Below are 54,711 nucleotides of genomic sequence, written 5' to 3' on the forward strand. Positions count from 1 at the left end.
TGTTGACGAGGATGTCGACGTCTCCGGTGGCGGCGAGGACGCGGGCGGCGCCGTCCTCCGTGGTGACGTCGCCCGGAGCCGGGACGAGGTTCCGGTCCGGATTCTCCTCCTGCAGTGCGGCGACGACCGACGACACGGTCTCGGGGTTCCGGCCGTTGACGGCGACCCGTGCGCCCGCGTCGGCCAGAGTCGTGGCGATGGCGAGTCCGATGCCCTGGGTGGAACCCGTGACGAGGGCGGTCTTCCCGGCGAGGTCGATACGCATGATGTCTCCTCCGTGTCGCTGCGGCCTTCGGTACAACGCCCGCCGCGCCGGATTCATGCCGGCGCGCTCGCTCCGGGACGGCAGGGGCTGGGACTCCGGCATGCGCGCACCGTCTCCGTGCGGGACGGGGAACGTTCCTGAGGAGGCGGAGCGGGGAGCGTTTTCGATCCCGCGAGGGGGGGAGCTCGGGGCGCGGGAGAACGGTGCGGGACGGGAAACGTGCCGGGGGAGACCGGAAGGGGAGCGTTTTCGATCCCGCGAGGTGCGGGGGTCGAGGGACGGGGCGGGGGTCAGAGGGGGATGGGGGTGCCGGCGCGGGACGCGGACTCCTGCGCGGCCTTCACGATCTCGACGGTGCGGATGCCGACACCGGCGTCGGGCTGGGGCTGACGGCCCGCGCGCACGGCCCGCACGAACTCCTCGAGCAGCAGGGCGTCGAGGTCGGCCCCGACCGGGGTCCAGGTCTCGCCGTGGGCATCGTGTCCGGCCACGCCCTTCGCGAAGGGGCTCACGGTCACGGTCCCGCGCTCGGCCACGACCTCGAGGGTGAGGCCGCCCCAGGTCGGCGAGCTCAGCGGCCAGCTCCACGAGCAGTCGATCGTGGCGATCACGCCGCTCGGGTACTGGATCGTCACGAGGCCCCCGGTCTCGACCGCGAGGTCGCGCTCCCCGTGCAGGATGCTGTTCGACACCGCGCGGACGGTCTGCGCCCGCTCGCCCAGGAGCTCGTCGAGGAGGTCGGCGCAGTGCACGACGTGGTCGACCAGGGCACCGCCGCCGGCGAGCGCGGGATCGGTGAACCAGGCCCGGTCCTGCGGGAGCTTGCCGTTGTTGATGCCGGTGACGCCGAGAATCGTCCCGAGGCGTCCGCTGCGCAGCTCGGCGACGGCGTCGCGCACCGCGGGGGAGAAGCGCACCGGGTACGCCACCATGAGCAGCACGCCCGCCCGGTCGCAGGCGTCGCGCATCGCGATCGCGTCCTCGACCGTCGTCGCCAGCGGCTTCTCGCACAGCACGTGCACGCCGGCCGCGGCGGCCTGCTCGACGAGGGCGCGGTGACGGGAGTTCTCGGCGGCCACCACGACCGCGTCCGGACCCCAGGCGAAGGCCTCGTCGTAGGTCTCCACATAGGCCACCCCGAGCTCCGCGGCCAGGGCGGCACCGCGCGGAGCGTCGTCCGGGGCGGAGGCGCCGTCGGGATCGGCGGCGATCAGCTCGACACCGGGCATCTGCTGCAGCGCGTGCACGTAGCTGAGGGCGTGCGTGTGCGCGAAGGACAGCACGGCGATCCGCAGCGGACGGGGAGCGGTCATCGGGTGGCCTCCTCGGCGACGGCGACGGCGGGGGACGAAGCGGGGAGGGCGACCGGGGCTCCGGAGGCGATCGAGGCGTAGGCGGCCTCGGCGACCGCGACCGCCTGGATGCCGTCCTCCGGGGTGACGGCGGCCTCGCGTCCTTCCGCGATGGCGGCCACGAAGTCGGCGATCTCCGCGTAGTACGGGCTCTCCTCGGGTGACATCGGCGGCAGGTAGTCGGTCGCGCCCTCGACGAGCACGGCGTCGGTGCGCAGCGTGTGGTCCTCGGCGCTGTCGTAGCGCAGGCGCCCCTCGGAACCGGCGACCTCGACGCTCGTGCGGAACGGCATGCCGGGCTGCACCCAGCTCGCGTGCACGTGGCTGATGACCCCGTTGCGGTGGGTGAGCACGACATGCGCCGTGACCGGGGCCGGAACGCGGTCGTCGACCGTCGGCGGGTTCTGCACGGCGTAGACGCTGTCGACCGGCCCGGCGAACCACAGCGCCTGATCGATGTCGTGGATCATGAGGTCGCGGATGACGCCGCCGCCCGCCCGCTCCGAGAAGAACCAGGGGGCCTGCGGCGCGGCGCCCAGGCGACGGAAGCGCTGCACAGCGGGGGTACCGATCTGCCCGGCGTCGATGCCGGCCTTGATCCGGCCGTACTCCCCCATGTAGCGCACGACGTGGGCGGGGAAAAGCCGCACTCCCGCGGCGGCTGCGGCGGCGGTCACCTCGGCGGCGGCCTCCGCGGTCGCGGCGAGCGGCTTCTCGCAGATCACGTCGACCCCGCGGGCGATGGCCCGAAGGGCGAAGTCGGCGTGGGTGCTGCTCGGCGTGACGATGTCGACGACGTCGACCTGCTCCAGGAGCGCGTCGACGTCGGCCACGACCTCGAAGCCGTACTCGGCGGCGATCTCCTCCGCGCCCTCCTTCGAGGTGACGAAGCCCTGCACGCCGAGCGCCCGCCAGGCGTCGGCGTGCACGCGGGAGATCCCGCCCGCGCCGATGAGTCCGACCTTCAACGTGCTCACTGCTTCTCCTCGGGGTCGTCGCCGGCCGCGGGGTCGTGCGGCAGGGGGGTGATCGGTGGGGCGGGCATGTCCTCGATGCCGTAGATGTCGCCCGGATGCCGCTGGAACGCATGCACGACGGCGCCGTGGGCGGCGGCTTCCGCTCCCAGCCGCGCCTCCGCGACGGGCACCTGGAACGGCAGACCGAGATGGCCGGGCAGGGCGGCGCGCAGGGGGTCGAGCAGCTGCTCGTGCGCGGCCGAGAGCCCGCCGCCGATCACGACCATGGCCGGATCGACCGTCATGATCAGCGTCGCGATCCCATGGGCGAGTTCGTCGATGAAGCCGTCGAGCTCCTCCCGGGCGGCCCGCTCTCCGCTGCGCGCCAGGGCGAACACCTCGGCGGCGGTCGGGGCGGTGCGCCACGAGATCTGCCCGGTCTCGGTGTTCAGCCCCCGGAACGCGAGGCGGCCGATGTCTCCCGCCGCGTTGTGGATGCCGCGCCGGGGGCGGCCGCCGAGGATGAGGCCCATGGCGATGCGGTTGCCGACCGAGAGATAGATCACGTCGTCGACGAGCTGCGCGACGCCGAGGTGATGCTCCGCGACGGCCGCGAGCCGCACACCGTTGTCGACCGCCACGGGGCAGCCGAACGCCTGGCGCAGCTGCGAGCCGATGTCGATGCCGGACCACTCCGGGATGACGACCGAGGTGGTGACCCGTCCGTCGTCGTCGACGATGCCGGGCAGGGAGACGCCGATCGCCCGCAGACCGGTGCGCGGCAGCGAGAGCCGGGCGAGCGTGCGTCGCACGTCGTCGATCACGGCGGCGAGCTTGGCCGGGCCGTCGGGCTGCTCCGCGACGCCGGGGAAGGTGCGCTGAGCGATGACCACCCCCGCGAGGTCCGCGACGACGACCCGCACGCTCGCGACGCCGACGTCCACGCCCACCACCACACCGGCGGCGGCGTGGAACGAGTAGCGGCGGGCGGGCCGACCGGCACCTCCGCCGACCTGCGCCGGGGCGTCGACGAGGAGGCCGGAGTCGGAGAGCACCGCCACGGCGTTCTCGACGGAGGTGCGGGAGACCTCGAGTGACCGGGAGAGGTCGCTGACCGTCGCCGGTCCGGCGTCGCGCAGCCGGAGTGCCGACCGCGCCACGATCGAGAGCGGACTGGTCGCGCCCATCGGGTCCCTCCTTCGTCTCCGCCGTTGGTGCGATCAAATTAGCACACCCGATTCTCAGATCGGGGATTGTTGTTCACGGCCGAGAAACACGGCCGAAACAAGGCTCTGAGAACTTGTGCTTGACGAATTATCCAAAGGCAATGTCATAATGAACCGTACTCAGCACGGTTTACGCAAAGGAGCACCATGCGCGTCAGCAAGATCACCGGCGTCGTCGCGGGAGTCGCGGCCGCCACCCTGTTGGCCGGATGTTCGGCCGGCGGAGGCAACACCGCAGAGGGCGAGCAGGACATCACGGTCTGGCTCTACCCCGTCATCGCCGACGAGGCGGTGCACAAGGACTTCTGGGACTCGACCATCGAGGCGTTCGAGAAGGAGAACGAGAACGTCAACGTGAAGTACGAGATCTTCCCGTGGGCGAACCGTGACGAGGCCCTGCAGACGGCGATCGCCGCCGGCAAGGGACCGGACGTCGTCTACCTCATCCCCGACCAGCTCGCGGCGTACCAGAAGTCGATCGCCCCGCTGAACGACCTGCTCAGCGAGGAGCGCGAGGGCGACCTGCTCCCCAACGTCAAGGAGTCGGTCACGCTCGGCGGCGACATCCTCGGCGCCCCGATCCTCACCAGCGCGCAGCCGCTCATCTGCAACGCAGCCGCGTTCGAGGCGGCCGGGGTGACCGAGTACCCGGAGACGTGGGACGACATCGCCGAGATGGCTCCGGCGTTCATCGACAAGGGCATGTACGCCCTCAACTACCCGGCGTCGGCCGAGAACACCCTCAACCTCACCTACTACCCGCTGCTCTGGCAGGCCGGCGGCGAGGTCTACACCGAGGACGGCGAGGTCGGCTTCGACAGCAAGGCCGGCGAGGAGGCGCTCACCTTCCTGACCGACCTGGCCGAGGAGGGCGCGCTCGACCCGGAGGCCCTCACCACCAACGTCCCGCTGGAGCAGACCGCCATCGCCCAGGGCAAGGTCGCCTGCACCTGGAACAACGCCGTGACCGAGGTCGCGCCGTTCTGGGGCGAGGAGAACGTCAAGGTCCTCGCGCCGCTGACCGACAAGGAGTCCGTGGCCTACGGCACCGTCGGCTCCCTGTCCGTGCTCAAGGGCTCGAAGGCCCCCGAGGCCGCAGCCGCGTTCGCCGAGTTCGCGACCGGCGCCGACGTCGTCGAGCCGTACCTCAAGGCCGCCGGCTACTTCTCCGCGCTCAGCACCACCGAGCCGCTGTACGCCGACGACCCGCTCCTCGGTGAGGTCGAGAAGTACGTCCCCGACACCACGGTGGGCGAGCTCGACGCCAGCTCCCGTGCGCTCATGGGCGTGCTCTCGCCGGAGATCCAGGCCGCCCTGCTCGGCCAGAAGTCCCCGGCCGACGCCCTGAAGGACGCCGCGGCCGCCGCAGCCCCGCTGCTGCAGAAGTGACACCCGGGGGCGTGCGGGTACCCGCCGCACGCCCCCTCTCTCCCGCCCCCCACGTGAGGAATCGACAATGACGACGGCCACCACGGCGCCGAAGCCCGCAGGACGGGTCGCCCGGGTGCTCGCCCGACGGGAAGCGCGCGTCGCGTTCCTGTTCGTGCTCCCCGCCTTCCTGCTGTTCATCGCCTTCCGCTTCGGCCCGAGCATCGCGGGTGTGGCGCTGAGCTTCTTCGACTACGACATCTCCGGCGAGATCGCCTGGCGCGGCCTCGACCACTTCCAGCGCCTCGTCGCCGACCCGCTGTTCTGGCGGGCGCTGGGGACCACCCTCATCTACACGGTCTTCGCGGTGCCGATCGCGCTCGTGCTGTCGACGATCATGGCCCTCGGCGTGCGCCGCGCCTTCCGCGGCGCCCGGTTCTTCCGCTCGATCTTCTTCCTCCCCGTCATCACCTCGCTCGTGCTGGCCGGCTCGATCTTCGTCTGGATCTTCTCCGCCAACGGTCCCTGGTCCGCGCTGATGACCCCACTCGGCCTCGGCGGCTCCTGGCTCGGCAGCACCGTGCTCGTGATCCCGGCGATCGTCGTCGTGGGCGTCTGGTCCCGGTTCGGCTACGGGATGATGATCCTCATCGCCGCCCTGCAGGACGTGCCGCGCGAGCTGGAGGAGGCGGCGCTGGTCGACGGCGCGAACGCCTGGCAGCGCTTCCGGTGGATCATCCTCCCGCACCTGCGCCCGACCTTCTTCTTCCTCGCGGTGATCGAGACCACGGCCGCCTTCCAGGTCTTCGACGTCATCTACGTGATGACCCAGGGCGGGCCGGCGAATGCCAGCTACTCCCTCGTCTACATGCTCTACGACCAGGGCTTCCGCTACTTCGACTACGGCTACGCGGCCGCGGTGGGCGTGGCCCTGTTCCTCATGACCCTCGTGGTCGCCCTCATCCAGCGCCTCGTGATCGGAAAGCAGAAATGACCGCCCTCCTGCAGCCGCCGACGCAGACGACGGCGCCCGCGACCCGTCCCGCCGCGCGGAAGCGCCGTTCGTTCCGCGCGCTCGAGCCGACCGGCTGGGGCATCGCCGTCCGCTGGATCTGGCTGAGCATCGCCGGCATCCTCAGCTTCTTCCCCTTCTACGCCATGGTCGTGCTGAGCCTGAAGCCGGGCATGCTCGTCGAGCTCCCCGGCTCGCTGCTCCCCTGGAACGACATCTCGTTCGAGGCGTACGAGCAGGTGCTCGCCGGGCAGAACATCCTCGTCTGGCTGTTCAACACGCTCGTCTACTCGCTCGTGTCGGTCGTGGCGGTGCTGTTCCTCTCCGCGCTCGCCGGATACGCCTTCGCCAAGAAGCGCTTCCGCGGCAAGGAGGTCATGTTCTGGTCGTTCCTGGCGATGGTCATGGTGCCGTTCCACGTGACGCTGATCCCGACGTTCATCCTCATGGCGAACCTCGGCGGCATCGACACCTACTGGGGCCTCATCCTGCCGACGCTCGCGAACGCGCAGGCGGTCTTCCTCATGCGCCAGTTCATCCAGGGCCTCCCCGACGAGCTCTTCGAGGCCGCCCGCATCGACGGGGCCGGCGAGTTCCGCATCTTCCTGCGGATCGTGCTGCCGCTGTGCAAGCCGATCCTCGCGACGCTCGGGATCTTCGTCTTCCTCTGGCACTGGAACGACTTCCTCTGGCCGCTCATCATCGCCAAGTCCAACTCGATGTTCACCCTCACCGTGGGCATCTCGTCGCTGCAGCAGCAGGATGTGCCGCTCAGCACCATGCTCGCCGGCTCCGTCGTGGCGCTGCTGCCGATCTTCCTCGCGTACCTCATCGCTCAGCGGTACGTGCAGGAGGGCGTCACCGGCACCGGGATCAAGGGCTGAGAAGAAGGGAATCGCACGACAATGACGCAGTACGCATTCGCCTCCGAGGCCGAGCTCGAGGAGGCGCTGGCCACCCCGAGCGACGGGCTCGTGGCCGACCTCTCCCAGGGTTCGGGAGACCTCGTGATCCTCGGCGCCGGCGGCAAGATGGGACCGACCCTGGCGATGCTCGCCCGGCGCGGCCTGGACGCCGCCGGCCGCACGGACGACGCCGTGTACGCGGTCTCCCGCTTCGGCGACGCCGCCATCCGCGAGCGCCTGGAGGCCGCGGGGGTCCGCGTCGTGCCGTTCGACCTCATCGAGAACGACGACCTCGCCGGTCTCCCCGATGCCCCGAACGTGGTGTTCATGGTGGGCGCGAAGTTCGGTGCCGCGACCAACGCCTCCTGGGCGTGGGAGGTCAACGCGGCTCTTCCCGACCGCATCGCCCGCCGCTACCGCGACAGCGCGATCTCGGTGCTCTCCACCGGGAACGTGTATCCGTTCGTCCCTGCCACCTCGGGCGGTGCCGCCGAGGAGACCACGCCCGCGCCGATCGGCGAGTACGCGCAGTCCTGCCTCGGTCGGGAGCGCGTGTTCGAGTTCGGGGCGCAGGAGCGCGGCACCAAGGTCGCGATCATCCGTTTGAACTACGCCGTCGACCTCCGCTACGGGGTGCTCGCCGACATCGGCAGCGCCGTGCACGCGGGCGAGCCGGTCTCGGTCGCCACCGCGAACGTCAACGTGATCTGGCAGGGCTACGCGAACGAGGTCGTGCTGCGCAGCCTCGTGCATGCCTCCACCGACCCCTTCGTGATCAACCTCACCGGTCCGGAGCTGCTCAGCGTCTCCTCGATCGCCCATCGTTTCGGCGAGCTGTTCGAGCGGGAGGTCGAGATCGTCGACGAGCCGCAGCCGACCGCGCTGCTCAGCGACGCCCGCCGCTGCATGGCCCTGTTCGGCTACCCGTCCGTCTCCGCCGAGGAGCTCATCCGCATGCAGGCCGGCTGGATCCGCGACGGGCTGCCCATGATCGCCAAGCCCACCAAGTGGGCCGTCCGGGACGGGAAGTTCTGATGACCGACGCCGCTGCGCGGACGGCGACCGTGCCGTCGCTGCGCCCTGAGGCCGCCGCGACCCTCGCCCGCGGTGCCGTGATCCCGGCCCATCCGCTCGCCCTCACCGCCGCGCGCACGCTCGACGAGCGGCGGCAGCGGGCGCTCTCCCGCTACTACCTCGACGCCGGGGCCGGCGGCCTCGCCGTCGGCGTGCACACGACGCAGTTCGAGATCCGCGACCCGGAGCATGCGCTCTTCGAGCCGGTGCTCGCACTGGCCGCGGAGGAGATGGACGCCCGCGACGATGCGACCCTCGTCCGTATCGCCGGCGTGGCGGGCGACACGGCTCAGGCGGTCGCCGAGGCGGAGCTCGCCCGCTCCCTCGGCTACGACGCCGTGCTGGTGAGTCCCCGCGTCGCGGGTGCGGACGAGCGTGCCCTGCTCGACCGCGCCCGCGCCGTCGGCGAGGTGCTGCCGCTGGTCGGCTTCTACCTGCAGACCGCGATCGGCGGACCCGTGCTCGACCGCGAGTTCTGGCGGGAGTTCGCCGCGATCCCCTCCGTCGTCGCGGTGAAGGCCGCTCCCTTCGACCGCTATCGCACGCTGGAGCTCGTACGGGGCGTGGCCGCCTCGGGCCGCGCCGACGAGATCGCGCTGTACACGGGCAACGACGACGCGATCGTCGCCGACCTGCTCTCCGAGTTCCACGTGGACTCCCCGTCCGGGCGGCGCACCCTCCGGTTCGTCGGCGGGCTGCTCGGCCAGTGGGCGGTCGGCACGCACGCGGCGGTCGCGCTGCTGGAGCGGGTGCATCGCGCCCTGGCGGGAGACGCGGAGGCCTACCGTGAGGTGGGACGCCGTGCCTCGGACATGGTGGACGTGAACCAGGCCGTGTTCGACCCGGGCAACGACTTCCACGGGGTCATCGCCGGGGTGCACGAGATGCTCCGCCAGCAGGGGCTTCTCGAGGGCACCTGGTGCCTCGACCCGGCCGAGGGCCTCTCCCCGGGACAGGCGGAGGAGATCGCCCGCGTCCGGCAGGCGTATCCGGAGCTCAACGACGACGCGTTCATCGCCGAGAACCTCGAGGCCTGGCTGCGATGACCGCCGGGACGAGCGCTCCGACCGTCGTCGCGGTCGTCTCCGCGGAGCTGTTCGCCGAGTTCTTCTCGCCCGACGATGCGGCGCGCCTGGAGGCCGTCGCGGCGCGGCTCGGCGGGACGTTCGTGCGGGTGGACCGACTCGCGGATGCGGTGCTCGACGAGGCGCGCGTCGTGGTGACGAGCTGGGGCGTGGGTCCTTTCGATCACGCCGTGCTCGCCACCCTTCCGAAGCTCGAGCTCATCGCGCACACCGGGGCCACGATCAAGCCGTTCGCGACCGACGCGCTCTTCGACCGCGGCGTGCGGGTGACGCAGGCCGGGGCGGGGATGGCCCGGTCGGTGGCTGAGGTCTCGCTGACCTTCACGCTCGCCCTGCTGCACCGGGTGCCGGAGATGCACGACGCGCTGCGCGCCGGCGACGGATGGTGGGACGCGGAGGCCGTCGGGGTGCAGCACGAGATCCTCGGCGCCCCCATCGCGGTCATCGGCGCCTCCCGGACCGGGCGGGCGTACCTCGACCTGCTCCGTGCCCTGGGCGCCGAGCCGCTGCTCGTCGATCCCACGCTCGACGCGGCCGAGGCGTCGTCCCTCGGGGCGGAGCTCGTGACGCTCGACGAGGCGCTCCGCCGTGCGCAGATCGTCGCGGTGCACGCCCCGACCCTGCCGGAGACGCATCACCTGATCGGTGCGCGCGAGCTCGCCCTGATGCCGGACGGGGCCGGCCTGGTCAACACGGCGCGGTCCTGGCTGGTCGACGAGGCCGCCCTGCTCGCCGAACTGCGTCGTGGCCGGTTGAGTGCCGCGATCGACGTGTTCGACGAGGAGCCGCTGTCCGCGGAGAGTCCCTTCCGTTCGGCACCGCGCGTGCTGCTCACCCCGCACCGCGCGGCCGGGACCAGGGAAGGCCGGCTGCGGCAGGGGCGGATCGTCGCCGACGAGCTCGACGCCTTCGCCGCGGGGCGTCCGCTCGCACACGCCGTCGACCGCGCCCAGCTCTCCTCGATGGCATGAGCGCCGTGGTCGTGCGGTCGGCGCGGGCGGAGGACCAGCCCGCTCTCGCGGCACTGTGGGCGGCCGCCTTCACGCCGCCCCTCGCGCCGGACCAGTGGCTCGTGGACGACGAGCGGCTGAGCCACACGCTCGTCGCGGAGGACGACGAGGGCGTGTGCGGGTCGATCTACGGACTGCCGAAGAGCCTGCGGGAGTCGGACGGCGCGGTGGCGCGGGTGCACGCGATCGGCAGCGTCGCGGTCGCCGAGCGGGCTCGGGGCCGGGGACTGGCCCGCCGGCTCGTGGCCGCCACCCTGGACGCGGCGGGTGACGCCGACTGGGCCCTGCTGTTCACCGGAACCCCCGAGGTGTACCGGTCGAGCGGCTTCACGACCTTCTCGATGCCCCGCACGATGGCCGGACCGTGGGCGGCGTCGGCGACGGCCGTGGAGCTCGCCGCGGTCGTGCGCAAGTCCGTGGGACTCGGCGTCCTCGGCCCGCTGCGCGAGGTCTACGAGCGCTCCCGCACCGGTGTGGTCGTGCTCGCCCCGGTGCGCGGCGACCGCGACTGGACGATGGCGGAGGTGCGACTGCGGGGCGCGACGCTGTACCGGCTCGCCGAGGCGGACGCGACGGTCGGCTACGCGGTGGCGGAGGTGCGCGACGGCGTCGGGCTGCTGCACGAGAGCGCGACCGATCCCACTGCGGCCGATCCGGCCGGGGTGCGTCACGCGGTGCTGGAGGCCGTGGCCGCGGACTGGGCCGCGGCGGGCGTCCGCACCTGCGAGCTGGCCGTCCCCGCGCTGGCGGCGGAGGAGCGCGCTGTCCGCCCATTCGCTCCGGCGGCCGTGCGGCAGGACGACCGCACCGGGATGATCCGCCCGCTGCGCCGCGAGGCCCGGGTGGACGGCATCCGCCACTTCACGGCGGGCGACTACTTCTGAGCATCCGCTCGGAGAGCGCTGGGGATCGGGGACTGATCGGTGACCGCGATCCGGCCGAGGGCCGGACGCCTGACCGCGGCGAGGACGCCGCAAGGAGGATGAGCATGACCCAGCTGGACACCACCACCGAGACCGCGGCGATGCGCAGTCGACGGATGCTGCTCGCCGGTTTCGGCGCCGCCGCCCTGGGCGGGGTCGCCGCGATCGGCGCCCCCGCCGCCGCCCAGGCCGCCGGACCCGTCGTGCCGCAGGAGTCGTCGGGCTCGAAGAACGTCGCGCACGGAGGCGTCGCCACCGCCCTCGCGACGCGCAAGGGCAAGGACGGCGACCTCGTGCGCACGAGCGGCTACGCGGCCCCCGGCGACGGCGGTGACGGGCTCTACCGCTTCGTGAAGAAGGACGCCCCCGCGGCCAACGGCGGCACGGTGCTCGCGGGGCCGAAGGGCGGCGCCTGGGTGCTCGTGCACGACGGCACGGTCGACTTCCGGAAGTTCGGCATCATGGACGCCTCCGCGCCCGCGGACGACGCGCTCGACGCGATGGTGGGCGACGCCCGGGTGCGGCGCGTGGAGGCGCACACCGACCTCAACTTCGTCCGCCGCCATAAGTTCTCCCGGTCCAACATCGCGTTCGACTTCGGGAATCACCTGATGACGACCGAGGGCATCGAGAACGCCGGGAAGGACGACCCCTTCGCGGCCGTCATGTTCTTCCGCGGCGAGGTGACCGACGCGGTGCAGGAGGCGAAGCTCGGCGAGGACGTGCCCGACCTCGCCGACATCTTCCCCGTCGCCGACTCGTCGTTCTTCGCGGTCGGGGAGTGGTACGCCGCCGAGGTCAACGCGCTGTCTGGTCGCTGGGAGCGCGAGCTGCAGCGGCTGGTCCAGGTGACCCAGATCGTCGACGGTCGGCACATCCGCGTGAACTACAAGAACGGCTGGCCGCTCGGCAAGGACCGCACGATGACCTGGCGGCACGTGAAGCCGGTGCAGGACGTGACGGTGTCGAACCTGAAGTTCCTCGGCAAGGGGACGGACGAGTACACGGGATCGCACCCGCTGGCCTTCGAGTACGCGGTGCGCTGCGACGTGGACCACATCGACGGCACGGCGACCTTCTGGCCGCTGATCCAGCGCCGATGGAACACGTACTTCACCACGGAGAGCTGCACGCTGAAGAACCCGACCTCCGTCACGTGGGGTGGCGCCGGCTACCTGACGCAGCAGATCTACTGCCTGTACGGGTACGTCGCCAACTGCCACACCGCCAACGCCCGGCACCTCAACGACTTCACCGCGAGCGCCTACTGCCTCGTGGAGAACTGCCACGGGGACGGCGACGACCAGGGTCCCTTCGTCACGCACGGCCAGTACGAGCACGACCTCACCTACACGGGCAACTCCGGTCTCATGACCTTCGCGAACTCCGGGGCGGCGTGGGGCTCGGCGGCCAAGCGCATCACCGTCCGCAAGCACGTGTGCTCGTGGTTCGTCGCGCGCGTGCGCATCACCGACCTGACGCTGGAGGACGTGCAGGTGATCGGCAAGCCCTCGCTCACGGGCTCCGGGATGCTGTGGATCAACGCGGACGGCGCGCAGCTGCGCGGCTGCACCGCGTCGGACACGCTCATCATCACCCAGGCCTCCGACAACTCCGCCCGCCCGACCGTGATCGCCGACTCGCACTTCACGTTCGTCGCTCCCGGCGAGCTCACCAACGCGACGGTGACGACGCCGGTGACCTTCGTCGACACGGTGCTGAACCGCGTCGGTGGCATGAAGATCAACGGCCCGGGTGCGGTCACCTTCCGCGGCTCGACCCTCTCCGGCGCCGACGATGCCGCCCCCATCGCCTCGGCGACGGCGAAGCTGCGCGTCGAAGGCTCCACGCTCCGCAACGCCCGCATCGCGGCCGCCGGGAAGGACCGTCAGGTCGTCGAGATCGCGGGATCCGAGGTGTCGGCGAAGGGCGGGACGACGGTGTCGCGGTCGGGTGCGGGCGAGCTGCACCTGACCCTCTCCGACAGCACCTTCCGCGCCGAGGGGACGACCACGCACGTCGCCGTGACGAGCGGAGCGACCCACTACCGCGCGGTCGGCAACCGGTTCGAGGGCGGCGCCCTGGAGCTCCGCGACGACGCGTTCGGGGCCGGGTCGACGCTGCTGCACACCGGCAACGTGGAGGCCGGCGTCACCCGTACGGCGTTCCCCGCCGAGGGCGACCGCGTCGTCGACACCGCCAACCTCGTCGTCGGCTGATCCCGCCGGGCACGACTTCGGAGCTGCGGCGCGACCCGCCGCCTCCTCGGCCCCGTCTACGGCGTGTCGCCGGGGGTCTCCGAAGTCGTGCCCGGGCGGTGCCGGGGGCTGTCCGGGTTCAGGAGCGAGTGCCGACGGCTGTAGGCGAAGTACACGACGAGTCCGATCACGAGCCAGACCCCGAACCGGAGCCACGTCTCGGGGTGGAGCTGCGAGATGAGGAAGAGCGAGAAGCCCACGCCGACGATCGGGACCACGGGCATGAACGGCAGCCGGAACGTCCGCGGCGCATCCGGCTTGGTGTAGCGGAACACGATCACGGCGATGCAGACGACGACGAAGGCGGCGAGGATGCCGATGTTCGTGAGGTCGGCGACGGCGCGGATGGGGAACACGCCCGCGAAGAACGCCGCGCCCAGCCCCGCGATCCAGGTGACCCGCTGCGGGACGCCGCGGCGGTCGACCCGCGCGAACCAGCCGGGGAGCAGTCCGTCGCGGCTCATGCTGAACCACACCCGGGTGGCGCCGAGCAGGAACGTGAGCATGACGGTGAGGATCGACACGACGGCGAACACCGAGATGACGGAGGCGACGACCGGGAGCCCCACGCCCGTGAACGCCGAGGCGAAGCCCGCCTTCGGATCGATGTCCTGGTAGTTCTGCATGCCCGTGAGCACGAGCGTCGCGGCGACGTAGAGCACCATGGCGATCACGAGGGACAGGATGATCGCCTTCGGCATGTGCCGACGCCCGTCCTTCGCCTCCTCGGCGGCCGTGCTCATCGCGTCGTAGCCGAACACCGCGAAGAACACCGTCGCGGCACCGGTGAAGACGGGGCCGAAGCCGTTCGGCAGGAAGGGATCGTAGTTGGCGGGGTCGATGAAGAAGACGCCGAGGACGACGATGAACACCACGAGGAGGATCTTGATGGCCACGGCGACGAGTTCGAAGCGGCCGAACGTGCGGGTGCCGCGCCTCAGCAGGAACGTCACGAACAGGCAGATGAGGATGGCCGGGATGTTGACCACACCCCCTGGCTGGTCGGCGGTCTCCGTGATCGCGGTCGGCAGCTCCAGCCCGAATCCGGAGAGGAATGCGTCGAGATAGCCGGAGATGCCGATCGCGACGACGGCCACGATGGCGACGTACTCCAGGAGCAGGTCCCAGCCGATGAACCAGCCGACGAGTTCGCCGAGCGCGACGTAGCCGTAGCTGTAGGCGGAACCGGCCCGCGGGATCATGCCGGCGAACTCCGCGTACGACAGCGCGGCCGCTGCCGACGCGAGCCCGGCGATGAGGAAGGAGAGGACGACGGCGGGACCCACGGCGGGAGTCGTCGCATCGCCGTGGGCGACGAGTCCGGCGAGCGAGAAGATCCCGACGCCGACGATGCCGCCCACGCCGATCGCGGTGAGCTGCCAGAGCCCGAGCGTCCGGAACAGACCGCTCCCGCCCGACTCCTCCGTCATGTCGCTGACGGGCTTGCGGCGCCACACGGACGTCGTGGAACGGGGTCGATCTGTCCGGGGCATCGTCGCCTTCTCTCGTCAGGAACGGGAGAACGTTACCTTCGCCGACGCGCCGTCACAAGACCGTGGATCCGGCGGCGGACGCGGTGCAGCAGCGGCATCTCCAGGTAGATCACGAGGGGGACGGCGATGGTGACGAGCACCAGCGTGCGCACGACGATCGGGAGTCCGGAAAGCGGGGCGGCGAGGACCAGGTTCAAGACCGTGAGGGTCGGGAAGACGGCGATCCAGATCATCAGCGCGAGCTGGTGCTGCGTGGGCGGGGGGACGGGGGTCGCCGTCGGGGCGGGTGCTGCGGACATTGCTGTGTTCCTTCTCTCTCGGGGGTCAGGCGCCGCGGTGGGTCGCGAGCTGGGCGGCGAGGTCGTCGTCGGTGAGGTCGGCGTTGAGGGCGATCGCGGCGGCGGAGCCCTGTCCGGCCGCGGTGATGAGCTGCGCACGCGGATCGGCGACGTTCCCGGCGACGGAGACCCCTGGCACGCTCGTGCGCCCGCCGGCATCGTGCCGGACCCACCCGTTCTCGTCGGTCTCGCAGCCGAGAACGTGGAGGAGGGCGTCGTGAGCGCGCATCTCGGGGCGGACGAACACCGCGGCGCGCTCGACGTGCGTGCCGTCGCTCAGCTCCACGCTCTGGAGGCGGTCGGCCTCGACGATGAGGCGGGAGACCTCGCCCGGATGCACCCGGACGCCGCGCGCGTCGAGACGTTCCCGCTCGTCGTCCGTGAGCGGCCGGGTGTGGGGGAAGTAGACGACGTCGGCGGACCACTGGGCGATGAGGAGCGCGTGGGCGACCGACGCAGCCGTGCCGCCGATCACCCCGAGAGCGCGATCCCGCACCTCGTACCCGTGGCAGTACGGGCAGTGCAGCACATCGCGCCCCCAGCGCTCCCGCAGACGAGGGATGTCGGGGATCTCGTCGCGCAGGCCCGTGGTGACCAGCACCCGTCGGGCTTCCAGCCGTCGCCCGTCGTCGAGGGTGGCCGTGAAGCCCGGGGACAGCTCGGCGACGCGTCCGTCGATGATCGTGCCTCCGTAGCCCGCGACCTCGTCGCGACCGCTCGCGAGCAGCGCAGCGGGCGCGGCGCCGTCCCGGGAGAGGAAGCCGTGCAGGTGCGCCGCGGGGGCGTTGCGGGGCTCCCCCGCATCGACGATCGCGACCGTGCGTCGGGCGCGGAGCAGGACCAGGGCGGCGCTGAGGCCGGCGGCACCGCCGCCGACGATGAGCACATCGAATCTCTTCATGCCAGGAGAGTCGCCCCGGAGGTGCCGGGCCGGCAAACTTCTTTGCTGCTCCTGGGAAATGCGGCCAGACTGAGGACGTGCAGGGGGACGAGATCGACGCGACGCTCGACGGCGTGGGCCCGCGGTTGCGGTGGCTCCGGAAGCAGCGGGGGATGACGCTGACCGACCTGGCCGACGCCACGGGGATCTCCACGAGCACGCTCTCGCGGTTGGAGACCGGGCAACGCCGACCGAGCCTCGAGCTTCTCCTCCCGCTCGCCCGCGCCCACCGGGTGCCGTTGGACGACCTCGTCGGGGCGCCCGACGTCGGCGATCCGCGCGTGCGATTGAAGCCGCGCCGCGTGCACGGCCGGATCGTCGTGCCGCTGACCCCGCACGCCGGTCCGGTCCAGGCCTGGAAGATCCTCATCCCGGGGAGTCAGGTGAATCCGCGTCCCCGGGCGCACGAGGGGCGCGAATGGCTCTACGTGCTCAGCGGCACCATGCGGTTGATCCTCGGCACGCGCGATCTGCGCATGGCAGCCGGTGAGGTCGCCGAGTTCGACACGCACGTGCCGCACTGGTTCGGGAGCGCGGACGGGGAGCCCGCCGAGGTGCTCAGCCTGTTCGGCCGACAGGGCGAACGCGTCCACGCGGGCGAGTCGGGCGCGCAGCCCGAGGGGTGACGGCCGAGGCCCACGCCTCGGGGGCGATCAGCGGACGAGCTCGGCGATCCAGTCGGTGGCGATGACCGCTTCCCGGCGCTGGAAGTCGCGGAGCGTCGTCATCCCGTCCGGCGCGGGAAGACGGCACTTCTCGAACCAGGCGCCGCCCGCGGCGGACAGGAGGGCGACATGGTCCTGCGTGGTCGACCCGGCGAAGACGGGGTGATCGAGCAGGGGATCGACCTCGGCCGCGGCGTCCTCCACGCGGAGGTCGAGCAGGTAGAGGAGGGCGTCCTCCCACCCCGCGCCGCGGGCCGCCCACGGCCAGTCGAGCAGCCGTGCGCGGCCGGAGTCCTCGATGAGGATGTTGTCGGCCCGGAGGTCGGCGTGCAGGAGCCGATCGCCCGCGACCGCGGTGCCCACGCGTTCCGCCGCCGTGCGGAGGAGGTCGACGTTCTGCGCACACCACGGCGTGGTCGTCTCCAGGAGCCCGGCCTCCTCGAGCCGCCGCCAGGATCCGGAGTCGTCGTGCAGCTCGTCGGCGAGGCGGGGAAGCGTGCGCGGCGCCTCGGCCGTGGCCAGGGCGGCGATCGCATCCAAGACGTGCGCGGTGTCGGGCGCGGTGGCCGAGCGTTCCGGATGACGACCCTCGACGTCTTCGATGAGAAGCACCGCCCACCCGTCCGCGGTGAAGGCGTCGACGAGGTGCGCGGCGGGGAGGGAGCGGGGGATCGCGCCGAGCACCTCGGCCTCCCGCACGTAGAGCGCGAACGTGCCTTCCGCGGACTCCTGCACCGCCTTGACGAACAGCCGCCGTCCGTCGGCGAAGGTCAGCCGTGAGGCCAGTCCCGCGGAGAAGCCGCCGTCCTGCGACTGCGCCCGTGTCACCGGGGAGCCCGCGAACCCCTCGACCCGGGCTCGGAGAGCGGGAGGGAGCTGGGTCCAGTCGAGGCGCGCCATCGCCCCAGCGTAGACGGCGGGCGCTCAGCCCCCGGCCACGCCGACGAGCGCGGCGCTGCGCTGCCAGAGGGCCTCGGCGAGAGCGGGGTCGTGCACCTGCGGGTTCACGCGGGTGCTGAGGACGCGCTCGTCGTAGTAGCCGCCGGAGACCCAGGTCTCGCCCGGCGTTCCCTCGAGGAACCAGCGCAGCGTCGCGCCGCCGCGGTCGCTGCCGATGAGGACGAGGCGGCGCAGCGGGGTGCGGTAGACGAGGCGCATGATGCTCGACGATTCGGCGGCGAAGTTCGTCGCCACGGTGCCGGGGTGGAAGGCCACCGCGTCGAGACCCTGCGCATGGAACTTCTCGTGCAGGCTCTTCGCCATCAGGACGTTGGCGAGCTTGGCGTCGCCGTAGGCCTTGTTCGGGGAGTACCGGCGGGTGTTGTCGAGATCGTCGACGTCGAGATGCCCGAAGAGGCGATGCGCGACGCTGGAGGTGTTCACGACCGCGCCGCGGGCGGCGAGCAGCTGCGGGAGCAGGAGGTTCGTCAGCAGGAACGGGGCGAGGTGGTTCACCTGCATCGTCTTCTCGTGCCCGTCGACCGTGGGGGTGCGGTCGCCGAAGATGCCGCCGGCGTTGTTGGCCAGCACGTCGATGCCCGCTGCACCCACGGCGTCCGCGAGCTGCGCGGCGAGCGCGCGCACGTCGTCGAGGCGCGCGAAGTCGGCGGTGAACCACTCCGCGCCGGTCTCGTCCGCCACGGCCCGCATCTTGTCGGGCGAACGGCCCACGAGGAGCAGGCGGTGCGGGGATCCGGCGAGCTGGCGGGCGGCGGCGGCTCCTATCCCGTCCGAGGCTCCGGTCAGGACGATGGTGCGCGCGGCCACGGCGGCGCTCACTCGGCCGACGGAGTGATGCGGCGGACGGCCCTGGTCACGTGCTCGGTGATCACTGCGCGCGCCTGCTCCGGATCGCCGGTCGCGATGGCGTCGACGATCTGCTGGTGGCTGCGCACGTGCTCCTCCTGCTCGGCGGGGTCGAGGGCGGAGTTGGCCGCCTGGATGAACCCGGCGATCCGGCCACGGAGCTGGGCGCTGAGCTCGTCGAGGAACCGGTGCTCGGCGAGGTCGGCGAGGGTCTCGTGGAAGAGGCGGTCCTGGCGCAGGACCTCGGCCACATCGCCCGGCGCCGCAGCCGCCATGGCCTGGATGATCGCTTCCAGCCGGGCCGCCGACTCGTCGTTCCACCGCTCCTGGACCCGGATCGCCATGAACTGCTCCAGCACGATCCGCAGGCTCGAGATCTCCTCCAGGTCCTGCGCGCTGAGCTGGGCGACGCGGGCGCCGCGGCGGGGCTCGCGGGTGATGAGGCGCTCCTCGGCGAGCCGGGTCAGGGCCTCGCGCACGGGGATGTGGCTGACGCCGAGACGGTCGGCGAGCTTGCGCTCCACGAGCCGCTCGCCGGGGGCGAGCTCTCCGGAGTGGATCGCCGCCCGCAGCTCGTCCGTGACCTGCTCGGCGATGTTCTGATCCGACACGCTGCGCATCCGGGGCCCTTCTCGATCTCGCGCGGCCCGGTGCTCGTCGAGCGGGGGCTCCTTCGCTCGGTCGATGCTATGGCATGAGCAGGGGACTGGACAGGAGCCGCGCGGTGCTAGATGCTATAGCAAAACCCGAAACCGATGACGAAGGAGTTGTCATGTCCGGCAGAGAGACGCTCGCGCAGGCGCGCGCCGCGGAGGACGCGGTGGGAGCCGCCGCCATGAAGAAGGCGATCTGGAGACTCGGTCCGTTCCTCGGCCTGCTCTACCTCGTCGCCTACATCGACCGGAACAACGCCGGCTTCGCGAAGCTCGAGATGACGGCCGCCCTCCAGATCACCGAGGCCGCCTTCGGCTTCGCGGCGGGCATCTTCTTCATCGGCTACCTGCTGTTCGAGGTGCCGAGCAACCTGCTCCTGGAGAAGTTCGGCGCCCGCAAGTGGATCGCCCGCATCATGATCTCGTGGGGCATCGTCGCGGCGCTGACCGCGTTCGTGCAGGACGCGACCCAGTTCGCGATCGCGCGCTTCATCCTCGGTATCGCGGAGGCCGGGTTCTTCCCCGGCGTGCTGCTCTACCTCACGCTGTGGTTCCCGCGGCAGTACCGCACGCAGGTGCTCGCCGTCTTCGTGCTCTCGAACCCGATCGCCAACGCGGTCGCCGCGCCGCTGTCCGGCTGGATGCTGGAGCTGCACGGGCTGTGGGGCCTGGACGGCTGGCAGCTCGTCTTCCTGCTGCAGGGCATCCCGGCCGTGCTGCTCGCGTTCGTCGTGTTCTTCTGGCTCCCCGACCGCCCGCAGGACGCGCGCTGGCTGACCCCCGCCGAGCAGCGCTGGATCACCGACACGCTCGCCGCCGAGACCCAGGCGACCGAGCAGCGGCACGGACGCCTGCGGCTGGGCGAGGTCTTCCGCAACGGCCGCCTCTGGACGCTCATCGTGCTCTTCTTCGGCGTCGTGTTCGGTGCCTACGGGCTGGGGATGTGGCTGCCGACGATCGTGAAGAGCATGGGCGACTTCTCGAACGCCACCACCGGCTGGCTCGTGGCGCTGCCGAACCTGTGCGCGGCCCTCGTGATGCTGCCGTGGGAGCGCGCCGCCCGGAAGCAGGGCAACATCCCGCTGCAGATCGGCATCACGCTCAGCATCACCGCCCTGTCGCTCATCGCGGCGGTCGCGGCGCAGGGCACGCCGGTGCTCGCGCTCGCCGCGCTGTGCGTCGGGATGTCGGCGCTCTTCTCGACCACCCCGCTGTTCTGGAGCCTGCCGCCCATGGTGCTCACCGGCACGGCGGCCGCGGCCGGCCTCGCCTTCATCAACTCGGTCGGCAACCTCGCCGGCTTCGCGGGACCCTACGCGATCGGCTGGATCAGCGAGACCACGGGGTCGGCGGTGTGGGGCCTGCTCCTCATCTCGGGGCTCACGCTGCTCGGAGCGACGATCGCCTTCGTGCTCAGCCGCCGCACGGACTTCACGACGGCGCCCGCGCTCGCCGTCGAAGCGTCCAGCGCCCGCCGGTGACCGGTCCGGGCCGGCGGTCGTGACGAGAACGTGACCCCGCCGGCCCGGTTCGCTCTAGACGCCGTTTGCCTTTTGCTACATGCTATAGCGCAACACCCTTACCCGAAGCACCACCCGACCTTGGAGGCACCCATGTCGCGTCGTCGTGTTCGGCTCGGCGGAGCAGCGATGCTGCTGACCGCCGCGCTCATCACCGCTGGTTGCAGCACCTCATCCACCCCCGACGGCCAGGCGCAGGACGGCGGCACCCTCACCGTCGCCGCCGCGCAGGGCATCCCGCAGCTCAATCCCGCCATCCGCACGTTCGCGTGGGAGGAGGTGCTGTTCCCGCTGCTGTGGAACGGCCTCACCAAGACCGACGAGTCCGGCGAGGTCGTCGGCGATCTCGCCGAGAGCTGGGAGGCGTCGGATGACCAGAAGACCTGGACCTTCACGCTCCGCGACGGCGTGACGTTCTCGAACGGCGAGGACTTCACCGCCGACGACGCGGTGGCCGCGTTCGACTACTACCTCGACCCGGACACGGCGACGCAGGAGAAGAACAAGATCTCGATGGTCACCGACGTCACCGCGCCGGACGAGAAGACCGTCGTGGTGACGCTGTCCGAGCCCATCGCGACCTTCCCCGCGGGTATCGTCTGGGTGAAGATGATCGACGTCGACGCACTCGACACCATCGACAAGGAGCCCATCGGCACCGGTCCGTACGTCGTGGACGCCTTCACTCCGGACGACAGCCTCACGCTCGTCCCCAACCCGGAGTACTTCGGCGAGGCTCCGGCGCTCGACGAGATCACGATCGTGAAGGCCGCCGAGTCCACCGCCGCCGTCACCGGTCTGCGTTCCGGCGACATCGACGTGCTGTGGTCCGTGCCACAGGGCGACGTGGCGGGTCTGGAGGGCGGCGACATCGCCCTGGTGAAGCCCGAGAACCCGAGCCAGTGGCCGTCGTGGGAGATCGACACGACGTCGCCGCCCTTCGACGACGTGCGCGCCCGGCAGGCCCTCGCGTACGCGACCGACCGTGAGGCCATCCTCGACGCCGCCTACTACGGCCAGGGCACGGTCTCCCCGACGAACAACGCGCTCGGCGAGGTGAACCCCTGGTTCGGCGGCGAGCTGACCGACTACTCCTACGACCTGGACAAGGCGAAGGAGCTGTTCGCCGAGGCCGGGGTGACCGAGGGCAGCACGCTCACCTGGTGGGGCGTCGCCGGACAGTACCCCGAGTGGAACACGAGCGGCGAGATCCTGCAGGCGAGCCTGAAGGAGATCGGCATCACGCTGACCATCGACAACAACGACATCGGCACCTGGGTCGACGCGTTCTACCCCGCGGGCAAGAGCTACCCCGGGTACATCGTGCCGAACTTCCAGTCCACCCCGCCCGAGCCGGCCTACTCGCTGAACTTCTACCTGGAGGGGCGGTGCGAGTGCAACTGGGTCGACCCCGACTTCCAGACGGCGTTCGCCGACGCCGTGGCCGAGCCGGACGAGACCGCGCGGGCCGCGAAGTGGGGCACCGTGCAGACCATCATCAACGAGCAGGTGCCGCTCATCGTGCCCCTGCAGTCGACGGTCGTCACCGCCACCAGCACGGCGGTCGACGGCGTGTGGGTCGAGGGCGGCGGACAGCTGCACCTCGAGGGCGCGCAGCTGAAGGGCTGACGTGGTCCTCTCCGTCCTCCGGCGGGTGGCGATCAGCATCGCGATGCTGATCGCCACCTCGCTCCTCGTCTTCGTCGTGCTCCGGCTGCTGCCGGGCGACCCCGTCATCACCCGCCTCGGCTCGACGCCGGGCGTGGATGCCGAGACCATCGCCCGGCTCCGGGAGGAGGCCGGCCTCGACGCCCCCGTCATCGAGCAGTACCTGCGCTGGATCGGCGGCGTCTTCACGGGCGACTTCGGTCAGTCCTACTTCAACCAGTACTCGGTGACGGAGCTCATCGCCCAGCGCCTTCCCGCGACGCTGGAGCTCACGCTCATCGGCGTGCTCCTGGCCGTGCTCATCGCCACCCCGGCCGCCGTGTTCGCCTCGCTGCGTCCGCTCGGCGTGGTCGACCGGGTGCTCACCGCGATCTCGACCGCGGGCATGGCCCTTCCCCAGTTCCTCATCGGCATCGTGCTCATCGTCGTGTTCGCCGTGCAGCTCAAGGTGCTGCCGGCCCGCGGCTACACGCCGTTCGCGGAGGACCCCGCCGAGAACCTCGTGCGCATGATCCTCCCCGGTCTCACCCTCGCCTTCGCGGCGGCGCCGCTGCTCATGCGGTTCCTCCGGGCCTCGATGGTCGAGGTGCTGGACGCCCCCTACATCCGCACCGCGAAGGGCAAGGGACAGTCGGCGAGCGGGGTCGTGCTCGGCCACGCGCTCCGCAACGCCCTGATCCCCGGGCTCACCATGCTCGGCCTGATCGTCGGCTACACCCTGGGCGGCGTGGTGATCGTGGAGTACGTGTTCGGCGTCCCCGGGCTCGGCTCGCTCGCGATCGACGCGGTCTTCAAGCGGGACTACGCGGTGCTGCAGTCGGTCGTGCTGCTGATCTCCGCGATGTTCATCCTCACCACGCTCATCGTCGACCTCCTCTACGGGGTGCTCGATCCGCGTCTTCGTGCAAGGAGCAGCCGTGGCTGACACCCTCACCCTCGCGCTGCGCTCCGCGCGTCCCCGCCGACGGGTCGCCGTCGCCTCCTGGATCCCGCTGGGGCTGCTGGCGATCATCGTCCTCGCCTGCGTGCTCGCCCCGCTCCTGGCCCCGTACGATCCCGCGGCGCAGTCGTCCGACCGGTTCGCCGGTCCCTCGGCGGCGCACCTCTTCGGGACCGACGAGTTGGGCCGCGACCTCTTCAGCCGCGTGCTCTACGGCGGCCAGCTCACCGTGTTCATCGCCGGGGGCGCGACGCTCGTGGCCATGGTCCTCGGCATCGCCTGGGGTATGGCGGCGGCGTTCGGACGCGGTTGGGTCGATGAGATCCTCATGCGTCTCGCCGACACGGTCATGGCGATCCCGCAGATCCTCTTCGCGCTCGTCTTCATCTCCGCGTTCGGCGCCGACCCCGTCAAGCTCGCCGTCATCATCGGGGTGCTCCTCACGCCGACCACCGCGCGGCTCGTGCGGTCGTCGGTGCTCAGCGAACTGCAGGAGGACTACTTCACGGCCGCTGTGGCGTTCGGCTCGACCCGGCGCCGGCTGCTCTTCGCCGAGGTGCTCCCGAACGCCAAGGGGCCGATCGTCGTGCAGGCGGCCATCAACGCCGCCAACGCGATCCTCCTGGAGGCGTCGATGAGCTTCGTCGGGCTCGGCATCGCGCCGCCCGAGGCCACCTGGGGCACGCTCGTGCAGCAGGGCTACCAGAAGATGTACCAGTCCATCGGATACGTGCTGTTCCCCGCCCTGTTCATCTTCGTCACCATCTGGCTGCTCAACGTGCTCGCCGACCAGTTCGGCGGCGATCGGAAGGGGAGGGGCCGATGACCGACCTCATGCCCGTCCTGCAGGTGCAGGACCTCACCGTCTCCTATGGGGACGTCACGCCCGTCCAGGGCATCACGTTCGCGGTGCGGCCCGGGGAGCGCATCGGCCTCGTCGGCGAATCCGGCTCCGGCAAGTCGCTCACGGCGCTGTCGATCATGCGGCTGAATGACGGGGCGACCCTCGGCGGCAGCATCCGGTTGCGCGACCGCGAACTGCTCACGCTGAGCCCGCGGGAGATGACCCGCGTGCGCGGCGGCGAGATCGCGATGGTCTACCAGGACCCGATGTCGTCGCTGAACCCGGTCCGCACGATCGGGCACCAGCTCGTCGAGGCGATCCGGCTGCACGACCGGGTCTCGGCGGCGGCCGCCCGCGCCAGGGCCGTCGAGCTGCTGACCGAGGTCGGGGTGCCGCTCCCTGAGGAGCGTCTCGGCCAGTACCCGCACGAGTTCTCCGGCGGGATGCGGCAGCGCGTCATGATCGCGATGGCCATGTCGTCCCGGCCCGCCGTGCTCATCGCGGACGAGCCGACCACGGCCCTCGACGTCACGACGCAGTCCCGGATCATCGACCTCCTCGACCGGCTCGCGGAGGACCACGGGACCGCGGTCGTGCTCATCACGCACGACCTCGGCGTCGCCGCCGGGTTCTGCGAGCGCATCCACGTGATGCGGCACGGGCGCGTGGTCGAGGAGGGCCCGGTCGACCGCATCTACGCGGCCCCGGAGCACCCGTACACGCAGGCGCTCCTCGGCGCGGTCGTCGACCTCACGGTGGACGTGCAGCAGCCCATCCGCACCGCCGCGGAGGTGCTCGAACGCGGGACGGAGCCGCTCGCCGAGGCCGGGTCGATCAGCGCGGTGGACCGGGCGCGGGAGTCCGGCGACGTGCTGGTGGACGTGCAGGGCGTGTCGAAGGTGTTCACGCTCGGCTCCGGACGCCGGGTGACCGCGGTCGACGACGTGTCGTTCCAGATCCGGCGTGGCGAGACGGTCGGGCTCGTCGGCGAGTCGGGCTCCGGCAAGTCGACCGTGTCGAAGGCCGTGCTCGCGCTCGGCGGCATCGACGGCGGGACGGTCGTCTTCGACGGGCAGCGTCCGCACGACCTCCGCGGCGAGGAGCTGCGGCGGCTGCGCAAGCGCATGCAGATGGTGTTCCAGGACCCCTTCTCGGCGCTGAACCGGCGGCAGACCGTCGCGCAGATCATCGAGGCGCCGCTGCGCGCCCACGGCATCGGCACCCGGGCCTCCCGCGCCGAGAAGGTGCGCGAGACCATGCACCGCGTGCGCCTGGACGAGGAGTTCGCGCACCGGCTGCCGCGCTCGATGTCCGGCGGGCAGTGCCAGCGCGTGTCCATCGCCCGGTCGCTCGTGCTGGAGCCGGACTTCCTCGTGCTCGACGAATCGGTGTCGGCGCTCGACGTGTCGATCCAGGCGCAGGTGCTCAATCTGCTCCGGGAGCTGCAGGCCGAGCTCGGCCTCACCTACCTCTTCATCAGCCACGACCTGGCGGTGATCCGGTACATGTCCTCGACGGTCGCCGTGATGCAGCAGGGCCGCATCGTCGAGATCGGCGCGCGCGACGCGCTCTTCGCGAATCCGCAGCACGAGTACACGCGCGGGCTCATGGCGGCGATCCCCGTCGCCGACCCGGTCCTCGAGCGCCGACGGCGTGCGGAGGCCGCGGCGCTCTGGCAGACCCACGGCGGGCAGACGGGCGCGGTCCCCGCGACGACCGCCGGACGAGGAGGACGATGATGACCATCACGGATCAGGGGACGGCACCCGCGGCGGACACCGCGGGTGTCGGCGCGGCGGTGCGGTCCGCCGGCCGCCGCGCGCTCATGGCCGGGCTCGGCGCGGTCGCGCTCGGCACAGCGGGCGCGCTCGCGAGCACGGCACCAGCGCAGGCCGCCCCGGTCGTCGCCGGCGCCAAGGACGTCACGCGAGCGGAGTCCGTCGCCGATCTGGGCCGCCTGCGGGCCCGCGACGGCGAGGTGGCGGTCGTCGCCGGGTACCGGAAGCCCGGCGACGCCGGGCTGCTCGTGTACGTGGGCAGCGAGAACGCGAAGACCACGCCCAACGGCGGGACCGTGATCGCGGGGAAGCGCGACACCCGCTGGATCCTGCAGCATGAAGGGACGGTCGACTTCCGGGTCTTCGGCATCACGGGACCGGAGAAGCCGGCCGACGATGCGCTCGCCGCGATGGTGAACGATCCCCGTATCCGCCGGATCGAGGCGAGCACGGATCTGCTGTTCCGGCGACGGCACCGCTTCACCCGGTCGTACGTCGAGATCGACTTCGGCGGAAACCTCATCACGACCGACGGCATCGAGAAGAACACGCACGACAACCCGTTCGGCGCCGTGATGTTCTTCACCGGGGTGTCGAAGGACGTCACGGTCGAGCATGCGCTGGCCGAGGCCTGGCCCGAGCTGACCGACGCGGTCGCCGTGCCGGATGCCTCCCGGTTCCCCGTCGATTCCTGGTGGGCGGTGCAGTGCGATCCGGTCGCCGGAGGAGGGGCGGACGAGCGCGAGCTGCAGCGGTTCGTGCAGGTGACGCAGCAGATCGACGCCACCCACATCCGCATCGACTACCTCAACGGCTGGCCGCTGGACAAGGGGCGAAAGCTCGTCTGGCGGCAGATGGAACCGGTCGCGGGCGTGCGCATCGCGAACATGCGGTTCCTCGGCGCCGGACCCTTCGACGGTCCCACCGACGGCTCCTTCCCCGACTCCCGTGAGCTCACCGGCTCCCACCCGATCGCCTTCGAGTACGCGATCCACTGCGACGTCGCCGACGTGCACGCGAGCCGCACCTGGTGGCCCGTGATCATGCGGCGCTGGAACACGCACTTCACGACGGAGCGCTGCTCGGTGGAGAACCCGCCGACCGTGTTCTACGGCGGCGCGGGCTACCTCACGCAGCAGATCTACAGCCTCTATGGACGGGTCAGCGACTGCACCTCGTCGAACGCCCGGCACCTGAACGACCTCACCGCCAGCGCGTACTGCATCGTCGAGAACTGCCACGGCGACGGCGACGATCAGGGCGGCAACCCCTTCACCACGCACGGCCAGTACGAGCACGACCTCACCTTCATCGGCAACTCCGGGCTCATGGACATCGCCAACTCCGGCGCGCAGTGGGGCACGGCCGCCAAGCGCATCACGGTGCGCGACCACGTCTGCTCCTGGTTCGTCGCCGGCACCAAGATCAGCGATCTGACGCTGGAGAACGTGCGGGTCATCGGCCGCTCGACCTTCGATCCGCAGGCGACCATGACCATCAACGCCGACGGCGCCCAGGTGCGCGGGTGCACCGCGGGACTTCTGGCGATCGGACAGCGGTCGCAGCGCTCGTCGCGGCCGACCGTGATCGCGGACTCCACCTTCGCGCTGCCGAAGGACCAGGTGCTCGTGCAGACCCCGGTCACGGCTCCCGTGCGCTTCGTGGACTGCACGATCACCGGGATCGACGGGGTCAAGGCCCGTGGGTCCGGGCCGGTCGAGTTCGTGGACTGCCGCCTCAGCGGCCCGGCGGCGGGTGCGCCCTTCGAGGTCGGCGCCGCCACGGTCACCATCCGCGGCGGTTCCGTGCGCGACGTGCGCCTGACCGCGACCGCGGTGCGCGATCAGCTCGTCGCTCTGGAGGGCGTCGAGCTGTCCACGGAGCGGACGGACGGCGCGCTGCTGAGCAGGACTGCCGGTGCCGGCGTCGTCACCTGGCGGGTGAGCGGGGTGACCTCGACAGTGCCGCGGGGCGCGGCCCACCTCGACATCGGGACGGGCGTCAACCACGCCCGCGTCACCGGCAGCCAGTTCGTCGGCGGAGGACTGCGGCTGGCGGACGGGTTCGCCGAGCCGTCGACGCTGCTTTACAGCGACACCGTCGAGCGCGGCGTCGAGACGGCGCTGCCGGAAGCCGGACCGCGCGTCGTCATCGCGGACGTGCTGGCGAGCGCGTGACGGGCGGCATCATGGACATCAGGGAGGACCACGCGTGAACGACACCGCAGCGGCGACGCACCTCGGAGACCGCATCCGCATCCCCCGCACGCGGGCGCGCATCGGCGTCGCCCGGCGCGACATCACGCCGCCCGTCGGCATCCGCGCCAAGAACTGGGGCCCGGCCGACTGGGAGCGGTCCGAGGGGGCGCATCGGCCGTTCGAGCTGACCGCGCTCGCGGTGGTGGCCGCGGACGAGCGGCCCCGGGTGCTGCTCGCCGTCGACGGCACCTGGTGGCGCCGAGTCGCCGATGAGCAGGGCGTGCGCGGGGCGATCCTCGACGGTCTGGGCCTCGATGCCGATCAGCTCATGCTCTCCCTCTCGCACACCCACGCCGGGGCCGTGCTCTGCGCCGCGGATGCGCATCTGCCGGGCGGCGAACTCATCCCCGGGTACCTGGAGGCTCTTGCTGCCGCGGGCATCGCCGCCGGGCGGGAGGCGCTGGAGGCTGCGCGACCGGGACTGATCGAGTGGACCACGGGCACCTGCACCCTCGCGGCGGAGCGGGAGCTCGACCTCGACGGCCGCGCGCTCGTCGGCTACAACCCCCAGGGCACCGCCGACGACACGGTGACCATCGGCCGGATCAGCATCAACGGGGAGGTGCGGGCGACGCTGGTGAACTACGCCTGCCACCCGACGACCCTGGCCTGGCAGCACCGAGAGGTGTCTCCGGACTACGTCGGCGCGATGCGCGAGATCGTGGAGGCCGCGATCGGCGCACCGTGCCTCTTCGTGCAGGGGGCCTCGGGCGAGCTGGCCCCTCGGGAGCAGTACACCGGCGACGTCGCGGTGGCCGACCGGCACGGACGCTCACTCGGGCACGCGGTGCTCGCGGCGCTGGACGGGCTCCCGGTACCCGGCGAGGAGCTGACGCTGGACGGGGTCGTGGAGTCGGGGGCTCCGCTCGCGATCTGGACCGGGACCCCGGCGGACGGCGGCGACGGGGCGGCGGGAGTCGTCTCGGCGGTCGAGCTGCCGCTGCGCGACCTGCCCACCCTGGACGAGCTCGCCGAGGAGTGGAAGGACATCGACCCCCGGTCGCGGGAGGAGCGCCTCGGACGGGCGCGGAATCTCCGTGACGGCTACATCGACGGTCCGACCGTGTCGCATCCCGTGTGGGCGTGGCGGCTCGGAGACGCCGTGATCGTGGGGCATCCGGGCGAGGCGTACTCGCGGCTGCAGACGACCCTGCGGGAGCGGTTCCCGGAGACGCCGATCGTGGTGATGAACCTCACGAACGGCCCGGGGTTCGTGTATCTCCCGACCCGCGAGGCCTACGACCGCGGCGCCTATCAGTCCTGGCAGACGCCCCTGGCCCCCGGTGCCCTGGAGCTCCTGGAGTCCCACGCCGTGTCGGTCGTGGCCGGGTTGCTGGGGTAGTTCCGCCTTTCGAATCGCCCACTTTGCTCCATTTCCGGCCGAAATCGAACCAGTTGCGCGATTCGAACGGGATAGAGTTGCTATAGCAAATCCCCGAGGTAGAGGAGAGACATGACCGCGCGCCCCGTCGCCATCGTCACCGGAGGCTCGGCCGGCATCGGCTGGGAGATCGGACAGCGGCTCTCCGCGGACGGCTACCTCGTCGTCGCGACCGACCGCGTCCCCGGGCTCACCGCGGGCGAGAACCCCGCCGGGATCCTGTGGCGGGAGCTCGACGTCACCGACCATGCCGCCGTCGACCGGGTCTTCGGCGAGATCGAGGCGGAGCTCGGGCCCATCGAGGTGCTCGTGAACAACGCGGGCATCCAGCGGCATCGCGGGATCGAAGACCTCACGTGGGACGAGTGGTCCGCGGTCGTGGACGTGAACCTGCACGGGGTGTTCTCCGCGCTCCAGGCTGCCGGGAAGCGCATGCTCGACCGGGGCGAGGGCCGCATCGTCAACATCTCCTCCATCTCCTCGCGAGGCTCCGCGGGGCGGGCGCCGTATGCCACGACCAAGGCCGCCGTCATCGGACTCACTTCGACGGCCGGAGCGGAGTGGGCGTCGCGAGGGGTGCGCGTCAACGCCGTCGCCCCGGGCTATGTCGACACCGGAGTGTTCCGGCAGGGCGTCGAGCAGGGGACGTTGAGCCTCGACACGATCCTGTCCCGCATCCCCGCGAAGCGCCTGGCCGACGCGAGTGAGATCGCCGCGGCCGTGAGCTTCCTCGTGTCGGACCAGTCGCGCTACATGAACGGGCAGACCCTGTACGTCGACGGCGGGTTCATGGTCGACTACGGCGTGCCCCTCGCGAAGAAGCCCGAATGACCGCCATCGCTCGGATCGACACGGCCACGGCGGTCCTCCCCCTTCCGGCACCGCTGCAGCTCGGCGCGATGACGGTCACGCGGCGGGAGTATTCCGCGGTGCAGGTGACGGCGGACGACGGCACCACCGGGGTCGCCTACTGCCTGTCGCGCGAGGCCCCGATGGCGGAGATCGTCGACCGCCTGGTGGCTCCGCACGCGGTGGGGCTCGACGCCGACGACCCGGCGGCCGCGTGGGACCGGATGCTCCGCGGCAGCGCGATCGTCGGACGGGTGGGACTCGTGCGGCGGGCGATCGGTCTCGTCGACATCGCCCTGTGGGACATCGCGGCCCGTCGCGCCGGCGTGCCGCTGTGGACCCTGCTCGGCACGGGGGACGTCCCCCGGGAGGGGATGCTCGTCGCCGCGTATCCGTCTCCGCAGCGCACGCCGCGGGAGGTCGCGGATGAGGTGCTCGCGCAGGCGGAGGGCTGGGCGCAGGTGAAGATCTCGCGCATTCCCGATCCGGCATACATGCGCGAGCTGCTCGCGATCCTCGGCGCGGAGCTGCCGTCCTCGACCGGACTCGTGGTGGACGTGGGCTTCGGCTGGCCCGACGCGGAGGCCGCTGTGGCGGAGGTCGCGCAGTGGGGCGACCCGCGCCTTGCCTGGCTGGAGGATCCGCTGCTCCCCGAGGACGCGGCCGGTGTCGCCCGCATCCGCCGGGAGACCGGGCTGCCGGTGGCGGTGGGCGACGAGGTGACCGACCCCGCCGTGCTCCGGGCTCTCGTCGAGATCGGCGAGGTCGACGCGCTGCGCCTCGACGTCGTGGCGGTCGGCGGCATCACCCCCGCGCGCGAGCTCATCGCCTGGGCGGCGGAGCGCAGCGTCCCGGTGTCCGGACACGTGTACCCCGAGGTCACGACCCACCTCGGCATCCAGGTGGAGACCTTCGCCCGCGGCGTCAACCCCTACGACCCCGCGCCCTCGTTCGTCACGGGCGGGCCGCAGTTCGCGGGCACCGTCACGCCCCCCACGGCTCCGGGGCTCGGCTTCGGCCTCGATCCCGCCGTCTTCCGTTTCGAGAGGGACTGACATGGCACATTCCCCGCGCAGCGTCGTGGTCACCGGCAGCGGCAAGGGCATCGGGCGCGCGGTGGCCGCGCGGCTCACCGCCGACGGCTGGATCGTGGTCGGGCTCGAACGCTCTCCCGGCTCCGGGACCGTGGAGGAGGGCATCGTCGCGGAGGTCGTGCTCGGCGACGCCTCCGACCGCACGGCCCACGAGCGTGCCGCCGCCGCCGCGCGCGCGAGGGCTCCGCTGGCCGGCTGGGTCAACAACGCCGGCATCACGAAGCGCACGCCGCTGCACGAGCTCGACGAGACGGTCGTGCGCGAGATCGTCGACATCAACGGCTTCGGCTACCTCTGGGGCTGTTCGGCCGCCGTGTCCGCGTTCCTCGACCAGGGCGTCGCCGGGGCGATCGTCAACATCGGGTCGATCCACGGGCGGTCGAGCTTCGTGGACCACGCGGCCTACGAGTTCACGAAGGGCGGCATCGACGCCCTGAGCCGCAGCGTCGCCGTGACATATGGCGGATTGGGCATACGGGCGAACACCGTCGCGCCGGGCGGCGTGCGCACCCCGCATCTGGAGGCGCAGATCGCGCGGGCGGCCGACCCTGCGGCGGAGGAGCGCCTGCTCGCGGAGGGTCCGCCGATGGGACGCATCGCCCGTGCGGAGGAGGTCGCCGCAGTGACGGCGTTCCTGCTCTCCGACGAGGCCCCCTACCTCTCGGGGCAGTCCATCGCGGTGGACGGAGCGTGGACGGCGTCGTTCGGCGACATCACGCTCGACCCCGCGCTGCGGGAGCGGTTCGAGGCGCCCCCGGCCTCCTGAACTCCGGCCACGCCGATGTTCCCGGTCCGTGCGACGATCCGCTCGTCGACGGGAGAACGGGATGCGCGGGGAAGCGACGGTTCTGCACGCCGATCTCGATGCGTTCTACGCCTCGGTCGAGCAGCGTGATGCGCCGGAGCTCCGCGGGCGTCCGGTGATCGTCGGCGGCGGGGTCGTGCTGGCCGCCAGCTACGAGGCGAAGGCACGGGGCGTCCGCACCGCGATGGGCGGCCGGCAGGCGCGCGAGCTGTGCCCCGACGCCGTCGTCGTGCCGCCGCGGATGGAGGCCTACTCCGCGGCCAGCAAGGATGTCTTCCGCATCTTCCGCGACACCACCCCGCTCGTGGAAGGGCTCTCCATCGACGAGGCGTTCCTCGAGGTCGGCGGCCTGCGACGCATCGCCGGCACTCCCGAGGCCATCGCCATCCGGTTGCGGGAGCGCGTGCGCGCCGAGGCGGGCCTGGCGATCTCGGTCGGCGTCGCCCGCACGAAGTTCCTCGCCAAGGTCGCGAGTGCGGTGAGTAAGCCCGACGGGCTCCTCGTCGTCGAGCCCGACCGGGAGGAGGAGTTCCTGCTGCCGCTCCCCGTCGAGCGGCTGTGGGGCGTCGGCGCGGTGACGGCGGAGAAGCTGCACCGCTACGGCATCCGCACGGTCGGCGAGCTCGCGGAGCTCGAGGCCGCCACCGCGGAGCGGATGCTCGGAAAGGCGACCGGAGCGCACGTCCATGCTCTCGCCCGCCTGCGGGACCCCCGCCCCGTGGACACGACCAGGCGCCGGGGATCGATCGGGTCGCAGCGGGCGCTCGGCGTCCGTCCGCGGTCGCCGGACGAACTCGACGTCATCCTCACCCAGATCGTCGACCGGCTCGCGAAGCGTCTCCGCGACGGCGACCGCGTGTGCCGCACGGTGGTGCTGCGCCTGCGCTTCGGCGACTTCACGAAGGCCACCCGTTCGCGGTCGCTGCGCGCGCCGACCGACCGCACCGCGCTGCTGCTCGCCGTCGCCCGCACGCTCCTCGCCGCGGCGCAGCCCGAGATCAGCGGCCGCGGCATCACCCTGCTCGGCCTCTCGCTCACCCAGCTCGACGCGGCGGACAGCGTCCCACCCGAGCTGCCGATCGACTGGGGCGACGAGTCTCGCCTCGACACCGTGCTCGATACGCTCCGTGACCGCTACGGCTCCGCCTCGGTCTCCCGCGCCGCCCAGCTCGGCCGCGACCCCGGTTGGTCGTCTCCCGTGCTGCCGGAGCACCACTGACCCCTTTCGAATCGCTTGACTGGTCCCGTTTCGGCCGGAAATACAGCCAATCGGGCGATTCGAAGCGGGTCAGGCCTTGAGCATCGACGCCCGCGAGATCACGCCGTCGACCACGTCGAACGTCGCGATCGTCTCCGTGGCGACGCCGGCGTTGATGACCCGCTCCTGGGCGACGACCCAGCGGGAGCCGAACAGGACGCTCGTGTCGATCACGCAGGAGAGCTCCGGGTTCTGCAGCCGCGGCTCGTAGAAGGCGCGGATCGCGGCCGACCCGACGAGGGGTTCCGGCGCGACTCCGGTGACCACGGCATCGTCGGCGTAGGTCGCGACGAAGGCGTCGAGGTCGTGGGCGTTGAAGGCGTCGAGCTGGGCCTGGACGGTGTCGAGGGCAGAACGGTCCTGGGCGGTGCGGTCAGTCAATGCGAACTCCTCCGTTGACGTCGTAGGTGGCTCCGGTGATGAAGCGGGCCCGCTCCGAGGCGAGCGACGCGATGATCCAGGCGACGTCCTCCGGCTGCCCGAACGCACCGAGCGGGATGCCCGACTCGAGCTTCGCGCGGCCCTCGCCCTGGAGCTGATCCGTGATCGCGCTGGCGACCGGGCCGGGCGTGACGGCGTTGACGCGGATGCCCTCGGCGGCGAGGTGCCGGGCGAAACTGCGGGTGATCGCGAGGATCGCCCCCTTGCTGGCCGCGTAGTGGATGCCCGTCTGCAGCGCGCCGACCTGCCCGGCGATCGAGGCGATGTTGATGACCGAGCGGTCGCCGTCGGCGGCCCGGAGCAGGGGGAGCGCCGCGCGGGTGAGCAGGAAGGTGCCGCGGGCGTTCGTCTCCAGGACGAAGTCCCACTCCTCGATGTCGAACTCGGGGTACGGGGTGTAGGGGCAGACGCCGCCGTTGTTGACGAGGACGTGCAGGTCGCCCCAGGCGTCCGTGATCTCGGCGATGAGCGCCGTGATGGAGTCGGGGTCGCGGAGGTCGAGGCGCGACACATGGACGTCCGGCGAGCCCGCGGCGCGGCACTCCTCCGCCACGCGTGCGGCTTCGGCCTCCCGTCCGGCGTAGGTGATCCAGAGGGCGACGCCCTCGCGGGCGAGTTCGAGGGCGGCGGCGGTTCCGATGCCGGAACTGGCGCCCGTGACGAGTGCGCGGCGAACAGTCATGACTAAACGCTATAGCAAGAACCGGCTCTCCGGGCAGCGCTGTACGAGAGGTTGCTAGATGCTATAGCATCGCATTCATGACCGCGCCGCTCATCCTCGTCACCGACTGCGACCTCCCCGGGACCGTCATCGAAGACACCCTCCGCGCCGCCGGCCTCCGTGCCGAGCGGGCCGCCTCCGGGAGCCCGGACGACATCGCCGCCGCCGGAGCCGACGCCGAGGCCCTGGTCGTGCAGTGGGCGCGCATCGACGGCGACCTCATGGACCGCCTGCCGAACCTCCGTTTCATCAGCCGTGTCGGCATCGGCTACGACATGATCGACGTCGAGGCCGCCACGGCCCGTGGCATCGCCGTCGCGAACACGCCGAGCTACTGCATCGAAGAGGTCGCCGCGCACACCGTCGCGATGATCATGACCCAGGCCCGCGGCCTCTCCGCCTACGACCGGGCCGTACGGGAGGGCGTCTGGAAGGCCGTCGACGCCCGGCCGCTCGCCGTGCGGCCGTCCTCCACCACCGTGTCGGTGCTCGGCTTCGGGCGCATCGGATCGATCGTCGCCCGCGGGTGTCGGGCGCTCGGCTTCCGTGTGCTGGTGGCCGACCCGTATGCCTCCGACGACGCCGTGCGCGACGCGGGCTGCGAGCCTGTGGACATCCCGTCGGCGATCGCCCGCGCCGACATCCTCACCCTGCACGTGCCGCTGACGGACGAGACCCGCCATCTCATCGACGCCGCGGCCCTGGCGACGATGAAGCGGGACGCCGTGATCGTGAACACCTGCCGGGGGCCGCTCATCGACGAGGATGCCCTGGCCGCGGCGCTCCGCGACGGCCGGCTCGCCGGTGCCGCTCTCGACGTCTTCGCGGAGGAGCCGCTCCCCGGCACCTCCGCGCTGCGGGCGCTCGACACCGTGCTGCTCACGCCGCACGCCGCCTGGTACTCCCCGGAGGCCCTGGCGGATCTTCCCGTGCACGCCGCCGAGAACGTGATCCGCTCGCTCGCCGGCGAGGCCGTGCCCATCGTCAACCCGGCCTTCGCGGCCGCGCGCTGAGAGGACTCCCATGGAACTGCTGCGACTCGGCGCGATCGGCCACGAGCGCCCCTACGTCCGCGATGACGAGGGCGCGGTGCGCGATCTCGGCTCCCTGACCCGCGACATCGACGGCGCGTTCCTCGCCGCGGACGGCATCGCCCGCGTGCGGGCGGCACTCGCCGACGGCTCGCTGCCGAAGGCGGAGACTACGGGGCTGCGCGTCGGTGCCCCTGTGGCACGGCCGACCGCGGTGATCTGCATCGGACAGAACTACGCGGCGCACGCGGCGGAGTCCGGTGCCGAGCCGCCCGCACACCCGGTGGTGTTCTTCAAGCACCCGAACACGGTCGTGGGGCCGGACGACGTCGTGCTCCTGCCGCCGGGAGCCGAGAAGGTCGACTGGGAGGTCGAGCTCGCGGTCGTCATCGGCCGGACGGCGCGGTACCTGCCCTCCGCCGAGGCCGCGCGCGACGTGATCGCCGGCTACACCATCTCGAACGACGTGTCCGAGCGGGCGTACCAGCTCGAGGTCTCCGGCGGACAGTGGTCGAAGGGGAAGTGCTCCGAGACGTTCAACCCCCTCGGCCCGGCACTGGTCCCCGCGGACGAGGTCGACCCTCAGGCGCTGCGCCTGCGGTCCTTCGTGAACGGCGAGCCGCGGCAGGACTCCTCCACCGCCGACATGATCTTCCCCGTGCTCCAGCTGGTGCACGAGCTCAGTCACTACCTCGTGCTCGAACCCGGCGACGTCATCAACACCGGCACTCCGCAGGGTGTCGCGCTGTCCGGACGCTTCCCCTACCTGCAGGACGGCGACGAGATGACCATCGAGATCGAGCGACTCGGCCGCCAGCACCAGCGCACGGAGCGGGTCCGTCTCGGGTGAGGCCTGTGCCCGGGGCACGGTTCCTTTCGCTGAGTGCAACCGTGTCCCGGGTAGAGGTCTCTCCCGGATGCCCGCGCGGGCTCAGGCATGCGCGCAGGCTCAGGCGGCTGAGGGGAAAGGGGCCTGCTTTCGCGCGACAGCCTGGTGCCGCGAGCGCCCGGCGGCTCAGGCATCCACGGGTACACAGGCATCCGCGCGGGCTCAGGCGGCTGGAGGCGAAAAGTGCCTGATGCCGCGCGAGCGCCCGACCCCGCGCGGGGGTCAGCCGGCGAAGGGGAGGACCGGGAGGCCGTGCACCCCAGGGCGCACCGCGAACACCGACCCCGCGGCGGTGCCGTGATCGGACCGCAGGCCCTGCGCGGAGGTCGTGATGAAGAGCGTGCCGAGGTCGTCGCCGCCGAAGGTGCAGGCACTGACCTGGGGCACCGACAGCACGATGTCCTCGCGCACGGCCCCGGACGGCTCGAACCCCCGCACGCGGCTCCCGCCCCACAGCGCGACCCAGACGCTGCCGTCCGCGGCGACCGTGAGGCCGTCGGGCACGCCGTCGTCTTCGGGGATGTGCGCGAACACCCGGCGTCCGCGGAGCTCGCCCTCGCTCACGTCGAACACGTCGATCCGGCCGGTGTCGGTGTCCACGTAGTAGACGCGGCGGCCGTCCGGGGAGTAGCTGACACCGTTGGACGAGGTCACGCGGGGGAGCACCGTGGTCACGTCGAGGGCGGCGTCGATGCGCAGCACGGTCCCGGCACCCGCGGTGGAGTCCGTGGACATCGATCCGGCCAGGAGTCGTCCTCGCGGGTCGCAGCAGCCGTCGTTCATGCGCACCGGGCCGTCGTCGAGCAGGGTCGCGACGGGACGGGCCTCCGCGTCGGGGCCGTCGGCGAGGTACAGGGTGCGCGCGCCCACCGCCACGAAGCCCCCGGACGTCCGCGGGCGGAAGAACGCGAGGTACTCGTCGTCGATGTGCTGGCGGACGATCTCGTCGCCGCGGAGGGTGAGCAGGTCGCCCGCGTCTCCGTCGACCCAGCGCAGGCCGCCCCACCCGGGCCACCAGACCGGGGCCTCGGCGTGGACGGCGACCGGGCCGGTCACGTTCTCGGGAGTCATGCGCCCTCCGCCGTCCGCCGCGGGTCGGTCACGGGCAGCGGCTCCGGAACGGGGTCGGCATGATCCGCCGCTGCGGCAGGGGCGGACGGAAGCTCCTTCGCCACCTGCTTCTCGAGCACGGTCACGGCCTCATCGGAGAGCAGGATGAGGCCGTCGAGCTCCTCGCGCACCCGCTTGTACGCGATGTTCCGCTCGGACTGCGTCGCCGACTCGTCCACGGCGACCTTGAGGAGCTGCTGCGCGCGGTCCAGGCGCTTGCGCTCGGCCTCGGTGAACGTCGAGTCGCGCAGCCGCCGGGCGTCTTTCTCCGCGATCTCGAACGCGACCGCGTAGTCGCCGACGGCCTGCAGGTACTCCGCGATCTGGTGCTCCGCGAGCTTCGCGTCGGCGGCGGCCGGACGCAGCGCGTCCGCGGTCTTCTTCGCGCGCAGGAAGGCGGCCGTCAGCGGCTGGCGGCCGTCGCTCATCGCGGGGAAGGCGATGAGCTTGGCGACGTCGAGCTCGTAGTCCAGCCACCGCGCGGTGATCTCATCGTGCTCGGCGAAGAGGCGGGCGAGCAGGTCGTCGGGCGCCACGGAGGCCGTGGTGTCGACGACGGTGGGACCCCCGTGCTTCGCCTGCCGGGCGGCCGCGCGCGCCTCGATCTCGGCGGTCTTGACCTGCGCCTTCATGCGCAGGGCCTCCAGCCGGCGCTCGTGTCGACGCTTGGAGCCGCGCTCCCAGGCCTTGGCGACCCCGCCGGCCATGCCCATGATCGGGAAGACGAGCCACCAGTAGTCACCCGCGAAGTTCCAGAAGCCCCGGATGAACTCGTCCATGATGGGTTCAGCCTACTGCGCGACGGCGGGTCGCCGGGGGCCCGCACGAGAGGGAGGGCGGCCGCATGAAGAGCGTCGGCATCGTCGGGATCGAGAACAGCCACGCCACGGAGATCGTCCGCTTCCTGAACGCCGAGGCCACGGACGTGCCCGTGCGGATCACGGCCCTCGTGGCGGGGGAGCCGGGGCGCACGCGGGAGCTGGCGGCACTCGGCGGCATCGAACGCGTCGTCGAGGAGGCGGCCGCGCTCCTCGGCACGGTGGACGCGCTCATCGTGACCGCCCGCGACGGTGCCGATCACCCCGCCCTCGCCGTCCCCTTCCTGGAAGCCGGGGTGCCGGTCTGGGTCGACAAGCCGCTCGCGACCGGCGTCGTCGATGCCGACGCGATCCTTGCGGCCGCGCAGCGTGGGCGGGTGCCCGTCACCTCGTCGTCCACGCTCCGCTGGCTCGCGGACACCGCGGAACTCGTGGCGGAGGCGGCCCGCATCGGGGAGGTCCAGGCGGTGACCGTCACGGGGCCGGCCGATCCGGACAGCCCGTACAGCGGCATCTTCTTCTACGGCATCCACATCGCCGATCTCGCCCAGGTGCTGCGGCCGGGCGCTGCGGAGGACGTCGAGGTGCAGTTCCTGCCGGCCGGCGTCGTCGCGCGCTACCGGGTCGGCGGGGTGCCGGTGACGCTGGAGTTCGTGCGGCCGGACGACGACCGGCAGGTGCCGTTCCGGGCGACCGTCGTCGGCCGCCGGGGCATCGCGAGCCGGGAGATCCCGATCGGCCCCGGGTATGTACGACCCGGCGTCCGCGCCTTCGCCCGGATGCTGGAGACCGGCGAGTCTCCGGTTCCCGCGTCCGAGATCCGCGCTCCGATCGCCGTACTCGAACAGGTCGCCGAGGCCCTCGCCTCCCGCTGACCCGGGCACAGTTTCGGAGATCGGATCCGCTGCGCGGTCGACAGGCCCTGTGCGGCGGCGTGTCGCCTGCCGTCTCCGAAGTCGTGCCCGGGGGTCGGAATCAGGGCTTCGTGAGGTCCTGCGCGAGCATGAGGATGATCCCGCTGGGGCCGCGGAGGTAGGTCAGCCGGTAGATGTCCCGGTAGTTCGCGACGCCGCGCAGGGGATGGAATCCGTGCCGGGCGGCGATGGCGAGGGAGACATCGATGTCGTCGACGGAGAAGGCGATCCGGTGCATGCCGATCTCGTTCGGCCGCGTCGGCTCCGTCTCGATCGCCTCGGGGTGGATGTACTCGAACAGCTCGATCTGCCCGTGCCCGTCCGGGGTCTGCAGTACGGCGATCCGCGCGTGGTTCCCGTCGAGCCCGACCGCGGTGGACGCCCACTCGCCGCTGACCTCGTCCCGTCCGACCACGGAGAGACCCAGATCGGTGAAGAAGGCGATGGTGGCGTCGAGGTCGCGCACGGCGATCCCGATGTTCTCGAAGGCGATGGCCATGCCCGCGATGCTACTCCGGCGTCAGCGACCGAGCTTCTCGGCGCAGGCCACGCAGTACTCCGCGAACGGGCGCACCGCCAGGCGCTCCGGCGGGATGGGCCGCCCGCAGTGCGCGCAGATGCCGTAGGTCCCGGCGTCCATCCGCATCAGCGCCTCGTCCACCTGGCGGAGCTCCGCCTGCGCCGCCTCGGCCAGCCCCGACAGTCGGGACCACTCCGACGAGAGCGTCACCCCCTCCGGGTCGTGCTCGTCATCGTCGTTCGAGCCCTCGCGGTCGTGCATGAGCTCCGCGAGCGTAGTCGCCGTCGCCGCGACGCGGGCTTCGGCCTCGGCGCGGCGCTCTTGCAACAGCGCTCGCAGATCCATCCGCCCACTCTAGGCCCGCCCTGCGACACGCGCGTCGTCGCCGGACCAGGCATCCGCGAGGGATCAGGCGACACCGGCTGCAGGTGCCTGAACTCCCGCGCCTGCCTGTTCTCTCCGGACAGCCTGCCCCGCGACCGCTCGCGCAGGATCAGGCGTCCGCGCGGCATCAGGCGACCCTGGTGACAGGTGCCTGAACCCGGGCGAATGCCTGTCCCGCGCGAACCAGACTCAGCCGCGACGGGTGCGCGGGGGCTCCACGGTGGGCACGGAGTCGGTGTGCACGCTCGGGTGGTCCCGCTCCAGCGCCGCGCCCTCCATGTCGACGTTCGGGATGATGCGGTCGAGCCACTTCGGCAGCCACCAGGCCGAGCGTCCGAGCAGGTGCATGAGTGCGGGCATCAGCAGCATCCGCACCACGAACGCATCGAGCAGCACGCCGAACGCGAGACCGAACCCGATGGACCGGATGATGGTCGACTCCGAGAACACGAACCCGCCGAACACCGACACCATGATGAGCGCGGCCGCGATGACCACCGAGCGCCCGGCCCGGAAGCCCTGCGCCACGGCATCGCGCGCGGAGGCGCCGTGCACATAGGCCTCTCGCATCCCCGACGCGAGGAAGAGCTGATAGTCCATCGCGAGGCCGAACAGGATGCCGACGAGGATCACCGGCAGGAAGCTCAGGATCGGACCGGTGCTGTGCAACCCGATGAGGTCGGCGCCCCACCCCCACTGGAACACCGCGACGATGAGCCCGTACGTCGCGAACAGCGACAGCACGAACCCTCCCGTGGCGATGAGCGGCACGAGCAGCGATCGGAACACGACGATCATGATGAGCAGCGACAGGCCCACGACGACCACGAGGTACAGCGGGAGCACGCTCGCCAGAGCCTCGGAGATGTCGATGTTGGTGGCGGCCTGACCCGCGACGCCGAGGGTGATGCCGCCGTCGATCTCGGGGAGACCCCGCAGATCCTGCACCAGCTTCTCGGTGGAGGCGCTGTTCGGGCCTTCGGCGGGCAGCACCTGGAAGGCGAGGAGCGTGTTGTCGTCCGACGTCGCGACGGGGGCCACCGCGACCACGTCGTCCTGCTCGGCGATCTTCTCCGCCACGGTCACCTGCGTGGCCAGCAGGTCGTCGTCGCTCACGGCGTCGTCGAGGGTCGCTGTCACCAGGAGCGGCCCGTTCGCGCCCTCGCCGAACTGCTCGTCGACGGTCTGGAACGCGCGGTAGCTGGTGGAGTCGGCGGGTTCGCTCGACCCGTCCGGGAGGCCGAGGCGCATCGACATCGCGGGGATCGCGATCACGAGCAGCGCGACGACGCTGACGAGCGCGGTGACGACGGCGCGCAGCGTCGACATCCGGCGCACGGGCTTCCCGGCCGCGTGCTCCTGGCCGATGGTCGCCCGCGCCTTGCGGCCGAGCAGACGGGTTCCGACGAGGCCGAGGATCGCCGGGGCGAGGGTCACGGCCACGAGCACGGCGACGGCGACGCACACCGCTCCCACCGTGCCCATGAGGCCGAGGAACGGCACGCCCGTCACGTTGAGGGCGAGGAGTGCGACGATGACCGTGGCCCCCGCGAACACCACCGCGGTCCCGGAGGTACCCGTGGCCAGACCGATGGACTCGCGCACGGGTGACCCGGCCAGCAGCTGCTTGCGGTGCCGGTTCACGATGAAGAGGGAGTAGTCGATGCCGACCGCGAGCCCCAGCATCACGCCGAGGACGGGAGTGACCGAGGCCATGTCGACGACGCCGGAGAACGCGAGCGACGCCGTGACGCCCACGCCGACGCCGACCACGGCCGTGACGATGGGCAGGGCCGCACCGATCAGCGAACCGAGCATCACGATGAGCACGACCGCGGCGAACGCGAGACCGATGGCCTCGCCGACGCCGAAGATCTCGGGCACGCCCTGGGCGATGTCGGTGCCGAAGTCGACCGTGACGCCGTCGATCTCCTCGTCCTGGAAGTGGGCGATGGTGCTCTGCTTGGTCTCTTCGGCGAGCTCCAGGCGCGGGTCGACGAAGGAGACGTTGACGATGGCCGTGGAGCCGTCCTCCGAGACGACGCCGATGCCGTCCGCGAGGTTCAGCAGCGTCGTGCCGAGTTCCAGCTGCTCCGCGCTGTCGGCGAGCTCCGCGCGGTTCTCGTCGATGGTGTCCTGCTGCGCGTCGAGCTGCGCGAGCTGGGCGTTCAGCTGCGCGAGCTGTGCGTCGAGCGCGGCCGTCTGCTGGGCTGGCGCACCGGCGGCCTCGGCCTGCGCGCGCGCCCCTTCGAGCTGGGTGATCCCGGCCTCGAGCTGTGCCCGGCCGTCGTCGAGCTGGGCCTGGCCGGCGTCGAGCTGGGCGCGGCCGTCGTCGAGCTGGGCCTGGCCGTCCGTCAGCTCCTTCGTCTGCTCGTCCTGCTGCCGCTGGGCGTCGAACGGGTCGACGACGGAGGCGACGCCGTCGAGGTCCTCCGCGCTCGCGGCGAGGTCGGAGATCGCCTGCTTCTGCTCGTCGGTGAAGGGCTCCCCGTCGTCCGTCCGGTAGACCACCGTCCCGGTGCCGCCGGCGGTGTCCGGCAGCTTGTCGGCGAGCTGATCGGTGACCTCGCCGGAGGCGGTGCCGGGGATGTCGAAGCTGTTGCTCAGCGTGCCGCCGAAGGTGAGGAAGGCGCCGACGCCGAGCCCGAGGATCAGCACCCAGGAGACGATCACCGTCCACGCCCTGCGCGCAGCGAAAGAACCCAGACGGAACAGCAGTGAAGCCACGTGATCTCCTTCAGACGAAAAGAGCATACGGCACGTCTCGTCTAGGGATCTGTGGCTATCCTGAACGCATGGTGAACGAGCATCGCAGCGGCCCTGTGCGCAGCACGGCGGCCCGCGAGGCGATCCTCGATGCGACGGCCCGGCTCTTCCACAATCAGGGGTACGACCGACTGACGATCGAAGGCATCGCCAAGGAGGCCAAGGTCGGCAAGCAGACGATCTACCGCTGGTGGCCGTCGCGCGGCGCCCTCATCGGGGAGTGCCTGGCCGAGGGACGCCTCATCCCCGTGGACTTCGTCGTGCCCGACACCGGAGACCTCTCCGCCGACGTGGAGACCTGGCTGCGGAGCGTCCTGTCCATCCTCGAGAAGCCCCAGGGCGGTGTGCTGCTGCGGTCTCTCGTGGCCGCGGCCACGGAGGATGCCTCGGTCGGCGCGCACCTCGGGGAGAGTCTCGGGGTGGAGAAGTACCTGTCGGAGCGTCTCCGCGGCGGCATCCGCGACGGTCAGCTGCCGGAGGACGCCCCGGTCGAGCAGCTCGGTCGCGCCATCCTCGGGGCCATCATCGTGGAGTCTCTCGGCCGCGAGGCCCACGATCCGGGTTCCGTCGTCGCCCTGACCCGTTACCTCTTCGCTCGCTGAGGCCGCGGATCCGCACGAGGTCGCACGGATTCATGGAGTCCCCGCGACCCGGGTGCGAATCTGCGACGCGGGCCCGGATCAGCCGAGGAGCAGGGTGAGCACGGTCGCGCCGCCGCCACCGAGGATCAGCGCCACGATGACGGTCCACGCGATGATGCGGATGCGCCGGTTGCGCTTCTCGCCGAGGTCGCCGTAGTCCTCGCTGAGGCCGTCGCCGCTCATCAGGCCACCGGCTCCGTGACGGTCGGACCGAAGTACGACGGCAGCGTGGCCTGCGAGCGCTCGCGGAGCTCGGCGGCCGAGACGGTGAAGACGTCCTGCACCTCGAGCTGCGGCTCGCTGTCCGTGACGCCGATGCGGGCGACCGGGTAGCCGCGGCCCTCGCAGAGCCCGCGGAACTTCACGTCGTCCTCGCGGGGAACGGTCACGATCACGCGGCCGGTCGACTCGGAGAACAGGGCGGTCGCGGCGTCCACGCCATCGCGCTCGATGATCTCGTTGAGCCAGACCCGGGCGCCGACGCCGAAGCGCATGACGCCCTCGGCCAGGGCCTGCGCGAGACCGCCTTCGGAAAGGTCGTGCGCCGAGGAGATGAGCCACTCGTCACGGGCCGCGGCGAGCAGTCCGGCGAGGCGCTTCTCGCCCGCGAGGTCGACCTTCGGCGGGCGGCCGCCGAGATGCTGGTGCACGACCTCGGCCCACGCGGAGCCGGAGAGCTCGGTCGACGTGGTGCCGAGCAGGTAGATGTTCTGCCCCTCGTCCTGCCAGCCGGACGGGATGCGGCGGGAGACGTCGTCGATGATGCCCAGCACGCCGACGAGCGGGGTCGGGTGGATCGGCACGTCGCCGGTCTGGTTGTAGAACGAGACGTTGCCGCCGGTGACGGGGGTGCCCAGCTCGTAGCAGCCGTCTGCGAGGCCGTCGACGGTCTGCCCGAACTGCCACATGACCTCGGGGTTCTCGGGAGAGCCGAAGTTGAGGCAGTCGGTGATGGCCGTCGGCACGGCACCGGTCACGGCGACGTTGCGGTAGGCCTCGGCGAGCGCGAGCTGCGCGCCCGCGTACGGGTCGAGCTGGCAGTAGCGGCCGTTGGCGTCGGTCGCGACGGAGAAGCCCAGGCCGGACTCCTCGTCCACGCGGATCATGCCGGCGTCGTCGGGGAAGCACAGGGCCGTGTTGCCGAGCACATAGTAGTCGTACTGGTTCGTGATCCAGCTCGTGTCCGCGAGGTTCGGGGAGGCGACGAGGGCGAGGAACTGCTCGCGCAGCGTCTCCGCGTCGTTCGTACGCGGCAGGTTCTCGGCGGCGTCGGCCTGCAGGGCATCGATCCACGTCGGGTAGGCGACCGGGCGGTCGTAGACGGGGCCGTCGACCGCGACGGTCGAGGGGTCGACGTCGACAATGCGCTCGCCCTGCCAGTCGATGATGAGGCGTCCGTCGCCGGTGACCTCGCCGAGCACGGAGGTCTCGACCTCCCACTTGTTCACGACGGCCAGGAAGGCGTCGAGCTTCTCGGGGGCGACGATGGCCATCATGCGCTCCTGCGACTCCGACATGAGGATCTCCTCGGCCGTGAGCGTGGGGTCGCGCAGCAGCACGTTGTCGAGCGAGACGTGCATACCGCTGTTGCCGTTGGCCGCGAGCTCGCTGGTCGCGCAGGAGATGCCGGCGGCGCCGAGATCCTGGATCGCCTCGACGAGCTCGCCGCGGTACAGCTCGAGACAGCACTCGATGAGCACCTTCTCGGCGAACGGGTCGCCCACCTGCACCGCGGGGCGCTTGGTCGGGCCGCCGTCGGCGAACGTGTCGGACGCCAGGATGCTCGCACCGCCGATGCCGTCGCCACCCGTGCGGGCACCGAACAGGACGACCTTGTTGCCGACGCCGGTGGCGTTCGCGAGCTTGAGGTCTTCGTGCCGCAGCACGCCCACCGCGAGCGCATTCACGAGCGGGTTCGCCTGATAGACGCTGTCGAAGACGGTCTCGCCGCCGATGTTCGGCAGGCCGAGGCAGTTGCCGTAGAAGCTGATGCCGCTGGTCACGCCGTGCACGACGCGGGCGGTGTCCGGGTGGTCGATCGCCCCGAAGCGCAGGGCGTCCATCACGGCGACGGGGCGGGCGCCCATCGAGATGATGTCGCGGACGATGCCGCCGACACCGGTCGCCGCGCCCTGGAAGGGCTCGATGAACGACGGGTGATTGTGCGACTCGGCCTTGAAGGTGACGGCCCAGCCCTCGCCGACGTCGACGACGCCCGCGTTCTGGCCCATGCCCACCATGAGGCGTTCCTTCATCTCGTCGGAGACCTTCTGGCCGAAGCGGCGCAGGTAGTTCCTGCTCGACTTGTAGGAGCAGTGCTCCGACCACATCACCGAGTACATCGCCAGCTCGCCCGAGGTGGGGCGGCGGCCGAGGATCTCCTTGATGCGCGCGTACTCGTCGTCCTTGAGCCCGAGGGCGCCGTACGGCTGCTCCTTCTCGGGCGTCGCGATCGCGTTCTCGACGGAGTCGGGGACGTGCTGGGGGGAAGGTGCAGGGGCGGTGGTCACGCGCACTCCAAAGGAAGGGGCCGGCGGGGCGTCCTCAGTCTACCGGCGCGGTCGGGGCCGTTCTCTCGTGCGTGCCGTCGGACGGCGTCGGGGTGGGAAGGCGGCGGCGTCATGGCAGCTCGGCGAGGCTCAGGCCCTGTGCGCGTGCGGCGGCCGCCAGCTCACGGTCGAAGGTGAGGAGCGCCGTGACCACGTCGCCGAGTTCGAGCGCGGCGGCGAGGTGGAGAGCGTCCAGAGTGCGGAGCCCTGAGCCTGCCCGGATGGCCGCGGTCAGCGTCTCGTCGTCGAGGGAGACGAGCGCGACGCGGTCGAGGAGGTCGACGACGGCTTCGCGGTCGAGGGAACGGCGGTCGGCGATCGCGTGCAGCTCCACGGCGAGCAGGCGCGAGGAGACGAACTCGCTGCCGTCCGCGAAGGCGCGGACGACCGCTTCCGACCCCTCTTCCTCGATGAGCGCCTTCGCAGCCGCTGAGGTGTCGAGGTAGATCACGACCGGTCGGCCTGAAGCTCGCCGAGGATCTCCGTCACGGACAGCGAGTCCGGCACGGGGGCGTGCCGGAGCGGACCGCTCGCGCGGGGCAGCGTCACCCGCCCATTGGCGATCATGCGCGTCCAGGCCGTCTCAGCGGGCGGCGAGAGCTCGGCGATCGGGCGCCCGCGGTCTGTCACCGTCAGGTGCTCGCCGGCGGTGACGCGCGCCAGCACCCGCGCGGTCTGCTGATTCAGTTCGGTCTTCGACACGGTGCCCATCTCCTCAGGGTAGATGCAAAGTAGTAGAACTACTAGTTCTCCGATTCGTGGGTCCAGTGAACCATCGCTCGGCGACATTGCGAGGGCGCACGGACGGATCTCCCCGAAGGCTCTGGATAACTCCCCTGCAGGGCAGCGTCAGGAGGAGGAGTGCGCTGCTGCGAACCGCTGCGCCAGCACCCCCGCCGCCTCGCGCAGCGCCTCGGGCCCGACCACCGTGAACGGCGCGTCGAACCGGGCCACCGCGGCGAGCACACCCGTCCACGACCAGGAGCCGACCGTGACTCGGCACGAGTCCTTCGACAGCGGCACCACGGCGCCGTCTCCGACCCACGGCGCCACGTCCCGCGCCGGCAGGGCGATATCCACCACGCCCGTGCACGGCCAGCGGTCCTCGGTCGTCGAACCCTTGGCACGGGCGGCGAGGAAGGTCTGCGCGTCCGCGGCAGGCAGAGGGCGCGGCGTGAAGGAGGGCCCGGTCGGCGTGCGTGGCTGCAGTCGATCGAGGCGATACGTGCGCCAGTCGGCCGCCTCCAGGTCCCAGGCCAGCAGGTACCAGCGGCCCTCGCGCGCCACGACGGCATGAGGCTCCGTGCGCCGTGGTGGGCGGTCCCGCGCGGATCCGTAGTCGAAGCGGAGCACCTTCCGGTCGCGTACCGCCGCGCTCGCCGCCTCCAGTACGGCCGGGTCGGCGCGGACCGCGGCCGGTGCTCCGTCGAAGCGGATCCCGTCGATGCGGTGGCGCAGGCGCGAGGGCATCACCTGACGGACGGTCGCGAGCGCGCGCTGAGCGGCCTCGGTGACCTCGACCCCGGTCGCGCTCGCACTCTGGAGGGCGACGGCGATCGCCACGGCCTGCTCGTCGTCGAACAGGAGCGGCGGCATATCCGACCCCGCTTCGAGGCGATAGCCGCCGTACGGGCCCTTGCTGGATCCGATGCGGTAGCCGAGCGCGCGCAGTCGATCGACGTCGCGGCGCACCGTGCGGGGCGTGACGCCGAGACGGTCGGCGAGTTCCCCGCCCGGCCAGTCGCGCGTCGCCTGCAGCAGGGACAGCAGTGCGAGCATGCGCGACGAGCTTCCGGTCATGGCTCCATTCTGCGGTGGAAAGAGGACAGAAACAGACCTCTACCTCTGTGACCGTGGAATCACACGGTCCGATCGGCGGACCGGGACACGGAGGACACCATGACTCTCACGACCACCACCCACCTCAACTTCCGCGGTACGGCTCGACAGGCACTCGACTTCTACCGATCGGTCTTCGGCGGCGAGGTGACCGCGGCGACCTACGGGCAGTTCGGGATGCCGGACGGGGTCCCCGGGTTCGACAAGCTCGTGTTCGGGCAGCTCGACGGACCCGTGCGGCTGATGGCGTACGACATCCCTGGCGCGGACGACACCGCCGCGACTGCCGGCACCACCCGTCGCGAGAACGGGATGACGATCACGGACCGCTCCTTCTTCCAGTCGCTGCGAGCGGACTCCCTGGAGGAGCTGCAGCCCGTCTGGGACGCCCTCGCCGAGGGTGCGACCGTGATCGAACCTCTCGCCGCCTCCGCGTGGTCCGCCGGTTTCGGCATGCTCACCGACCGCTTCGGCGTGACCTGGGTCCTCGACGTCGCCTGACCCCCGTCGGACGCTCGACCCGGCCCCGTGCGGTCGACCCGGCCCCTTGCGCCCGTCCGCAACGGGCCGGGATGCACGGAACGGGGTGGGTCAGCGAGCGGCGTGCTTCCTGCGCCCGAGCCGGCCCCGTGCGGTCGACCCGGCCCCTTGCGCCCGTCCGTAACGGGCCGGGATGCACGGCAGGGGGTGGGTCGGCGCCCGTGGGCGTCATGACATGTCAAGGGCCTCTTCGTCGTCGGTCGCCTGACGTAGAAAGGAGGAGACGAAAGGCAGGGCATGGCCGCAGGAGACATCGAGACGTTCTCGCGCAACGGCATCTGGTTCAACCGGATCCAGGGCGAGTCGCACACGCTGGGCAGCAGCTTCGAGTCGATGGAGGAGGCGGTGAAGGTCGGCCGTGGCGCGGCGACAGCGCGTCAGGTGCAGCATTTCGTGCGCACGGAAGAGGGGCCGTCCGACGACGTGGCTCCGAACGAGGCGCACCCGCGCGACCTCATGTGGTGAGTCGCGGATGATCCTGCAGGCCTGCGTGAACGGTGCCAGGGACGTCGCGGAGCATCCGTGGCTGAGCGCCGACGAGACGGTGGTGGCCCAGGACGCCGCGGCGGCCGTGGATGCTGGTGCCGCAGAGATCCACGTGCATGCGAAGGACGCCGCCGGCCGCGACTCCCTGGCACCCGAGGATGTGCGGCGGTGGCTCGGAGCCGTCCGTGCTGCGGCGCCGGGCATACCCGTGGGCGTGACGACCGGAGCCTGGGCCGAGCCGGACGTGTCGCGACGACTCGCGGCCATCGAGAGCTGGACCGAACTCCCCGACTACGCCTCCGTGAACTGGCACGAGGCCGGAGCCGACGAGGTGGCCGCGGCGCTGCGTCGACGGGGGATCGGCGTGGAAGCGGGCATCTGGGACGCAGCGGGGCTCGAGGCGTGGCGGGTCTCCCCGGTCCGCGGTGCGTGCCTGCGCGTGCTCGTGGAGCTTCCCGCGGAGGCCGCCGACGTCGTCCGTCCGCACGCCGAAGGGCTGATCGCCCACGTGGCGCGCGAGGAGCCCGACCTGCCGATCCTGCTGCACGGCGAGGAGCTGTCGGCTTGGCCCGCCCTCGACCTCGCGGGGGAGCTCGGCCTCGATACGCGGATCGGCCTGGAGGACACGCTCCTCCTCCCGGACGGCACCGACGCCCCGAGCAACGCCGCCCTCGTCCGCGCCGCCCGCGCCCGTCTCCCCCGCGCCTAGCCCGGCCACCTTCGCGCGCCGCGCTCGCGTGGCGCTGGTGCGTCGCGCCGGTGCGTCGCGCCGGTGCGGGCGCAGAAACGTCCCTCTCTCCGTGGCTTCCGGTCCCTTTTCGCACTCGCACTTCGCACCCCGTGGACTGCTCCCGGCCCCTTGAGTGCGGGTGCAGAACCGCACCTCCCGTCGCCGGTTCCGGGGCGTTCTCGCACTCTGCTCGGAAGGCGGCGGTCCGAACCGTGTCGGGGCCTTCCCGAGGAGCACGACCGTCCCTACGCTGGAGCGATGTTCGCCGGTGCCTCCGTCTTCTTCCTGCTCGTCTACGTGGTCGTCCCGCTCCTCGCGCTGCTGCTCCTGTGGTTGATCATCTACTCGGCGGTCCGGGCGGCGCTGACGGCGCATCGCCGCGCCCTCGCCGCGGAGCGCACCACCGCGCCCGATACCCCCTGATCCTTCGCATCCAGCCACCTCCCGCCGCATGCCTCGCCCCTGACGTCAGGTGCAGGCGCAGAACCGCTCCTCCCGCCACCCGGCTCGGGCTCGTTTCTGCGCTTCCGTGCACGGGTCCCGTCCGGGACTCCGGTGCGGGTGCAGAAACACCCCCGGCCTCGCCGGTACCGGAGCGTTTTCGAACTCTCCAGCGGGTGCGCGCCACTCTGCCTCAGTGCGAGTGTAGAAACGGCCTTGGTCTCGCCGACCCGGGAACGCTTTCGAACTCGCCAACGGCGTGCACGCCACTCTGCCCCGCTGCGGGCCCGGGACGCCCCTCCCACCGCCCGCCCCTGAACGCTTTCGCACTCCGCACCCGCGGGAGCCCGCACGAACCGGACTCACCCGGACTTCCACCCGCCCCAGCCGGGACGGTCCACGATGCAGAAGCGGTTCCCCTCGGGGTCTTCCATGATGATGTAGTCGGCGTCGTCGGGCCGACCGTTCCAGTGGACCTCCCGTGCTCCGAGCCCGGCGAGGCGCTCCACCTCGGCAGCCTGGTCCTCCGCGTAGATGTCGAGGTGGATGCGCGGGGGCAGCACACGCTCCGAGTGGTGCGCGTCGAGCGCGATGCACGGTGCGTCGGCGTCGCGGGGTTTGAGTACGACCCAGTCGTCCTCCGCGGGGTCTCGTTCGACGTAGTCGAGGGCTGCCTTCCAGAATGCGGTCTGGGCCGGGAAGTCGTCCACGCGGATCACGATCGACACGATCTTCAACATGCCGCCGAGGGTACGGCGAGGGTAGGCCTCCGCGGAGGGGCTTGCGCCGCCGCGCGGGATCAGCTTCCGCAACGGGGCGGTGGGGCGATCACCGGCTCCGAGGCGCGCCGTGCTGGTCGGTGGAGGTGACGGCGACACGAGCGCCCTGGGCGACCGTGTCGGCGAGCGTCCCGACCGCGGCCCATTCCGCCGGTGTCGTGTCGGAGTGGTATGACCGGCATCCCGCCGGAACCGACCCCGTCCGATATCGTGCGGCCATGGAGACCACATCCGAGCTGACGCACGAGACCGATGACGACGCACGGTCGGGGACCGCGCCAGAGGCGGAGGAGGCCGAGCGCGCGGAGCGGCGACGGCTGGCCGCGAACCGCCTCGGATGGATCGTCGCGTGGGGCGTGTCCGTCGTCGCCCTGATCGTCGGCATCAGTCTCACGGGGGTCGGGACGGTTGAGCACATCGTCGAGTACAGCGACAGCTACGACGTCTTCACGCGAGAGGTCTGGCCCGCGGGCCTCGTGCTCCTCGGTGTGGGCGCGCTCGGCATCATCGCCACCGCCCTCGCCACCGCGGTCCTCCCGCCGAAGCGCTGACCCCAGACGGAGAACGCCCCCGCCGTTCGGGTCGGCGGGGGCGTCGGTTCCATGGAGTCGCTTTACTGCACGGACCAGCCGCCGTCGGAGGCGAGGATGGCGCCGTTGATGTTCACGGCGTCATCCGAGAGCAGGAAGGTGATCGACGCGGCCAGGTGCTCGGCGGTCGCGACGGTCGGGATGGCCTGCTGGAACGGGGCGAGGCGGCCGGAGCCGTACTCGGACATGTGCGGGGGCATCGGGATGCCGGTGGCGACGCCGCCCGGGGCGACGGAGTTCACACGGATGCCCTTCGGCCCGTACATGAACGCGGCCGACTTGGTGACCCCGATGATGCCGTGCTTGCTGGCCGTGTAGGCGTTGCCCGAGGCGTTGCCGCGCAGACCCGCCTCGCTCGACACGTTGAGGATCGCGCCGCGACCGGCCTTCTCCATGACGGGGATGACCGCGCGCATGAGCTTGAACGGTGCGGTGAGGTTGATCGCGATGACGCGGTCCCACACGGCATCCGGGGTCTCGCCGGCGGGGGAGAAGTCGTCGTTGATGCCGGCGACGTTCGCGAGGCCGTCGATGCGGTCGCCCGCGGCGGCGAGAACGGCGTCGATCGCGTCCTGCTTGGTGAGGTCGCCCGCGACCGTGACGATGTCGGCGTCCGGCAGCTCGGCCTTGAGAGCGTCGAGCTTCTCGGCGGCGATGTCGCTGGCGATCACGCGACCGCCTTCCCGGGCGATGCGCGAGGCGGTGGCCTTGCCGATGCCGGACGCGGCGCCCGTGACGATGACGGTCTTGCCCGCGAAGCGCCCCGCGGTGACCTTCTCGGTCCAGCCCTCGGATGCGTCGTCCTCGGGGATCTCGCCGTTGTTCGCGGCGCGCACGAGGTCGTCGACGACCGACTGCGGGAGCTGGCCCTGACTCATGGCGACGAGCTGCTGCAGGGGGAGTCCGAGCACGGGGGTGAGGAGCTCGGGGTCGGCGCCCGTCTGCTCGAAGAGGCCGCGGATGAGCGGGCCGCCGGTGGGGTCGTTCATCCAGTCGCCGATGGTGGAGTGTGCGGTGAGGGCCATGCTCTTTCTCCTTGCTCGGGTTTCGCAACGGTGCGTCTACTTATGTTCCAGTGTACGCCTGAGTACGCTCGAAAGGTGCCCCGTCCTCGCAGTGAAAAGGCCCGCCAGTCCGTGCTGGAGGCGATGCGTCGCGCGCTCGCCGCAGACGGGTACGAGGCCGTGACGATCGAGGGTCTCGCGGCGGAGGCGGAGGTGTCGAAGCAGACGATCTACCGGTGGTGGCCGTCGAAGGCCGCGATCCTCGGGGAAGCGCTGCTCGAAGGCGCGGTCCCTGGTGCGGATGTCGTCGTGCCGATGACGGACGACCTCGGCGCGGACCTGCGCGCTTGGTTCACGGCGGTGTCCGCGGGGCTCGCCCGGCCCGAGGGCGTCTCGCTCGCGCGGGCGCTCATCGAGGTGACGGCGGCTGATCCGGAGCTGGGGCTGGTGTTGAACGAGCGGCTGGCGGCGCCGATCCGGGAGTGGGTCGCGGCGCGGGTGTCACGCGGACGCGCGGACGGCGACGTGCGGGCCGACGTGGATGCCGCCGTGGTCGCCGACGAGTTCATCGCGATCGCCTCGTACTCCGCCCTGATCGGGCAGCCGTTGAGCGCGGAGCGGGTGGAGGAGACGGTGGTGCGGTTGCTGCGGGGGATTGCGGCGGGCTGAGTCTCTCGCTGGATTGCTGTGCGGCGCGACGGTCGCGGTTCTCCACGCTGCACTCGTCGGGTACCTCGAGGCGAGAATATCGGTTGCGACCTCATATGTATGCTTCCATGTGTCACATGACACAGCAAATCCGATCCAGCGGCATTCTCCTCGCGGCTGGACTCAGTCTTCTTCTCGCTCTTCTTCCGGCGACTGCGCGGGCGGCCGTCCCGGGTGAGTCGAGCGACGTGGCGGATGTTCTCGAGGACGCTGAGACGGCTGCGGTAGGAACTCCGACGCCGTCGGACGTCGAGTTGCCGATACTGCAGGCGGATGGCGCTGAAGCATCGGTCATTCTGAATGGAATCGACTCGGAAGTCACTTTGGGTGGCTCTGAGCGGGCAGAGATATCCGTAGCGGACCAATACGCCATCGCCGAAGGCGACTCCGTCACCTACGCAGTCAGCTTCCCTGAGGAAGGGGCAACGAGATTCTCCGCAATCCTGTCTGCTCCGCCGGCGAAGTCTCCGGAATGGAACTTCGAGAGTGGCACTCACCTGCTGCTCCTCGAGGACGGATCGGTGTCGGTTTCGGATGCTGATGGCTTCTTGGGCGGTATCGATGCTCCTTGGGCCATCGATGCAGCGGGTCAGTCGCTACCTACGCACTATGAGATCTCAGGTTCAACCCTCACGCAGATCGTCGACACCACTGGAGCGAACTTCCCCGTCGTCGCGGATCCGACGGTGCAGTTCTTCGGACCGTACATTCAGGTCCACCTGAACAAAGCTGAGAGTCGCACAGCGATCGGCGGCTACGCAGCGTGTGCCGGAGTGTTGAGCAAGTCTCCTGTGCCGTTCGCAAAGCTCCTCCAGGTCTCCTGTACGACAGTCGCCGCGATCGGGGCGTCGCAGCTGGTGGGCAATCGATGCATCTCGATCCACTACGTCGTCGGTGTCGGTGGACCGGCGGGTGTGTGGTGGCCGTGGGTGAGGAACTGTTAGAGGTGGACATCATGCTTTTTGTCGCGGTGGGCGTAGCTCTTCTTCTCTGGGGGACGTTGGTGGGGCGGGTCGGCAGGAAGCTCGGCACTCTTCTCGCCATCGTTCCCGTTCTGGTGTGGTTCGGGGTCCTTGCGTGGTTCGG

At 71.3% G+C, this 54,711-nt stretch carries 56 protein-coding genes (2 of these 56 running past the window's edge); 32 read left to right on the forward strand and 24 right to left on the reverse strand.

The annotated features are described in order from the left end of the window. The 4 genes from B7W94_RS03535 to B7W94_RS03550 form a co-directional block, all read right to left on the reverse strand. Nucleotides 1–265 carry the 5' portion of an SDR family NAD(P)-dependent oxidoreductase gene (locus B7W94_RS03535; RefSeq protein WP_085604378.1) on the reverse strand. The gene continues 530 nt to the left of window position 1, outside the view, so only the first 265 of its 795 coding nucleotides appear in the window; the start codon lies at nt 263–265; its stop codon lies off the left edge, out of view. Between the two features lie 290 nt (nt 266–555). Further along, nucleotides 556–1,578 (reverse strand): Gfo/Idh/MocA family protein, encoded by a 1,023-nt coding sequence (locus B7W94_RS03540; protein WP_085604381.1) that lies wholly within the window; start codon nt 1,576–1,578, stop codon nt 556–558. Next, a complete protein-coding gene (locus tag B7W94_RS03545; protein WP_085604384.1) occupies nt 1,575–2,594 on the reverse strand; it encodes a Gfo/Idh/MocA family protein in 1,020 nt (339 codons plus the stop codon). Before B7W94_RS03545 ends, B7W94_RS03540 begins: the two co-directional genes overlap by 4 nt. Next, nucleotides 2,591–3,760, reverse strand: a complete 1,170-nt coding sequence (locus B7W94_RS03550; protein WP_085604388.1) for an ROK family protein — start codon at nt 3,758–3,760, stop codon at nt 2,591–2,593. The genes B7W94_RS03545 and B7W94_RS03550 overlap by 4 nt, the downstream gene beginning before the upstream one ends. A gap of 186 nt (nt 3,761–3,946) precedes the next feature. On the opposite strand from B7W94_RS03550, the gene B7W94_RS03555 reads away from it, so the two are divergent. From B7W94_RS03555 to B7W94_RS03590, 8 genes are all read left to right on the forward strand, one after another. Further along, complete coding sequence (locus B7W94_RS03555; RefSeq protein WP_085604391.1) at nt 3,947–5,188, forward strand: ABC transporter substrate-binding protein; 1,242 nt, start codon at nt 3,947–3,949, stop codon at nt 5,186–5,188. 67 nt (nt 5,189–5,255) lie between these two features. After that, nucleotides 5,256–6,161 carry a carbohydrate ABC transporter permease gene (locus B7W94_RS03560; protein WP_062633348.1) on the forward strand — a complete coding sequence of 302 codons (906 nt, stop codon included), beginning with the start codon at nt 5,256–5,258 and terminating at the stop codon, nt 6,159–6,161. Next, entirely contained in the window at nt 6,158–7,063 is a 906-nt protein-coding gene (locus B7W94_RS03565; protein ID WP_085604394.1) for a carbohydrate ABC transporter permease, read from the forward strand. The genes B7W94_RS03560 and B7W94_RS03565 overlap by 4 nt, the downstream gene beginning before the upstream one ends. A gap of 21 nt (nt 7,064–7,084) precedes the next feature. Further along, entirely contained in the window at nt 7,085–8,119 is a 1,035-nt protein-coding gene (locus B7W94_RS03570) for an NAD-dependent epimerase/dehydratase family protein (protein ID WP_085604397.1), read from the forward strand. Further along, nucleotides 8,119–9,204, forward strand: coding sequence for a dihydrodipicolinate synthase family protein (locus B7W94_RS03575; protein ID WP_051582230.1), 1,086 nt, complete (start codon nt 8,119–8,121; stop codon nt 9,202–9,204). Before B7W94_RS03570 ends, B7W94_RS03575 begins: the two co-directional genes overlap by 1 nt. Then, nucleotides 9,201–10,214 carry a hydroxyacid dehydrogenase gene (locus tag B7W94_RS03580; protein WP_085604400.1) on the forward strand — a complete coding sequence of 338 codons (1,014 nt, stop codon included), beginning with the start codon at nt 9,201–9,203 and terminating at the stop codon, nt 10,212–10,214. The genes B7W94_RS03575 and B7W94_RS03580 overlap by 4 nt, the downstream gene beginning before the upstream one ends. Then, nucleotides 10,211–11,137, forward strand: coding sequence for a GNAT family N-acetyltransferase (locus B7W94_RS03585; protein ID WP_085604402.1), 927 nt, complete (start codon nt 10,211–10,213; stop codon nt 11,135–11,137). Before B7W94_RS03580 ends, B7W94_RS03585 begins: the two co-directional genes overlap by 4 nt. A gap of 104 nt (nt 11,138–11,241) precedes the next feature. Beyond that, nucleotides 11,242–13,395, forward strand: a complete 2,154-nt coding sequence (locus B7W94_RS03590) for a peptidase C14 (RefSeq protein ID WP_085604405.1) — start codon at nt 11,242–11,244, stop codon at nt 13,393–13,395. Nucleotides 13,396–13,451: 56 nt separating this feature from the next. Here the strand turns inward: B7W94_RS03590 and B7W94_RS03595 are convergent, their stop codons facing one another. From B7W94_RS03595 to B7W94_RS03605, 3 genes are read right to left on the reverse strand one after another with little or no spacing between them, the layout of a single operon-like run. Next, nucleotides 13,452–14,927, reverse strand: coding sequence for an APC family permease (locus B7W94_RS03595; RefSeq protein ID WP_085604408.1), 1,476 nt, complete (start codon nt 14,925–14,927; stop codon nt 13,452–13,454). Nucleotides 14,928–14,959: 32 nt separating this feature from the next. Further along, nucleotides 14,960–15,226, reverse strand: a complete 267-nt coding sequence (locus B7W94_RS03600; RefSeq protein WP_060922902.1) for a hypothetical protein — start codon at nt 15,224–15,226, stop codon at nt 14,960–14,962. Nucleotides 15,227–15,251: 25 nt separating this feature from the next. Next, nucleotides 15,252–16,166, reverse strand: coding sequence for an NAD(P)/FAD-dependent oxidoreductase (locus B7W94_RS03605; RefSeq protein ID WP_029989520.1), 915 nt, complete (start codon nt 16,164–16,166; stop codon nt 15,252–15,254). 77 nt (nt 16,167–16,243) lie between these two features. Here B7W94_RS03605 and B7W94_RS03610 point away from each other — a divergent pair, with 77 nt between their 5' ends. Continuing rightward, a complete protein-coding gene (locus B7W94_RS03610; protein ID WP_025104143.1) occupies nt 16,244–16,831 on the forward strand; it encodes a helix-turn-helix domain-containing protein in 588 nt (195 codons plus the stop codon). A gap of 27 nt (nt 16,832–16,858) precedes the next feature. Here the strand turns inward: B7W94_RS03610 and B7W94_RS03615 are convergent, their stop codons facing one another. The 3 genes from B7W94_RS03615 to B7W94_RS03625 are packed head-to-tail and all read right to left on the reverse strand — an operon-like array spanning nt 16,859 to nt 19,296. Next, the gene (locus tag B7W94_RS03615; RefSeq protein ID WP_085604411.1) at nt 16,859–17,770 is read right to left on the reverse strand and encodes a phosphotransferase; all 912 of its coding nucleotides are present in this window, start codon (nt 17,768–17,770) and stop codon (nt 16,859–16,861) included. 24 nt (nt 17,771–17,794) lie between these two features. After that, complete coding sequence (locus B7W94_RS03620; RefSeq protein WP_253247375.1) at nt 17,795–18,649, reverse strand: SDR family NAD(P)-dependent oxidoreductase; 855 nt, start codon at nt 18,647–18,649, stop codon at nt 17,795–17,797. After that, complete coding sequence (locus tag B7W94_RS03625; protein WP_025104140.1) at nt 18,646–19,296, reverse strand: GntR family transcriptional regulator; 651 nt, start codon at nt 19,294–19,296, stop codon at nt 18,646–18,648. Before B7W94_RS03625 ends, B7W94_RS03620 begins: the two co-directional genes overlap by 4 nt. 152 nt (nt 19,297–19,448) lie before the next feature. Between B7W94_RS03625 and B7W94_RS03630 the strand changes: the two genes are divergently transcribed. From B7W94_RS03630 to dinB, 11 genes are all read left to right on the forward strand, one after another. Then, nucleotides 19,449–20,810 carry an MFS transporter gene (locus B7W94_RS03630; protein WP_025104139.1) on the forward strand — a complete coding sequence of 454 codons (1,362 nt, stop codon included), beginning with the start codon at nt 19,449–19,451 and terminating at the stop codon, nt 20,808–20,810. A 132-nt stretch (nt 20,811–20,942) separates the two neighbouring features. Beyond that, nucleotides 20,943–22,478 (forward strand): ABC transporter substrate-binding protein, encoded by a 1,536-nt coding sequence (locus tag B7W94_RS03635; protein WP_081811588.1) that lies wholly within the window; start codon nt 20,943–20,945, stop codon nt 22,476–22,478. Nucleotide 22,479: 1 nt separating this feature from the next. Continuing rightward, the gene (locus tag B7W94_RS03640) at nt 22,480–23,442 is read left to right on the forward strand and encodes an ABC transporter permease (protein ID WP_025104137.1); all 963 of its coding nucleotides are present in this window, start codon (nt 22,480–22,482) and stop codon (nt 23,440–23,442) included. After that, nucleotides 23,435–24,283 (forward strand): ABC transporter permease, encoded by an 849-nt coding sequence (locus B7W94_RS03645; protein ID WP_216353864.1) that lies wholly within the window; start codon nt 23,435–23,437, stop codon nt 24,281–24,283. Before B7W94_RS03640 ends, B7W94_RS03645 begins: the two co-directional genes overlap by 8 nt. Beyond that, nucleotides 24,280–26,040, forward strand: coding sequence for a dipeptide ABC transporter ATP-binding protein (locus B7W94_RS03650; RefSeq protein WP_085604416.1), 1,761 nt, complete (start codon nt 24,280–24,282; stop codon nt 26,038–26,040). The genes B7W94_RS03645 and B7W94_RS03650 overlap by 4 nt, the downstream gene beginning before the upstream one ends. After that, on the forward strand, nt 26,040–28,256 hold the full coding sequence (locus B7W94_RS03655; protein ID WP_253247376.1) for a peptidase C14: 2,217 nt from the start codon (nt 26,040–26,042) through the stop codon (nt 28,254–28,256). The genes B7W94_RS03650 and B7W94_RS03655 overlap by 1 nt, the downstream gene beginning before the upstream one ends. 34 nt (nt 28,257–28,290) lie before the next feature. After that, nucleotides 28,291–29,679 (forward strand): hypothetical protein, encoded by a 1,389-nt coding sequence (locus B7W94_RS03660; RefSeq protein ID WP_085604418.1) that lies wholly within the window; start codon nt 28,291–28,293, stop codon nt 29,677–29,679. A gap of 111 nt (nt 29,680–29,790) precedes the next feature. After that, nucleotides 29,791–30,549: an SDR family NAD(P)-dependent oxidoreductase gene (locus tag B7W94_RS03665; RefSeq protein ID WP_085604421.1), complete on the forward strand. Its 759-nt coding sequence runs from the start codon at nt 29,791–29,793 to the stop codon at nt 30,547–30,549. Then, nucleotides 30,546–31,622: an enolase C-terminal domain-like protein gene (locus B7W94_RS03670; RefSeq protein ID WP_085604424.1), complete on the forward strand. Its 1,077-nt coding sequence runs from the start codon at nt 30,546–30,548 to the stop codon at nt 31,620–31,622. Before B7W94_RS03665 ends, B7W94_RS03670 begins: the two co-directional genes overlap by 4 nt. A 1-nt stretch (nt 31,623) precedes the next feature. Beyond that, nucleotides 31,624–32,427, forward strand: a complete 804-nt coding sequence (locus tag B7W94_RS03675) for an SDR family NAD(P)-dependent oxidoreductase (protein WP_085604428.1) — start codon at nt 31,624–31,626, stop codon at nt 32,425–32,427. A gap of 61 nt (nt 32,428–32,488) precedes the next feature. Beyond that, the gene (dinB, locus tag B7W94_RS03680; RefSeq protein ID WP_085604431.1) at nt 32,489–33,685 is read left to right on the forward strand and encodes a DNA polymerase IV; all 1,197 of its coding nucleotides are present in this window, start codon (nt 32,489–32,491) and stop codon (nt 33,683–33,685) included. 69 nt (nt 33,686–33,754) lie between these two features. Here dinB and B7W94_RS03685 read toward each other — a convergent pair whose 3' ends face one another. Both B7W94_RS03685 and B7W94_RS03690 read right to left on the reverse strand, forming a co-directional pair. Continuing rightward, nucleotides 33,755–34,105 (reverse strand): nuclear transport factor 2 family protein, encoded by a 351-nt coding sequence (locus tag B7W94_RS03685; RefSeq protein WP_062633303.1) that lies wholly within the window; start codon nt 34,103–34,105, stop codon nt 33,755–33,757. After that, nucleotides 34,098–34,847, reverse strand: a complete 750-nt coding sequence (locus B7W94_RS03690) for an SDR family NAD(P)-dependent oxidoreductase (protein WP_085604434.1) — start codon at nt 34,845–34,847, stop codon at nt 34,098–34,100. The genes B7W94_RS03685 and B7W94_RS03690 overlap by 8 nt, the downstream gene beginning before the upstream one ends. Nucleotides 34,848–34,924: 77 nt before the next feature. Here B7W94_RS03690 and B7W94_RS03695 point away from each other — a divergent pair, with 77 nt between their 5' ends. Both B7W94_RS03695 and B7W94_RS03700 read left to right on the forward strand, forming a co-directional pair. Next, nucleotides 34,925–35,899: a C-terminal binding protein gene (locus B7W94_RS03695; RefSeq protein ID WP_085604437.1), complete on the forward strand. Its 975-nt coding sequence runs from the start codon at nt 34,925–34,927 to the stop codon at nt 35,897–35,899. A gap of 10 nt (nt 35,900–35,909) precedes the next feature. Further along, a complete protein-coding gene (locus tag B7W94_RS03700) occupies nt 35,910–36,767 on the forward strand; it encodes a fumarylacetoacetate hydrolase family protein (RefSeq protein ID WP_085604440.1) in 858 nt (285 codons plus the stop codon). A 261-nt stretch (nt 36,768–37,028) separates the two neighbouring features. On the opposite strand, the gene B7W94_RS03705 is transcribed toward B7W94_RS03700, so the two are convergent. Both B7W94_RS03705 and B7W94_RS03710 read right to left on the reverse strand, forming a co-directional pair. Further along, nucleotides 37,029–37,877, reverse strand: coding sequence for an SMP-30/gluconolactonase/LRE family protein (locus B7W94_RS03705; protein ID WP_085604443.1), 849 nt, complete (start codon nt 37,875–37,877; stop codon nt 37,029–37,031). After that, nucleotides 37,874–38,695, reverse strand: a complete 822-nt coding sequence (locus B7W94_RS03710) for a hypothetical protein (RefSeq protein WP_025104123.1) — start codon at nt 38,693–38,695, stop codon at nt 37,874–37,876. The genes B7W94_RS03705 and B7W94_RS03710 overlap by 4 nt, the downstream gene beginning before the upstream one ends. A 65-nt stretch (nt 38,696–38,760) precedes the next feature. On the opposite strand from B7W94_RS03710, the gene B7W94_RS03715 reads away from it, so the two are divergent. Beyond that, a complete protein-coding gene (locus B7W94_RS03715; protein ID WP_085604446.1) occupies nt 38,761–39,609 on the forward strand; it encodes a Gfo/Idh/MocA family protein in 849 nt (282 codons plus the stop codon). 100 nt (nt 39,610–39,709) lie between these two features. Here the strand turns inward: B7W94_RS03715 and B7W94_RS03720 are convergent, their stop codons facing one another. From B7W94_RS03720 to B7W94_RS03730, 3 genes are all read right to left on the reverse strand, one after another. Next, the gene (locus tag B7W94_RS03720; protein ID WP_085604449.1) at nt 39,710–40,147 is read right to left on the reverse strand and encodes a VOC family protein; all 438 of its coding nucleotides are present in this window, start codon (nt 40,145–40,147) and stop codon (nt 39,710–39,712) included. Nucleotides 40,148–40,168: 21 nt separating this feature from the next. Then, nucleotides 40,169–40,513, reverse strand: a complete 345-nt coding sequence (locus B7W94_RS03725; RefSeq protein WP_085604452.1) for a TraR/DksA family transcriptional regulator — start codon at nt 40,511–40,513, stop codon at nt 40,169–40,171. Nucleotides 40,514–40,741: 228 nt separating this feature from the next. After that, on the reverse strand, nt 40,742–43,279 hold the full coding sequence (locus B7W94_RS03730; protein ID WP_085604455.1) for an MMPL family transporter: 2,538 nt from the start codon (nt 43,277–43,279) through the stop codon (nt 40,742–40,744). A gap of 68 nt (nt 43,280–43,347) precedes the next feature. Between B7W94_RS03730 and B7W94_RS03735 the strand changes: the two genes are divergently transcribed. Then, nucleotides 43,348–43,920 (forward strand): TetR/AcrR family transcriptional regulator, encoded by a 573-nt coding sequence (locus tag B7W94_RS03735; protein ID WP_025104106.1) that lies wholly within the window; start codon nt 43,348–43,350, stop codon nt 43,918–43,920. Between the two features lie 78 nt (nt 43,921–43,998). Here the strand turns inward: B7W94_RS03735 and B7W94_RS18050 are convergent, their stop codons facing one another. The 5 genes from B7W94_RS18050 to B7W94_RS03750 form a co-directional block, all read right to left on the reverse strand. Then, nucleotides 43,999–44,142, reverse strand: coding sequence for a hypothetical protein (locus B7W94_RS18050; RefSeq protein WP_017202962.1), 144 nt, complete (start codon nt 44,140–44,142; stop codon nt 43,999–44,001). Then, nucleotides 44,142–46,469 carry a phosphoribosylformylglycinamidine synthase subunit PurL gene (gene purL / locus B7W94_RS03740; protein ID WP_085604458.1) on the reverse strand — a complete coding sequence of 776 codons (2,328 nt, stop codon included), beginning with the start codon at nt 46,467–46,469 and terminating at the stop codon, nt 44,142–44,144. Before purL ends, B7W94_RS18050 begins: the two co-directional genes overlap by 1 nt. A gap of 109 nt (nt 46,470–46,578) precedes the next feature. Continuing rightward, nucleotides 46,579–46,959, reverse strand: coding sequence for a PIN domain-containing protein (locus tag B7W94_RS03745; protein WP_139833237.1), 381 nt, complete (start codon nt 46,957–46,959; stop codon nt 46,579–46,581). After that, entirely contained in the window at nt 46,956–47,219 is a 264-nt protein-coding gene (locus tag B7W94_RS17850) for a type II toxin-antitoxin system Phd/YefM family antitoxin (RefSeq protein WP_139833238.1), read from the reverse strand. The genes B7W94_RS03745 and B7W94_RS17850 overlap by 4 nt, the downstream gene beginning before the upstream one ends. A gap of 138 nt (nt 47,220–47,357) precedes the next feature. Further along, nucleotides 47,358–48,308, reverse strand: a complete 951-nt coding sequence (locus B7W94_RS03750; RefSeq protein WP_085604464.1) for a helix-turn-helix transcriptional regulator — start codon at nt 48,306–48,308, stop codon at nt 47,358–47,360. A gap of 99 nt (nt 48,309–48,407) precedes the next feature. Here B7W94_RS03750 and B7W94_RS03755 point away from each other — a divergent pair, with 99 nt between their 5' ends. From B7W94_RS03755 to B7W94_RS18055, 4 genes are all read left to right on the forward strand, one after another. Further along, on the forward strand, nt 48,408–48,848 hold the full coding sequence (locus B7W94_RS03755) for a VOC family protein (RefSeq protein WP_085604467.1): 441 nt from the start codon (nt 48,408–48,410) through the stop codon (nt 48,846–48,848). A 276-nt stretch (nt 48,849–49,124) separates the two neighbouring features. Then, on the forward strand, nt 49,125–49,352 hold the full coding sequence (locus B7W94_RS03760; RefSeq protein ID WP_025104100.1) for a hypothetical protein: 228 nt from the start codon (nt 49,125–49,127) through the stop codon (nt 49,350–49,352). Nucleotides 49,353–49,359: 7 nt separating this feature from the next. Continuing rightward, nucleotides 49,360–50,082, forward strand: coding sequence for a 3-keto-5-aminohexanoate cleavage protein (locus B7W94_RS03765; RefSeq protein WP_085604470.1), 723 nt, complete (start codon nt 49,360–49,362; stop codon nt 50,080–50,082). Nucleotides 50,083–50,361: 279 nt separating this feature from the next. Further along, nucleotides 50,362–50,526, forward strand: coding sequence for a hypothetical protein (locus tag B7W94_RS18055; RefSeq protein ID WP_157544407.1), 165 nt, complete (start codon nt 50,362–50,364; stop codon nt 50,524–50,526). Between the two features lie 380 nt (nt 50,527–50,906). On the opposite strand, the gene B7W94_RS03770 is transcribed toward B7W94_RS18055, so the two are convergent. Further along, nucleotides 50,907–51,284: a VOC family protein gene (locus B7W94_RS03770; RefSeq protein WP_085604473.1), complete on the reverse strand. Its 378-nt coding sequence runs from the start codon at nt 51,282–51,284 to the stop codon at nt 50,907–50,909. A gap of 257 nt (nt 51,285–51,541) precedes the next feature. Here B7W94_RS03770 and B7W94_RS03775 point away from each other — a divergent pair, with 257 nt between their 5' ends. Beyond that, entirely contained in the window at nt 51,542–51,874 is a 333-nt protein-coding gene (locus B7W94_RS03775) for a hypothetical protein (protein WP_139833239.1), read from the forward strand. A gap of 62 nt (nt 51,875–51,936) precedes the next feature. Here the strand turns inward: B7W94_RS03775 and B7W94_RS03780 are convergent, their stop codons facing one another. Next, complete coding sequence (locus B7W94_RS03780; protein ID WP_085604478.1) at nt 51,937–52,938, reverse strand: SDR family NAD(P)-dependent oxidoreductase; 1,002 nt, start codon at nt 52,936–52,938, stop codon at nt 51,937–51,939. 75 nt (nt 52,939–53,013) lie between these two features. On the opposite strand from B7W94_RS03780, the gene B7W94_RS03785 reads away from it, so the two are divergent. The 3 genes from B7W94_RS03785 to B7W94_RS03795 all read left to right on the forward strand — a co-directional run. Then, the gene (locus B7W94_RS03785; RefSeq protein ID WP_253247377.1) at nt 53,014–53,586 is read left to right on the forward strand and encodes a TetR/AcrR family transcriptional regulator; all 573 of its coding nucleotides are present in this window, start codon (nt 53,014–53,016) and stop codon (nt 53,584–53,586) included. Between the two features lie 116 nt (nt 53,587–53,702). Beyond that, nucleotides 53,703–54,569: a hypothetical protein gene (locus tag B7W94_RS03790; RefSeq protein WP_139833240.1), complete on the forward strand. Its 867-nt coding sequence runs from the start codon at nt 53,703–53,705 to the stop codon at nt 54,567–54,569. Between the two features lie 2 nt (nt 54,570–54,571). Continuing rightward, nucleotides 54,572–54,711 carry the 5' portion of a hypothetical protein gene (locus B7W94_RS03795; RefSeq protein ID WP_085604487.1) on the forward strand. Its footprint extends 136 nt past the window's final position, so the window shows 140 of its 276 coding nt (coding positions 1–140); the start codon lies at nt 54,572–54,574; its stop codon lies off the right edge, out of view.

The sequence above is a fragment of the Microbacterium sp. LEMMJ01 genome (assembly GCF_002114135.1).
In the GTDB taxonomy this organism is placed as follows: domain Bacteria; phylum Actinomycetota; class Actinomycetes; order Actinomycetales; family Microbacteriaceae; genus Microbacterium.

Excerpts from the sequence above, each read along its gene's own strand:
- B7W94_RS03630 (WP_025104139.1), top strand. The coding sequence starts at position 19,449 with ATGTCCGGCAGAGAGACGCTCGCGCAGGCGCGCGCCGCGGAGGACGCG.
- B7W94_RS03670 (WP_085604424.1), top strand. The coding sequence starts at position 30,546 with ATGACCGCCATCGCTCGGATCGACACGGCCACGGCGGTCCTCCCCCTT.
- B7W94_RS03585 (WP_085604402.1), top strand. The coding sequence starts at position 10,211 with ATGAGCGCCGTGGTCGTGCGGTCGGCGCGGGCGGAGGACCAGCCCGCT.
- B7W94_RS03690 (WP_085604434.1), bottom strand. The coding sequence starts at position 34,847 with ATGACTGTTCGCCGCGCACTCGTCACGGGCGCCAGTTCCGGCATCGGA.
- B7W94_RS03665 (WP_085604421.1), top strand. The coding sequence starts at position 29,791 with ATGACCGCGCGCCCCGTCGCCATCGTCACCGGAGGCTCGGCCGGCATC.
- B7W94_RS03760 (WP_025104100.1), top strand. The coding sequence starts at position 49,125 with ATGGCCGCAGGAGACATCGAGACGTTCTCGCGCAACGGCATCTGGTTC.
- B7W94_RS03540 (WP_085604381.1), bottom strand. The coding sequence starts at position 1,578 with ATGACCGCTCCCCGTCCGCTGCGGATCGCCGTGCTGTCCTTCGCGCAC.
- dinB (WP_085604431.1), top strand. The coding sequence starts at position 32,489 with ATGCGCGGGGAAGCGACGGTTCTGCACGCCGATCTCGATGCGTTCTAC.
- B7W94_RS03595 (WP_085604408.1), bottom strand. The coding sequence starts at position 14,927 with ATGCCCCGGACAGATCGACCCCGTTCCACGACGTCCGTGTGGCGCCGC.
- B7W94_RS03780 (WP_085604478.1), bottom strand. The coding sequence starts at position 52,938 with ATGGCCCTCACCGCACACTCCACCATCGGCGACTGGATGAACGACCCC.
- B7W94_RS03555 (WP_085604391.1), top strand. The coding sequence starts at position 3,947 with ATGCGCGTCAGCAAGATCACCGGCGTCGTCGCGGGAGTCGCGGCCGCC.
- B7W94_RS03715 (WP_085604446.1), top strand. The coding sequence starts at position 38,761 with ATGAAGAGCGTCGGCATCGTCGGGATCGAGAACAGCCACGCCACGGAG.
- B7W94_RS03615 (WP_085604411.1), bottom strand. The coding sequence starts at position 17,770 with ATGGCGCGCCTCGACTGGACCCAGCTCCCTCCCGCTCTCCGAGCCCGG.
- B7W94_RS03650 (WP_085604416.1), top strand. The coding sequence starts at position 24,280 with ATGACCGACCTCATGCCCGTCCTGCAGGTGCAGGACCTCACCGTCTCC.
- B7W94_RS03790 (WP_139833240.1), top strand. The coding sequence starts at position 53,703 with ATGACACAGCAAATCCGATCCAGCGGCATTCTCCTCGCGGCTGGACTC.
- B7W94_RS03575 (WP_051582230.1), top strand. The coding sequence starts at position 8,119 with ATGACCGACGCCGCTGCGCGGACGGCGACCGTGCCGTCGCTGCGCCCT.
- B7W94_RS03655 (WP_253247376.1), top strand. The coding sequence starts at position 26,040 with ATGACCATCACGGATCAGGGGACGGCACCCGCGGCGGACACCGCGGGT.
- B7W94_RS03720 (WP_085604449.1), bottom strand. The coding sequence starts at position 40,147 with ATGGCCATCGCCTTCGAGAACATCGGGATCGCCGTGCGCGACCTCGAC.
- B7W94_RS03560 (WP_062633348.1), top strand. The coding sequence starts at position 5,256 with ATGACGACGGCCACCACGGCGCCGAAGCCCGCAGGACGGGTCGCCCGG.
- B7W94_RS03570 (WP_085604397.1), top strand. The coding sequence starts at position 7,085 with ATGACGCAGTACGCATTCGCCTCCGAGGCCGAGCTCGAGGAGGCGCTG.
- B7W94_RS03695 (WP_085604437.1), top strand. The coding sequence starts at position 34,925 with ATGACCGCGCCGCTCATCCTCGTCACCGACTGCGACCTCCCCGGGACC.
- B7W94_RS03635 (WP_081811588.1), top strand. The coding sequence starts at position 20,943 with ATGTCGCGTCGTCGTGTTCGGCTCGGCGGAGCAGCGATGCTGCTGACC.
- B7W94_RS18055 (WP_157544407.1), top strand. The coding sequence starts at position 50,362 with ATGTTCGCCGGTGCCTCCGTCTTCTTCCTGCTCGTCTACGTGGTCGTC.
- B7W94_RS03710 (WP_025104123.1), bottom strand. The coding sequence starts at position 38,695 with ATGGACGAGTTCATCCGGGGCTTCTGGAACTTCGCGGGTGACTACTGG.
- B7W94_RS03725 (WP_085604452.1), bottom strand. The coding sequence starts at position 40,513 with ATGGATCTGCGAGCGCTGTTGCAAGAGCGCCGCGCCGAGGCCGAAGCC.
- B7W94_RS03675 (WP_085604428.1), top strand. The coding sequence starts at position 31,624 with ATGGCACATTCCCCGCGCAGCGTCGTGGTCACCGGCAGCGGCAAGGGC.
- B7W94_RS03700 (WP_085604440.1), top strand. The coding sequence starts at position 35,910 with ATGGAACTGCTGCGACTCGGCGCGATCGGCCACGAGCGCCCCTACGTC.
- B7W94_RS03550 (WP_085604388.1), bottom strand. The coding sequence starts at position 3,760 with ATGGGCGCGACCAGTCCGCTCTCGATCGTGGCGCGGTCGGCACTCCGG.
- B7W94_RS03625 (WP_025104140.1), bottom strand. The coding sequence starts at position 19,296 with ATGCGCAGCGTGTCGGATCAGAACATCGCCGAGCAGGTCACGGACGAG.
- B7W94_RS17850 (WP_139833238.1), bottom strand. The coding sequence starts at position 47,219 with ATGGGCACCGTGTCGAAGACCGAACTGAATCAGCAGACCGCGCGGGTG.
- B7W94_RS03735 (WP_025104106.1), top strand. The coding sequence starts at position 43,348 with ATGGTGAACGAGCATCGCAGCGGCCCTGTGCGCAGCACGGCGGCCCGC.
- B7W94_RS03600 (WP_060922902.1), bottom strand. The coding sequence starts at position 15,226 with ATGTCCGCAGCACCCGCCCCGACGGCGACCCCCGTCCCCCCGCCCACG.
- B7W94_RS03750 (WP_085604464.1), bottom strand. The coding sequence starts at position 48,308 with ATGACCGGAAGCTCGTCGCGCATGCTCGCACTGCTGTCCCTGCTGCAG.
- B7W94_RS03770 (WP_085604473.1), bottom strand. The coding sequence starts at position 51,284 with ATGTTGAAGATCGTGTCGATCGTGATCCGCGTGGACGACTTCCCGGCC.
- B7W94_RS03705 (WP_085604443.1), bottom strand. The coding sequence starts at position 37,877 with ATGACTCCCGAGAACGTGACCGGCCCGGTCGCCGTCCACGCCGAGGCC.
- B7W94_RS03590 (WP_085604405.1), top strand. The coding sequence starts at position 11,242 with ATGACCCAGCTGGACACCACCACCGAGACCGCGGCGATGCGCAGTCGA.
- B7W94_RS03755 (WP_085604467.1), top strand. The coding sequence starts at position 48,408 with ATGACTCTCACGACCACCACCCACCTCAACTTCCGCGGTACGGCTCGA.
- B7W94_RS03765 (WP_085604470.1), top strand. The coding sequence starts at position 49,360 with ATGATCCTGCAGGCCTGCGTGAACGGTGCCAGGGACGTCGCGGAGCAT.
- B7W94_RS03605 (WP_029989520.1), bottom strand. The coding sequence starts at position 16,166 with ATGAAGAGATTCGATGTGCTCATCGTCGGCGGCGGTGCCGCCGGCCTC.
- B7W94_RS03580 (WP_085604400.1), top strand. The coding sequence starts at position 9,201 with ATGACCGCCGGGACGAGCGCTCCGACCGTCGTCGCGGTCGTCTCCGCG.
- B7W94_RS03775 (WP_139833239.1), top strand. The coding sequence starts at position 51,542 with ATGGAGACCACATCCGAGCTGACGCACGAGACCGATGACGACGCACGG.
- B7W94_RS03565 (WP_085604394.1), top strand. The coding sequence starts at position 6,158 with ATGACCGCCCTCCTGCAGCCGCCGACGCAGACGACGGCGCCCGCGACC.
- B7W94_RS18050 (WP_017202962.1), bottom strand. The coding sequence starts at position 44,142 with ATGAGCGGCGACGGCCTCAGCGAGGACTACGGCGACCTCGGCGAGAAG.